At 46.5% G+C, this 57,671-nt stretch carries 53 protein-coding genes and 1 riboswitch (1 of these 54 running past the window's edge); of the genes, 19 read left to right on the plus strand and 34 right to left on the minus strand.

What is annotated here, in order from left to right; all coding sequences use genetic code 11:
- From BK127_RS33615 to BK127_RS33635, 5 genes are all read right to left on the minus strand, one after another.
- The coding region (locus tag BK127_RS33615; protein ID WP_179097696.1) for a fibronectin type III domain-containing protein at window positions 1–2,503 on the minus strand (2,503 nt) is incomplete at its 3' end.
- 59 nt (window positions 2,504–2,562) lie between these two features.
- Window positions 2,563–2,976 carry a hypothetical protein gene (locus BK127_RS44115; protein ID WP_076236475.1) on the minus strand — a complete coding sequence of 138 codons (414 nt, stop codon included), beginning with the start codon at window positions 2,974–2,976 and terminating at the stop codon, window positions 2,563–2,565.
- A gap of 25 nt (window positions 2,977–3,001) precedes the next feature.
- The gene (locus BK127_RS33625) at window positions 3,002–7,693 is read right to left on the minus strand and encodes an S-layer homology domain-containing protein (RefSeq protein ID WP_179097697.1); all 4,692 of its coding nucleotides are present in this window, start codon (window positions 7,691–7,693) and stop codon (window positions 3,002–3,004) included.
- Window positions 7,694–7,886: 193 nt separating this feature from the next.
- Window positions 7,887–8,999, minus strand: a complete 1,113-nt coding sequence (locus BK127_RS33630) for a response regulator (RefSeq protein WP_076236479.1) — start codon at window positions 8,997–8,999, stop codon at window positions 7,887–7,889.
- A gap of 63 nt (window positions 9,000–9,062) precedes the next feature.
- Complete coding sequence (locus BK127_RS33635) at window positions 9,063–12,152, minus strand: hybrid sensor histidine kinase/response regulator (protein ID WP_305954343.1); 3,090 nt, start codon at window positions 12,150–12,152, stop codon at window positions 9,063–9,065.
- A gap of 306 nt (window positions 12,153–12,458) precedes the next feature.
- Between BK127_RS33635 and BK127_RS33640 the strand changes: the two genes are divergently transcribed.
- Entirely contained in the window at window positions 12,459–12,824 is a 366-nt protein-coding gene (locus BK127_RS33640; RefSeq protein ID WP_076236481.1) for a toprim domain-containing protein, read from the plus strand.
- Here BK127_RS33640 and BK127_RS33645 read toward each other — a convergent pair.
- The 10 genes from BK127_RS33645 to BK127_RS33690 all read right to left on the minus strand — a co-directional run bounded on the left by BK127_RS33645 (window position 12,804) and on the right by BK127_RS33690 (window position 22,142).
- Window positions 12,804–13,727 (minus strand): AEC family transporter, encoded by a 924-nt coding sequence (locus tag BK127_RS33645; protein ID WP_076236483.1) that lies wholly within the window; start codon window positions 13,725–13,727, stop codon window positions 12,804–12,806. The genes BK127_RS33640 and BK127_RS33645 overlap by 21 nt on opposite strands.
- Before the next feature lie 27 nt (window positions 13,728–13,754).
- Complete coding sequence (locus tag BK127_RS33650) at window positions 13,755–14,381, minus strand: SCO family protein (protein ID WP_076236485.1); 627 nt, start codon at window positions 14,379–14,381, stop codon at window positions 13,755–13,757.
- Window positions 14,382–14,468: 87 nt separating this feature from the next.
- Window positions 14,469–15,419 (minus strand): heme o synthase, encoded by a 951-nt coding sequence (gene cyoE / locus BK127_RS33655; RefSeq protein ID WP_076236487.1) that lies wholly within the window; start codon window positions 15,417–15,419, stop codon window positions 14,469–14,471.
- Window positions 15,420–15,789: 370 nt separating this feature from the next.
- The gene (gene trhO, locus BK127_RS33660) at window positions 15,790–16,695 is read right to left on the minus strand and encodes an oxygen-dependent tRNA uridine(34) hydroxylase TrhO (protein ID WP_076236489.1); all 906 of its coding nucleotides are present in this window, start codon (window positions 16,693–16,695) and stop codon (window positions 15,790–15,792) included.
- A gap of 435 nt (window positions 16,696–17,130) precedes the next feature.
- Complete coding sequence (locus BK127_RS33665) at window positions 17,131–17,979, minus strand: urease accessory protein UreD (RefSeq protein WP_076236491.1); 849 nt, start codon at window positions 17,977–17,979, stop codon at window positions 17,131–17,133.
- On the minus strand, window positions 17,972–18,634 hold the full coding sequence (gene ureG / locus BK127_RS33670; RefSeq protein WP_076236493.1) for an urease accessory protein UreG: 663 nt from the start codon (window positions 18,632–18,634) through the stop codon (window positions 17,972–17,974). Before ureG ends, BK127_RS33665 begins: the two co-directional genes overlap by 8 nt.
- Window positions 18,635–18,673: 39 nt before the next feature.
- Window positions 18,674–19,360 carry an urease accessory protein UreF gene (locus BK127_RS33675; RefSeq protein ID WP_076236619.1) on the minus strand — a complete coding sequence of 229 codons (687 nt, stop codon included), beginning with the start codon at window positions 19,358–19,360 and terminating at the stop codon, window positions 18,674–18,676.
- Window positions 19,361–19,640: 280 nt separating this feature from the next.
- Entirely contained in the window at window positions 19,641–21,383 is a 1,743-nt protein-coding gene (gene ureC, locus BK127_RS33680; RefSeq protein WP_083689802.1) for an urease subunit alpha, read from the minus strand.
- On the minus strand, window positions 21,364–21,753 hold the full coding sequence (locus tag BK127_RS33685) for an urease subunit beta (protein WP_076236495.1): 390 nt from the start codon (window positions 21,751–21,753) through the stop codon (window positions 21,364–21,366). Before BK127_RS33685 ends, ureC begins: the two co-directional genes overlap by 20 nt.
- An 80-nt stretch (window positions 21,754–21,833) precedes the next feature.
- Window positions 21,834–22,142: an urease subunit gamma gene (locus BK127_RS33690; RefSeq protein WP_076236498.1), complete on the minus strand. Its 309-nt coding sequence runs from the start codon at window positions 22,140–22,142 to the stop codon at window positions 21,834–21,836.
- 402 nt (window positions 22,143–22,544) lie between these two features.
- Here BK127_RS33690 and urtA point away from each other — a divergent pair, with 402 nt between their 5' ends.
- The 7 genes from urtA (at window position 22,545) to gerQ (ending at window position 29,382) form a co-directional block, all read left to right on the plus strand.
- Window positions 22,545–23,813, plus strand: coding sequence for an urea ABC transporter substrate-binding protein (gene urtA / locus BK127_RS33695; protein WP_076236500.1), 1,269 nt, complete (start codon window positions 22,545–22,547; stop codon window positions 23,811–23,813).
- Window positions 23,814–23,911: 98 nt separating this feature from the next.
- Window positions 23,912–24,817, plus strand: coding sequence for an urea ABC transporter permease subunit UrtB (gene urtB, locus BK127_RS33700; protein ID WP_076236502.1), 906 nt, complete (start codon window positions 23,912–23,914; stop codon window positions 24,815–24,817).
- Between the two features lie 236 nt (window positions 24,818–25,053).
- On the plus strand, window positions 25,054–26,181 hold the full coding sequence (gene urtC / locus BK127_RS33705) for an urea ABC transporter permease subunit UrtC (protein WP_076236504.1): 1,128 nt from the start codon (window positions 25,054–25,056) through the stop codon (window positions 26,179–26,181).
- A 27-nt stretch (window positions 26,182–26,208) separates the two neighbouring features.
- Complete coding sequence (urtD, locus tag BK127_RS33710; RefSeq protein ID WP_076236506.1) at window positions 26,209–26,985, plus strand: urea ABC transporter ATP-binding protein UrtD; 777 nt, start codon at window positions 26,209–26,211, stop codon at window positions 26,983–26,985.
- On the plus strand, window positions 26,985–27,680 hold the full coding sequence (urtE, locus tag BK127_RS33715) for an urea ABC transporter ATP-binding subunit UrtE (protein ID WP_076236508.1): 696 nt from the start codon (window positions 26,985–26,987) through the stop codon (window positions 27,678–27,680). The genes urtD and urtE overlap by 1 nt, the downstream gene beginning before the upstream one ends.
- A 195-nt stretch (window positions 27,681–27,875) precedes the next feature.
- On the plus strand, window positions 27,876–28,703 hold the full coding sequence (locus tag BK127_RS33720; protein ID WP_076236510.1) for an aldo/keto reductase: 828 nt from the start codon (window positions 27,876–27,878) through the stop codon (window positions 28,701–28,703).
- Window positions 28,704–28,929: 226 nt separating this feature from the next.
- Window positions 28,930–29,382, plus strand: coding sequence for a spore coat protein GerQ (gene gerQ, locus BK127_RS33725; protein ID WP_076236512.1), 453 nt, complete (start codon window positions 28,930–28,932; stop codon window positions 29,380–29,382).
- Window positions 29,383–29,645: 263 nt separating this feature from the next.
- On the opposite strand, the gene BK127_RS33730 is transcribed toward gerQ, so the two are convergent.
- From BK127_RS33730 to BK127_RS33755, 6 genes are all read right to left on the minus strand, one after another.
- Window positions 29,646–30,821: a hypothetical protein gene (locus BK127_RS33730; RefSeq protein WP_076236514.1), complete on the minus strand. Its 1,176-nt coding sequence runs from the start codon at window positions 30,819–30,821 to the stop codon at window positions 29,646–29,648.
- A 115-nt stretch (window positions 30,822–30,936) separates the two neighbouring features.
- The gene (locus BK127_RS33735; RefSeq protein WP_256711564.1) at window positions 30,937–32,181 is read right to left on the minus strand and encodes an MFS transporter; all 1,245 of its coding nucleotides are present in this window, start codon (window positions 32,179–32,181) and stop codon (window positions 30,937–30,939) included.
- A 193-nt stretch (window positions 32,182–32,374) separates the two neighbouring features.
- Complete coding sequence (locus BK127_RS33740) at window positions 32,375–33,220, minus strand: C40 family peptidase (protein ID WP_256711565.1); 846 nt, start codon at window positions 33,218–33,220, stop codon at window positions 32,375–32,377.
- Window positions 33,220–33,362, minus strand: a riboswitch (cyclic di-AMP (ydaO/yuaA leader). Its footprint overlaps the gene before it by 1 nt.
- A gap of 117 nt (window positions 33,363–33,479) precedes the next feature.
- Window positions 33,480–34,025, minus strand: coding sequence for a hemerythrin domain-containing protein (locus BK127_RS33745; RefSeq protein WP_083689803.1), 546 nt, complete (start codon window positions 34,023–34,025; stop codon window positions 33,480–33,482).
- 193 nt (window positions 34,026–34,218) lie between these two features.
- Window positions 34,219–34,836: a molybdenum cofactor guanylyltransferase gene (gene mobA / locus BK127_RS33750; RefSeq protein WP_076236517.1), complete on the minus strand. Its 618-nt coding sequence runs from the start codon at window positions 34,834–34,836 to the stop codon at window positions 34,219–34,221.
- A 105-nt stretch (window positions 34,837–34,941) separates the two neighbouring features.
- Window positions 34,942–35,484 carry a DoxX family protein gene (locus BK127_RS33755; protein WP_076236519.1) on the minus strand — a complete coding sequence of 181 codons (543 nt, stop codon included), beginning with the start codon at window positions 35,482–35,484 and terminating at the stop codon, window positions 34,942–34,944.
- Window positions 35,485–35,926: 442 nt separating this feature from the next.
- Between BK127_RS33755 and BK127_RS33760 the strand changes: the two genes are divergently transcribed.
- A complete protein-coding gene (locus tag BK127_RS33760; RefSeq protein ID WP_076236522.1) occupies window positions 35,927–37,219 on the plus strand; it encodes an arsenic transporter in 1,293 nt (430 codons plus the stop codon).
- A gap of 24 nt (window positions 37,220–37,243) precedes the next feature.
- Here BK127_RS33760 and BK127_RS33765 read toward each other — a convergent pair whose 3' ends face one another.
- Together BK127_RS33765 and BK127_RS33770 are read right to left on the minus strand one after the other, a co-directional pair.
- Window positions 37,244–38,254, minus strand: a complete 1,011-nt coding sequence (locus BK127_RS33765; RefSeq protein WP_256711574.1) for a PAS domain-containing sensor histidine kinase — start codon at window positions 38,252–38,254, stop codon at window positions 37,244–37,246.
- A 43-nt stretch (window positions 38,255–38,297) separates the two neighbouring features.
- On the minus strand, window positions 38,298–38,948 hold the full coding sequence (locus BK127_RS33770) for a response regulator (RefSeq protein WP_076236525.1): 651 nt from the start codon (window positions 38,946–38,948) through the stop codon (window positions 38,298–38,300).
- On the opposite strand from BK127_RS33770, the gene BK127_RS44120 reads away from it, so the two are divergent.
- The 3 genes from BK127_RS44120 (at window position 38,947) to BK127_RS33785 (ending at window position 40,859) form a co-directional block, all read left to right on the plus strand.
- Complete coding sequence (locus BK127_RS44120) at window positions 38,947–39,120, plus strand: hypothetical protein (RefSeq protein WP_179097698.1); 174 nt, start codon at window positions 38,947–38,949, stop codon at window positions 39,118–39,120. The genes BK127_RS33770 and BK127_RS44120 overlap by 2 nt on opposite strands.
- Window positions 39,121–39,192: 72 nt before the next feature.
- On the plus strand, window positions 39,193–39,645 hold the full coding sequence (locus BK127_RS33780; RefSeq protein WP_076236531.1) for a MarR family winged helix-turn-helix transcriptional regulator: 453 nt from the start codon (window positions 39,193–39,195) through the stop codon (window positions 39,643–39,645).
- 11 nt (window positions 39,646–39,656) lie between these two features.
- Complete coding sequence (locus tag BK127_RS33785; RefSeq protein ID WP_076236534.1) at window positions 39,657–40,859, plus strand: MFS transporter; 1,203 nt, start codon at window positions 39,657–39,659, stop codon at window positions 40,857–40,859.
- A gap of 28 nt (window positions 40,860–40,887) precedes the next feature.
- On the opposite strand, the gene BK127_RS33790 is transcribed toward BK127_RS33785, so the two are convergent.
- On the minus strand, window positions 40,888–41,370 hold the full coding sequence (locus tag BK127_RS33790; protein ID WP_179097699.1) for a GAF domain-containing protein: 483 nt from the start codon (window positions 41,368–41,370) through the stop codon (window positions 40,888–40,890).
- A gap of 333 nt (window positions 41,371–41,703) precedes the next feature.
- On the opposite strand from BK127_RS33790, the gene BK127_RS33795 reads away from it, so the two are divergent.
- Entirely contained in the window at window positions 41,704–42,441 is a 738-nt protein-coding gene (locus BK127_RS33795; protein ID WP_076236624.1) for a Crp/Fnr family transcriptional regulator, read from the plus strand.
- Window positions 42,442–42,509: 68 nt separating this feature from the next.
- Here the strand turns inward: BK127_RS33795 and BK127_RS33800 are convergent, their stop codons facing one another.
- On the minus strand, window positions 42,510–43,154 hold the full coding sequence (locus tag BK127_RS33800; RefSeq protein ID WP_076236625.1) for an NAD(P)-dependent oxidoreductase: 645 nt from the start codon (window positions 43,152–43,154) through the stop codon (window positions 42,510–42,512).
- A gap of 22 nt (window positions 43,155–43,176) precedes the next feature.
- On the minus strand, window positions 43,177–44,040 hold the full coding sequence (locus BK127_RS33805) for a VOC family protein (RefSeq protein WP_076236539.1): 864 nt from the start codon (window positions 44,038–44,040) through the stop codon (window positions 43,177–43,179).
- 166 nt (window positions 44,041–44,206) lie between these two features.
- On the opposite strand from BK127_RS33805, the gene BK127_RS33810 reads away from it, so the two are divergent.
- The gene (locus BK127_RS33810) at window positions 44,207–44,557 is read left to right on the plus strand and encodes a winged helix-turn-helix transcriptional regulator (protein ID WP_076236541.1); all 351 of its coding nucleotides are present in this window, start codon (window positions 44,207–44,209) and stop codon (window positions 44,555–44,557) included.
- Between the two features lie 123 nt (window positions 44,558–44,680).
- Here BK127_RS33810 and BK127_RS33815 read toward each other — a convergent pair whose 3' ends face one another.
- Both BK127_RS33815 and BK127_RS33820 read right to left on the minus strand, forming a co-directional pair.
- A complete protein-coding gene (locus tag BK127_RS33815; protein WP_076236543.1) occupies window positions 44,681–45,031 on the minus strand; it encodes a VOC family protein in 351 nt (116 codons plus the stop codon).
- A 177-nt stretch (window positions 45,032–45,208) separates the two neighbouring features.
- A complete protein-coding gene (locus BK127_RS33820; RefSeq protein ID WP_076236546.1) occupies window positions 45,209–47,389 on the minus strand; it encodes a malate synthase G in 2,181 nt (726 codons plus the stop codon).
- A 204-nt stretch (window positions 47,390–47,593) separates the two neighbouring features.
- Here BK127_RS33820 and BK127_RS33825 point away from each other — a divergent pair, with 204 nt between their 5' ends.
- Window positions 47,594–48,559, plus strand: a complete 966-nt coding sequence (locus BK127_RS33825; RefSeq protein WP_179097700.1) for a DMT family transporter — start codon at window positions 47,594–47,596, stop codon at window positions 48,557–48,559.
- A gap of 111 nt (window positions 48,560–48,670) precedes the next feature.
- Here BK127_RS33825 and BK127_RS33830 read toward each other — a convergent pair whose 3' ends face one another.
- The 3 genes from BK127_RS33830 to BK127_RS33840 all read right to left on the minus strand — a co-directional run bounded on the left by BK127_RS33830 (window position 48,671) and on the right by BK127_RS33840 (window position 51,207).
- The gene (locus tag BK127_RS33830) at window positions 48,671–49,522 is read right to left on the minus strand and encodes a CAP domain-containing protein (RefSeq protein ID WP_256711566.1); all 852 of its coding nucleotides are present in this window, start codon (window positions 49,520–49,522) and stop codon (window positions 48,671–48,673) included.
- A 138-nt stretch (window positions 49,523–49,660) separates the two neighbouring features.
- On the minus strand, window positions 49,661–49,843 hold the full coding sequence (locus tag BK127_RS33835) for a hypothetical protein (RefSeq protein WP_076236551.1): 183 nt from the start codon (window positions 49,841–49,843) through the stop codon (window positions 49,661–49,663).
- 131 nt (window positions 49,844–49,974) lie between these two features.
- Window positions 49,975–51,207 (minus strand): aminopeptidase, encoded by a 1,233-nt coding sequence (locus BK127_RS33840; protein WP_076236553.1) that lies wholly within the window; start codon window positions 51,205–51,207, stop codon window positions 49,975–49,977.
- A gap of 144 nt (window positions 51,208–51,351) precedes the next feature.
- On the opposite strand from BK127_RS33840, the gene BK127_RS33845 reads away from it, so the two are divergent.
- Window positions 51,352–52,965: a transposase gene (locus BK127_RS33845; protein WP_256711567.1), complete on the plus strand. Its 1,614-nt coding sequence runs from the start codon at window positions 51,352–51,354 to the stop codon at window positions 52,963–52,965.
- Window positions 52,966–53,227: 262 nt separating this feature from the next.
- On the opposite strand, the gene BK127_RS33850 is transcribed toward BK127_RS33845, so the two are convergent.
- Together BK127_RS33850 and BK127_RS33855 are read right to left on the minus strand one after the other, a co-directional pair.
- A complete protein-coding gene (locus BK127_RS33850; protein WP_076236556.1) occupies window positions 53,228–53,725 on the minus strand; it encodes a DinB family protein in 498 nt (165 codons plus the stop codon).
- Window positions 53,726–53,941: 216 nt separating this feature from the next.
- Window positions 53,942–54,484 (minus strand): DUF302 domain-containing protein, encoded by a 543-nt coding sequence (locus BK127_RS33855; RefSeq protein WP_076236558.1) that lies wholly within the window; start codon window positions 54,482–54,484, stop codon window positions 53,942–53,944.
- A 342-nt stretch (window positions 54,485–54,826) separates the two neighbouring features.
- Here BK127_RS33855 and BK127_RS33860 point away from each other — a divergent pair, with 342 nt between their 5' ends.
- The 3 genes from BK127_RS33860 to BK127_RS44125 all read left to right on the plus strand — a co-directional run bounded on the left by BK127_RS33860 (window position 54,827) and on the right by BK127_RS44125 (window position 56,302).
- Window positions 54,827–55,081, plus strand: a complete 255-nt coding sequence (locus BK127_RS33860; protein ID WP_256711568.1) for a hypothetical protein — start codon at window positions 54,827–54,829, stop codon at window positions 55,079–55,081.
- A 208-nt stretch (window positions 55,082–55,289) separates the two neighbouring features.
- Entirely contained in the window at window positions 55,290–56,162 is an 873-nt protein-coding gene (locus BK127_RS33865) for a DMT family transporter (RefSeq protein WP_076236560.1), read from the plus strand.
- Window positions 56,159–56,302, plus strand: a complete 144-nt coding sequence (locus tag BK127_RS44125; protein WP_179097701.1) for a hypothetical protein — start codon at window positions 56,159–56,161, stop codon at window positions 56,300–56,302. The genes BK127_RS33865 and BK127_RS44125 overlap by 4 nt, the downstream gene beginning before the upstream one ends.
- Before the next feature lie 80 nt (window positions 56,303–56,382).
- On the opposite strand, the gene BK127_RS33870 is transcribed toward BK127_RS44125, so the two are convergent.
- On the minus strand, window positions 56,383–57,671 hold the 3' portion of the coding sequence (locus BK127_RS33870) for an ABC transporter ATP-binding protein (RefSeq protein ID WP_076236562.1). It continues 826 nt past the right edge of the window; the window shows 1,289 of its 2,115 coding nt (coding positions 827–2,115); the start codon falls outside the window, past its right edge; it ends in the stop codon at window positions 56,383–56,385.

Genomic DNA, 57,671 nt, shown 5'->3' on the forward strand with positions numbered 1-57,671 from the left:
CGCCCATTGGTGCGTTTGGCACCGTAGCCGGTGCGTTCGGTGACGTCGGTATCACGCTATTCGATGGAGTCGATGCGACCGAGCTTCCTACGACATTTGTTGCAACGACGGTGAATGTATACCCCGTCCCATACGTCAACCCCGTAACGGTGAGGGGACTGCCTGTACCACTAGCCGTCAATCCTCCCGGACTCGAGGTCACGGTGTAGCCGGTTATGGGGCTGTTTCCATTACTGACCGGTGCCGTAAAGCTCACGGTTGCTTGCGACTGACCATTCACTGACACTGCCGTTACGCCCATTGGTGCGCCCGGCACTGCTGCCGGGGCGTTCGTTACCGTGGGTATCACGCTATTCGATGGAGTCGATGCGACCGAGCTTCCTACGACATTTGTTGCAACGACGGTGAATGTATACACCGTCCCATACGTCAACCCCGTAACGGTGAGGGGACTGCCTGTACCACTAGACGTCAAACCTCCCGGGCTAGATGTCACGGTGTAACCGATTATGGGACTGTTTCCATTACTGACCGGTGCCGTAAAGCTCACTGTCGCTTGCGATTGACCATTCGTTACCTCTGCGGTTACAGCAGTCGGAGTACCCGGAGGGGACTCTGACAATATTTGGATGCGATTGTTACTAAAATCGGCTACATATACATTACCTCTGCTGTCTATTGCCACACCGCTTGGATACTCAAACTCTCCCAGATTGCTTCCGTAGCCACCACCGCTCTTCTTCCATTCGCTCCATATTCCTGTCGCTACAATCAGCTTCTGGATACGATTATTTTCGGAATCAGCCACGTATAAATCCCCGTTACTGTCTACCGCCACACTGAATGGCTCATTAAACTCTCCGAGGCTGCTTCCTTTCCCGCCGCCGCTCTTCTTCCACTCGCTCCATACTCCTGTAGCTACTGTCAGCTTCTGAACGCGATTGTTTGATGTATCCGCCACATATACATTACCGCTGCTGTCAACCTCCAGGCCGCTTGGATAATTAAACTCCCCCAAGCTGCTTCCTTTCCCGCCGCCGCTCTTCTTCCACTCGCTCCATATTCCTGTTGCTACCGTCAGCTTCTGGATCCGATGGTTATTGGTATCCGCCACATACACATTACCGCTGCGATCTACCGCCACCCCGCCTGGATATTCAAACTCTCCGGGGCCGCTTCCTTTCCCGCCGCCACTCTTCTTCCACTCGCTCCATACCCCTGTAGCTACCGTCAGCTTCTGGATGCGGTGGTTATAACGATCCGCCACGTATACATTACCACTGCTGTCTACAGCGACATCGGTTGGACTCTCAAACTCTCCCAGGCCGCTTCCTAACCCCCCACCGCTCTTCTTCCACTCGCTCCACACACTTGAAGCTCCTGTTACTGTCAGCTTCTGGATACGATTGTTATCGTAATCGGCCACATATACATTTCTCTCGCTGTCTACCGCCACACCGCTTGGATACCGAAACTGTCCCGGGTCCGTTCCAGCAATTACTCCCTGATATACCCACTCGCTCCATAATCCTGCAGCTACCGTCAGCTTCTGCATGCGCTCATTACCGGAATCGGCCACATATACATTACCGCTGCTGTCTACCGCGACTCCTTTCGGATTATTAAAATCTCCCAAGCCACTTCCGGAACCACCGCCGCTCTTCTTCCACTCGCTCCACACACTTGTAGCTCCTGTTACTGTCAGCTTCTGGATTCGATGGTTATTGGTATCGGCCACGTATACATTATCGCTACTGTCTACAGCAATGTGGAGCGGATTATTAAACTCTCCCAGACCACTTCCGGAACCACCGCCGCTCTTCTTCCACTCGCTCCATACACTTGTGGAACCATTCAGCTTCTGGATTCGATGGTTATTGGTATCCCCCACGTATACATTACCACTGCTGTCTATCGCAACGCTGGATGGCATGTAAAACTCTCCCAGGCCGCTTCCATTGCCGCTGCCGCTCTTCTTCCACTCGCTCCATACTCCTGTAGCTATTGTCAGCTTCTGGATCCGATGGTTCCAAGTATCCGCTACATACACATTACCGCTGCTGTCTACCGCCACGCCTTTTGGATTATTAAATTCTCCCAGGCCGCTTCCCGAACCACCGCCACTCTTCTCCCACGCACTCCATACCCCTGTATCTCCTGTTACTGTCAGCTTCTGGATGCGATGATTACTGGTATCCGCCACATATACATTACCGCCGCTATCTACTGCTACGCCGACTGGACTGTAAAACTCCCCCAGGCCATTTCCTGACTCGCCGCTGCTACTCTTCCACTCGCTCCACACCCCTGTAGCTGCCGTCAGCTTCTGGATACGATGGTTATTGTAATCCGCCACGTATACATTACCACTGCTGTCTACCGCTACTCCGCTCGGATTAGAGAACGCTCCGAGCGAATTACCGCTCGTTGGTCCTATCTTGGCGTATTGACTCCATTGATCTGCTGCTTGCACTGGAAATACGAATAATGCTATGGTGGCCATAAAGATCGCAATGATCCATACCTCCAACCTTCCTCTAAACTGATTTGCATGTCCCCGATTCATAACTTGTATTTCCCTTCTAAATGAATTTTCTTGTTTATTAGCACCTCAGGGAAATTGAACATTTTTGCTATTCCCTTGGCACATGTCATAGCATCTTTTAGAGTATCCCAAGCATATACACCAGTTGTTAGAGTGCCATCCCTATCTATTCCGTTGATTAGAACGCAATATTGATTGGCACCATTTTTGTGAATTTCTATAAAATTTAGAGTATCTAAATTTGTTAGCGATCCATTGCGATTATTCAACCCTCTCATCTTGTCCTTTCTTAAAATTAATACGGAGCAGTGAATCGTTTTTCTGCTTCTGCAAAAAGTCCCCGCCATAAGATGGCTGGGACTTTTTACAGATTCAGGAGCAAACGTCCTTCTCTTAGCTTCCTTGTTACTCTTTAATTGTGACTCAAACAAGATTCACAGGTTCAATCGGCCTCCTCTACCGCTCCGAATGTGCTGCCGCCGGCTCATGAGTATGATCAACGGATGCCTCTTGAATGTTCTTAAACGCCCAGTGGTTTGCAGGTACATCGCTCCACTTAGCATCGGATACAGACAACGGGTCGCGACCTGCCAGCTTGTTAAACATCGTCACCGCTTCAGCGCGGGTAAGGGTCTGCTCAGGACGGAACGTACCGTCCTCGTATCCATTAACTACTCCCGCCGCTTTCGCTTTTACGATCGCTGCCGCTGCCCAGTGACCTGAAGTGTCGGAGAAGCTGTCTCCGCCTGCACCTTCCGTGGCCGTGCTCAAACGCGCTGCAATGGTTGCCGTTTCCGCGCGTGTAATGGTCTGTTCCGGTTTGAAGCTGCCGTCCGGATAGCCGTCCATCAGTCCGCTGTCCGCTGCCCGGTCAATGGCTGATTTCGCCCAATGCGTCTGCGCAGCATCCGTAAAGACTTTGGCTGCCGGCTTAACGCTTTTATACTTATCGAACAATCGGACTAACACTGTTGCCATTTCCGCACGTGTAATTGGCTTTTCCGGTCCGAATGTGCCGTCCGGATAGCCCGTCATATACGCTTGATGCACTTTACTTGTTTGCGATCCTAACTGAACGACCGTAAACGTACTGAACTTGCTCACGGTAAACCGTATGCCCAGCTTACCTGTTGTATCGAATGGGACGATTTCTCCTCGAACCAGCTCCTTTGTGCCATCGCTATGCTCAATGAAGATGCCCAACTCTTTGAGCTGCTGCTCACTCAAGCCCGTTTCGGGCAGGGGGAGTACCAGTGTAACCGGGCGATTCTGCATGTTCGTCTCGATCATCATCGGACGACCCAACACGTTAACTACTGCGCTGCCTGCGGCTTCGCGCACAATCTGCTCCGTTCTTGCGCGTTGTTCGATTTCACTGCGTTCGCTCTCTGTTTTGACCGGCACTATATTGAAGAATAAATCTTCCTTCCAGCCATTCATCGCCTCGTCCGGAATAATAACACGCACATTATTCGTGCTGATCTCCAAATCTACTTTATTGTCCGACAATTTGGCTGTCGATTCTTTCGGCAATGTCACTTTAATTTCTGAAACTTCATCCTTAGGATCAGGAATGACGAGCTTGGCAGAGCTGGAACCTGCTGCTTTCAGTTGATCAACCAGCTTGTCCGCCTGACCCGGCGTCAGGGAAATTTCATCCTTCTTCCGTCCATCTGCCCCTGTCGTACGGTGTACTACCGCAGTCGACATAACTCCTCCGTTGCCGCTATTTTCTACATTAACGGTAATGGTCTCGCCCTGTGAAGAACCGGACGAAGATCTGCTACCACTGCCGGACGAATTGCGCAAGGTAATCGCAGCGCTAATCGCGGGTGTTGTTACATTGCCCACTGCATCCGTCAACTCCATTGAAACTGTCTTTGCCCCACTGCCTGAGAGCAATGTCCACGCTTTTATTCCGGTCACTGCTTCCCATGCGCTCCAGGTCGCATTATCGTTGGAGAAGCGCATTTGAACACTACCCGAACCCGTACCGTCACCGCTTGTGATCGTCAAGCTGACAGAGGTCGAGATTGTGCCTTCCGCACCGCTGTTAATGCTCAGCGTTCCAACTGGTGCGGTTTTATCGAACAACACGCTGCTGCCATCCTTCGTCGCACTTACGCGCGTTCCCGCATTTCCGTTGAGATCGGCAAAGTCGATGGAGAATGCAACAATCCCTTCGCTTTCACTGCCATTGAACGTAAGCGCAGCCTTGTAGACGCTGCTGCCGACACTAGTTACACTCGCCGGACGTCCTGCAATTGTCACCTCAGGCATAGCTCTCAGCGGCTTGCTCGCTGTAAACGTCAAGGTTGCTGTATCTCCGGTTTTGGCTAGTGCCGTAGCCGGGTTGCTGCTTTTTATACTGACCGCCGTCAATGTTGGATAGATAGGCAATACAGCACCGGCCTGCGGAGTTGCTGTAGCTTCATTGGAGTATTCGCTTATACGCCTGGTATCGGCCGCTTTCACCACGAAGTAATAGGCTGTGCCGTTCACCAAACCGGCTACATTGTACGTTAAGCCCGTTACCGTAGCGACAGGTACTCCGTTATAGAAACCAGTGGCTGTACCTGAATAGATGTTGTAATACGTTGCTCCCGTTACGGTGCTCCAATTCAGTGCAACTTGACCGTCTCCGGCAGATGCGCTTAGCCCTGCAGGTGCCGGAAGCGGCTCCTCTGTTACCGCCGCGGTTTTCGCGCTTTCCACAGCCGTACCGGATATTACGCCTGTCTTCGCTGTAGGCGTCACCTCAAAGCTGATCAATTTACCAAGGTCCGCGACTTGCAGGACGTACGTTTTTGCCGTTGCTCCCGTTATCGCAGATTTATTTGTACCAGCCGCATCGTCTGACCGGTACCACTTGAAGAGGCTCACTCCCTCCAGATCCCCGTCAGCATCGCTGTACGTATAGCTGCCTGTCAAGGTTTGCCCGACCTTGGCTGCTCCACTGATTGTGGCAGCTGCAGAGGTCGGTGCACTATTGAATTTCTGCCACTCCAAATAAGGATAACCGTCATTTTTGAAGGGATCCATCCTCCACACGCCAGGATCAGCGAAGCTCCAGTTGACATAGGTTCTCTGCTGCTTCATGGCATCTGTGGCTTTAGGCTCGCCCTTCCCGGTATCGCTTAAGCCGGAAACGTCTTTGTCATAATAAGACTCTGTTATCGAACCCGTTCCATTTGCATAGGAGCCGAATAAGCCTCCTGTTGTAGCCGGAACGTTCGATGTGACCTCAGCAGCTGCATACGAGTGGAGCATATCGAGCTTTCTTCCGTCGGCATTTGCAACCAGTCCGCCTGCAAATACAGAATTACTCTCAACCTTGCCTTTGAAGTACGAATCCGTTATCGTTATCGGGCTACTGTCTACTAAGCCTATTAGTCCCCCTGCAAAACCCGATGCCGCTTTGACAGAACCTGTAGCATACACCTGGCTAATTGTTGTCGGACTCATAGCATGACCAACCAGACCACCGACAAAATTAGAGCTCGATTGGATATCCACGTTCTTCAAGCCGAGACGCTGGATCTCCGCCTCTTGGATAACCCCGAAAAAGCCTGGCCGCTGCGCCGACGAAGCAATTTTCAAATTCGAAATCGTATGCCCGTCTCCGTCAAATTTTCCTGTGAAAGGAATCGCCATGGTGGTTCCTAACGGCACCCAGCCTGTTCCCTCATTGTAAGGAGCTATTCCCAGATCGATGTCAGCCGTCAGTTTATAATATCCTTTCTTATACTGTGGATGTCCGATTGGGTACAGATAGTATCTGATGCTGTTGAGCTGCTCTGCGGTTTCGATCAGCCAAGGGTCCGCTTCCAAACCTGCTCCCCCCGCAAAAGGATGCACAATCGGACCATACCAGGCGCTCTTCACCGCTATTCCTGTTGCTTTGCCTGTTGCTGCTACAGGCGTAACCTCGAAGCGGATATATTTGCCTAAGTATTCCTTCCCCCCAGTGAAATAGGTTCGGCTAGTTGCGCCGTTTATTACACTCTCGGATGAGCCTGAGGCATTATCTGCACTGTACCACTTAAAGGTGGATGTGCCTTCAGCATCATTCTCGGTATCCTGATATGAATAGCTACCGGTCAAGGTCTGACCTACCTTGGCATTCCCGCTTATCGTGACGGATGAAGCAGTAGGGGCACGGTCAAACGCCTTTAAATAGGGGTAACCGTCGTTTTTATTCGGTTCCATTCCCCACGCTCCCGTATTCGTGAAATCCCAGCCCGAGCCAGGATAAACAGGATACGTCGCACTCAGCTTCAAGTCAAAGGATACTAACGGAGTGCCTAAACCCCGGGTGAATCCGGTCATATCGGACGCGTAATAGGAATCCGTGACAAAACCGCTGCCTGTTGGCATCAAACCGCTGGATGTATTATTGTTTAGCGGAGTTTTGACCGTGGCAACAGCATAGCTGGAAAGTATGTTCGTATCCGGTGTGCTGCTGCTGCCGATCAAACCGCTGGCACTGTTCACAACGCTCTCAACAGCGCCGTTAAAATATGATTTATGTAGCAGCACGGCTTGAGTGAACGGGGGAAATGGGGGCATTGGCACAGAAACACTTTCTGCGAAACCAACCAATCCCCCCGTATTCGATCCCCCAGTAACGGACCCTGTAGCAAATACATTGATGATTGTCGTAGCTTTGGCCCAGCCGACCAAACTTCCGACATTATTGGCGGATAAAGAGCTTATATTCACATTTAATAAACCGATATTATTGATAGTAGAGCTTTCGACGACACCGAACAAACCGAGATTATCCGCAGTCGATGTGATTCTAAGACTTTTAATCGTATGACCGTTCCCATCGAATGTCCCTTTAAAGGGAGTGCCGGTGGTGCCTATCGGCTCCCAGTCTGCCCCTTGACCGTAGTAGGACAAATCGATGTCGTTTATTAACTTATAGTGGGCGGACAGATCATTTCTCACCTCGTTTAGCATGGAAGCCGTATCAATCAGGTACGGATCGCCGGATACTCCTGTCCCCCCTGCAAAACTCCCATTAAAAGCTCTCGAAATACCCGCCATTCCGAACAAACCGAACAGTTGCAGCAATACAAGTGCAGCCGCCAGCCATTTACGGCTCCTGACGGTATTACTTCTTTGTTTCCACAAATCTTTCATCTTTTTCATTCCTTTCAAAATCTGCTTATGGTTTGCATACATTTTTATACTAGCAAACGATTCTCCCAAGATTCTCACAAAACCCTGTTGCTTCCGTGGCGCTTTGAGCATATGGGTTACAAAACCACAAAAAAACAGAGAGAACATGCTTTCGCTGTTCTCTCTGCCTTTGAACCTATTTGCAAATTTACAATTATATGATATAGGTAGTCATTCGGTCCCTCATCTCCTGCGGTGGCTCCAATCCGATTTCCCGTCGATAGGAGGCAGCGAACCTCTCGTAATGCTTGGTTATCTTCTCCGTATTTCCACTATGAATAAAGATGTCCATCAAGAGCTGGTTCATCTCCTCATGCAGTGGATACAGCGACAAGTAAGCATCAAGCCTCAACTCCGCTTTCGTCCATTCCTGTGCGAGCATATCACTCTCGATCAGACTACGAACCAGCAAAGTATATTGTTTAACGTATCCTTCTTCAAGTGAAGTCTTCCACATATAATCTCTCCTCTCCAGCAGAGGACCTTTATAGAGGGAACACAACCATTCCACATGCACATGATCCTGCAAGACTCCATTTAAAGCTGATCGTTGCCGCTCGAACGCCAGAACATCGTACATGAAATCAGACACTTCCATCCTGTACCCTTCATTTGTATTCTGGATATCCATTCCAATCTGGTGCTCTTTGAGTATTTTTTTCAAACGATAAATCGTATTGTGTAAATTATGTGAAGAACGGTCCTCCTGCATCTGAGGCCAAAGCAAATCCACCAGGTGCCACTTACTTAGCTCCTTCCCCGGATGGCAAAGAAAGAAGGCGAACAGTTCCTCCGACTTACGCGTCGGAAAACGAATCGTTACACCTTCCCGATTGCGAACCTCAAATCCTCCAAAGCATCGGATCGAGGCCGTCTTATCTCCTTTCTCAGCAGGAAGAGCAGGTTTCTGCTGCTTGATCAGGCGGCTTGCGACCCGTTCAATTGCCGCTGGCGTCACCGGCTTTAGAATATAGTCAAAGGCAAATACCTCAAAGGCATCCAGCGCGTACTGCCTGTAGGCTGTCGTGAAAATAATTCGGATCTCGTCCGACAGCTCAACTATTTTTTGTGCAAGTTCCAGACCGTTCATCCTCGGCATCTCCACATCCAGGAAAACGACATCCGGTTTAAGCAGGGGTAGACAAGCGAGCGCCTCCAGCGGATTCGTGAAGGCCCCAATAATGTTGTAGTTCGGATTGTGACCAATCACGTATTTCATTAAATCCAGAATCGGTTTTTCGTCTTCAACAATGATGACTTTGAACAACGGTATCCCTCCCAGGAATGGCATTAGATCATTTAGCTTGGCAAGAATCTGCCTTAATCGGCACTACGGAATCAGCCCATTCAAGCCAGTCGGTAAATACATAGTGACTCGGGTTCCCCTTCCCATCTCGGAGCTAAAGGTCAAGGTAGCCCCTGGAATCGAATCTAGACGTTTACGGATATTGGGGATACCAATTCCGACATTTGGCGATTCACCTTTGGACATTTGATACAGAAGATCGTTCGGAATCCCGATGCCATCATCTTCAATGATCACCTTTATGTACCCTTCACCTTCGTCAATCTTAAGCGTAACTTGTCCATATCCCTCTTTCTCGAACAGCCCGTGTCGAATCGCATTTTCCACAAACGGCTGGATGCATAAGGAAGGAATATGATAGTACCGAACACTTTTATCAACGTCACATACAAATTCAAACCGTTCACCAAAACGAGCCCTTTCGATCTCAACATACGCATGAATCAGCTCCAATTCACGAGACAGAGGAACAAATAGCGTAGAGCGATCCATATCAAGGATGTAACGTAAATATTGACTGAGCATCGTTAATAAATAGGCTGCTTTCTCTCCGTCCGTATAACAAAAAGAAATCACGCTGCTCAGTGCATTGTACAAAAAATGCGGTTTGATCTGAGCTTGATGAAATGCTTGTTCATTGCGAATTGCTTCCTGAATCGCGGTTTTCATGGCAATTAGGGTCTGGATTCTGGCGATTAACGTCTCTGCGTCAAAAGGCTTGGTAACATAATCATTGGCCCCTGCCCTGAAGCCGATTGCGATATCCTGGGAGGTGTCCTTGACAGTGGTAAACAAGATGGGCAGATCAAGAATTGAATAGCCTCCTCGAAGTATGCGGCACAATTCAATTCCGGAGGTTTCAGGCATCATGACATCCAGAACAACCAGGTCGACTTGAGGGTGCTGCTTGATCTTGACCATCGCCTCTTTAGCCGATAATGCCGTAAGCACGTTATACTTATGTCGCTTCAGAATGTTAAGCAAAATATGGATGTTCGAAGCCTCATCATCGACAATCATAATCGTGTGACCCTGCTGATCCAGAATATCCAGAGGCAGGTGATCACGCGTAACACGCTGAGGCTCTGATGTCGTATAGGCTGTTTCACGGTAGAATGGAATCGGGGCCACGCTTGGCAATGTGAACCTCATTCGTGTTCCTTGTCCGACCTCTGACCAATCAACCCGGATGTCCCCTTCCATTTGTTCGACAAGCTTACGGCTAATATACAACCCAACACCCATACCCGTGTATCCATCCTGGGGAATCGGCTGATTGAACTGCTCAAAATAACCAAATATGGCAGCTTGTTTAGCCTTGGAGATCCCTGTTCCCGTATCCTCAACGAAAATCGATACCGTGTCATCGAGCACACTCGACATCACTGTGATCGTTCCTTTAACTGTATGCTTGATGGCATTATGCACAAGATTGTACATGATTTGACGCAGCCGGTTCTCGTCCGCCCGAACCCAGACATCGGAACCCACTCGATTATCAAGCCGCACCTCCTTACCCAACAGTTCAAATTCCAGTACATCAAACACAATTTGCACCACAACCCTCACATCTACAACGGTCAGATGCAATCGCAGCTCTCCGTGCTTTAAACGAGTGACATCAATCAAATCGTGAATCAACATCGATAGCTTGACGGATGTATCCTTGATCAGCCATAAATTTTGTTTTTGCTTCAATGTTAAATTTCGTTCCTCATCAACCAGTAAATGCGATGTCATGTTCATAATGCCGTGCAGCGGCGTCTTGATCTCATGGGACGTATGGGTCAAAAATTCATCCTTCCGCTGATTGGAAACCATTAGTTGATGCGTAAGCTTCTCTGTCTTCTCATAGGCGTTCGCGAATCTTATAGCAAGCAGCATATTTATAAATGCAATAAAGCAAAGTATGCTTACTTTCCCTGCCAGATCGGTAGGAACGATATTCACGGTATATAAAATTCCATCTATCAAAAAAGCAGTCAGTGAAACGATACCGCAAATGAATAACATCAGTTCCTTGCGGTTTGACGAATCTCGTTCATTTAAGCTGTACAAATAAATCATTCGTCCCAATAGGTACATCGCTGCGATTCCTATATAAAATAAGAAAACAGGTTTAATTTGACTGTGTACTTGATAAGGCAGAGTTAGTGTCGCTGCCATATACAAAACAATCGGAGCCAGCATTAGATTCATCTTACGGGACGTCAGAAGCCGCATATCAATGGAGCAAAAAAACAATATAATCACAGCTGCGCTGAGAAACTCACTTAAATCGAGCAGCTTGTAGCTGATAGCAAAAGGAAGCTCGGGCAGCAGCCTTTGCAGAAGCTTCTCGCCAAAAAGCATCTGGTTAAACAGCAGGGTTACCAAATACAGCCCACTAAATAAATAAGTCTTCTCTCTCCTGCCCAGAAAATAAAAGCTAAGATGATACACCCCAAACATACCCAAAATAAATACAGCCGCAATATCAGTTCCTATCTGAATACTATTCATCTTCGTAATGTCCTGATGCAACCCGAGTTGAATCGAATTAACGATACCGCCATTGACATACACATAGTTGGCCACTTGAATCACAATTTCAACTTCACTTTCCTTCGGTTGAAAAAACGCGGTGTAGGGCGTATTGCCAGGCTTATGCAGGAGTGGATCCGCTGCTGGTTGTCCGCTGCTCCCCTCGACCTTTCCATTAATATATAGACGGTGAGACATCCGAATGCTTCTCACTTTTACACCTAATACTTCGTCCGAAACCGGAACGATCACCTTCAGCCGGTATGTTCCATATCCCGTTTTACTTACCCCGCCAACCGTTTGTTCTCCTTTCCATGTGCCGGGTACAGAGGTATACGGAACTACTGCTCCTAAACCTTGCTTAAAATCAGCAGGCTCCAGCATTTGACCTTCATAAAACTCCCACTCGCCATCCAGGACAACTAATCCCTGTCGGTTGAAATCCCAATTAGACAAATCCTGTACTCCATGCTTTGCCAGCGGAGTATCCCGATTTGGTATCGTTTGATTATATATTGCGATAAAAAGCGCCATGAAAAGTGAAAAGATCAAGCCCATCACAATGAGCTTGCGATAATATACGCTTATCAACTACGTATCCCTCCCATGGTATTCAACAATAAGTTCATACTACCATGTATTCCTCATGATCGCTGTGATCTTGTTGAGAAAACTTTTGTGTTCATTCTAATCATTCTATCAAACCGTTCTCACAAAATTCTCACAAAATCTTAATACAACAACTACGAGGCAGACCAGCAGCTCCAATGAATCCAATAAGCAGATAACCTTAATTTCGACATTTCCTGGGAAATACGAACAGCTTGGAATGGATGGCGAAAGTGGATATACTACTTGAGAAAGCCAAATCATCTAGTGAACTTGTGAGGTGCTGATATGTGTATTACGATCATTGTAGAAGGCAAGAACGACAAAAGCAGACTGCGGAGGCTGCTGACGGAGGACATTACTATACTTTGTACCTTTGGATCCTTGAACACGGAACGGCTTGAATCCTTAAAGAAGCAGGCCGATAGCAGCGATATTTTTTTATTTACAGATAACGATTCCTCCGGCAAAAAAATCCGCGCCATTTTACGAGATACATTCCCGGACGCAGAACAAATATATACCCGAAAAGGCTATGCAGGAGTAGAGGGTACACCCGATGAATATCTGATTCTTCAATTAGAAAAAGCCGGTTTGGAGGCGTATATTAACTACCCGCTTCCAGATCCGGCTCTAAGCAATAAATTGGATTAAATAAATGACCAGTGTTACTGTACAAATACTAAAGATGGTCGATGAAAATACAACCTGTGAAGCAAATTCCGGTTCATTATCGTATTCTACTGCGATCAACGCACTGCTTAGTGACGTTGGTACAGATGTCGCAAGCACAAGCGCTTGGGCCATCGTTCCATGAATACCCAGCAACCATACGATACCAAATCCCACAGCAGGTCCAATCAATAAACGAAGCACATTGGAGAGCATAACATCAGAGAACATCAGCTTCCACTTCATGCTTCCCAGCTGCACACCCAAGGTTAAGAGTGCCGTACAGACAAAAGCATTGGAAATATACGTGATCGGCATATAGATCGGATCAGGAATAGGCATATGCAGCCAGCGCATCAGAAAGGCAAGTGGAATCACATAGATCACTGGCAGCGATAATATCGTACGCAGCGTTTGCCGCGGATCATTTTTATGGGCATTCACGCTGTATACCCCGTACGTATTAGGCAGCAGTGACTGCATCATCATAATAATAATCTGAATAGAGAGCGTGAACGCATCCCCGACAAACACAAGCTGATTGAGCGGAAGCGCATAATTGGCACTGTTATAAAAGATGACGCTGTTCCGCATCGCCGTGATCATACTATTCTGGTACCCTCTCACACGCATGATGAATTCTACCAGCAAAAACATCGCTGCCAGGTGAAGCGCAAAAAACAGCAAGGTTTGCAGCATCAATTGCATCGACAATGTAGATTCATACAACATTTTGAACACAAGCGCGGGTGAAAACAGATAAAAGTTCAGCTTCGAAAGCGTTCGAATATCAAGCTTGAACGCTCTATATAAAATAACACCCAAGGCAATCATGATGGAGAGCGGTATCACATTATTAAGTAAAATATAAATGAAGTACGTCATGCTTGCGCTCCCTTAACTAGTATACACCTATCCTTCCTTGCTTAATTCGATCAGGTCCTGAGCGATTTTATCAACATCCAGATCAGCGTCGTTACCCGCATAGTACCTTCTCATATCTCCCTTTTTATCAACAAGCAAAATCAGATTGCTGTGCGTAAATTGACCTTGTTGATCCTTGACCACCATAACCCCGTATTTTTGCGCAAGATCGATTGTAGCTGCCTCATCACCACGCAGGAAATACCAGCCCTTAGGATCAGCGTGAAAGCTTTTGGAAAATTGCTGAAGCTGTGCTGTCGTATCTTTGGTTGGATCAAATGAAATCGATACAATAGCCGTTTTATCACCAAAAACGCCTTTTTTCACCAAAGCATCCTGCACCTTGGACAGGTTATACGTAGTTGGCTGACATACATCAGGACAAGTGGAATAAAAAAAGTATACAAGCTTGGAGCGTCCAGCCAGCTCTGCCAGGCTAATCGATTTGCCATCAATATTATCGAGCTTAAAATCAGGAGCTTTTTTCATGACTTCCATTTTGCTGCTTGCGCTGTTGCCTTTGAGAACCATATACCCCAATGTACCGATCATTGCCAGCAGAAGCACAATAACGATCAGCTTAAAGCCGTTTTTTTGTAAAAATGCGTTGTTCATCCGTGTTCCCATCCTTTTCGATAAAAAAAATATCCCATGCTGCCATGGGACTTGAAGCTACATTACAATCGTTATTGCGGGCTATTTTTATTTCGCCACTGTAGTCAGGACCATAATAATGAATAACAGTGTCAAGTAATTAATCGAATAAATAAATGTTTTCTTGGCCCATAGCACTTCTTCTTCGCCCTCGGTTTTCTTGAAGCCCTTCATACAGAGATAAGCCCAATATAGGCCCATTACGATAGCCGCGTAGAAGTAAATGACATTAACGTAACCATATACATACAACAGCATGGAAACAGGCACCAGCAGTACTACATAGCGGATCATACTGATCTTCGTGACATAGGTACCTTTAACTACAGGCAATAACGGAAACCCTGCTGCGCGATACTCCTCCATACGACGAATGCCAAGCGCCCAAAAGTGCGGAGGCTGCCACAGGAACAAAATCGCGAATAAAATAATCGCTCCCGCATCAATATCATGACGAACGGCGCAATAGCCGATAACCGGAGGAATCGCACCGGAAAAGCTGCCGACTACTGTACTCCATACTGAAGTACGTTTAAACCATGCCGTATAAATCCATACATAAGCAAACAATCCGATCATACCCAATAATGCAGCTAACGGATTAACCAGCAACCACAGACCGGATACACCAATCACGCCCAGGATAATCCCATACCACATGACGACCTGAGGAGATAGCTTACCACTTGGCAGCGCACGATTTTGCGTACGAGCCATCTTCGTATCCATATCACGATCCAAATAATTGTTAAGTACACAACCCGAACCCATCACCAATGCAGTTCCCAGCATAGTAAACAACAATTGCAGCCAGTTAACCTGCCATCCAGAGGCTATCCAAAAGCCACCGAACGCTGTGATCGAATTCGAAAAAATAATACCCGGCTTGGCCAACTGTACAAAATCCCTCCAGGTCACAGGGCCTTGGTCCACATGCTCCGCTTCCGATGCGGCAGGTAACGAATCGGCCGTAAGGTTAACGCTGAGTTGATCTTTCACTTGATTGTATCCTCCTTAGAGTTTTGCTTTAGCAAAACTGACTTCGTAAGCATCTTCTGAGTTTTGCTTTTAGCAAAACTAACTTCGTAAGCATCTTCTGAGTTTTCATTGAAAACTCTATATGAAGCAATTGCAGCGACATTCCCCTTTAACTTTTACAATCCTTATCATATCAACCTCAAATCCATTTGACAATAAAGCACGACACGAATTCAAAATATTGTCGCATCTTCAGACGAAATATGTAGCCGGATTGTCACTATTTCCAAGACATACAGAATAGAAAAACCGACGGTTGCGTTAACCATCGGCTTGTATTTTCTATTAAGATAACCAGCAAGGATCGGGAATAACCTGTAGGTATTTTTGCTTAACCGAGTTTGGTAACTGCTTTGTCATTACTTTCACATTCCGGGGTACAATAACCCTTATAAATCTCTTGACATTCATCACAGCAAAGATGCTGGTGATGGCACAAATCATCCGTACAGTTAATGTAGGTATCAGTCGGTTTGTTGCAATGATGACAAACACCCACAATCACGTCCTCATCGGTTCGATTAATGGTGACCGAGACGCGATCGTCAAATACATAACATTTGCCATCGAATAATTTCCCTTGAACTTCGGGATCTTTTCCGTAAGTAACAATTCCACCATCCAATTGATAAACTTCATTAAACCCTTCATTCATTAATAATCCTGTCAGCTTTTCACACCGGATTCCGCCTGTGCAATAAGTCAGAATGGGCTTATCCTTAGCCTCTTTCAGATTATCACGAATCCACTGTGGAAAATCACGGAAGGATTCGACGTCAGGCTTGATCGCATTGCGAAAATGCCCAAGATCGAATTCATAATTATTTCTACCGTCCAGGACGATAACATCTTCTTTTTGAAGCTGTTCATGGAATTCTTTAGGAGAAAGACGTTTCCCACTAAGAACATTGGGATCCAGGTGGTCTTCGTATCTTAGTGTAACCAGCTCTTTTTTATGACGGACAAATATTTTTTTGAATGCATGCTCACTGGCCTCGTCAATTTTGAAAACCATGTCCGAAAAAAGCGGATGATTGTGCATATCCTTCATATATTGTTCGGTTTGTTCGATCGTACCCGATACAGTCCCGTTAATGCCTTCTTCTGCGACGATAATACGTCCCTTTAGCTCCAGGCTTTTGCAGTATGCAAGATGCTCGGCTGCAAACAACTCCGGCTCTGGGATTTGAACAAATTTGTAATATAATAAAATGCGAAACGAATTAATATCTGTCAACGAAAACCGCTCCTCTTCTTTTTCATTAATAAATTGTAAAAGCCTGTCGAGGTATCTCAACAGGCGGCCCCATTCGCTCAGTCAGCTACCGAGCTTTGTGAGTATCTCATCATCCGATCCGATCGTAGATTCTACTTTATGATTATTCATTATTTATCTCGATTTGTCACTAATAGATTGTGTCAAACTCACAACATATCTCCATATCCTCATGCAATTATTTTTATGAGTTCATTTTAGTTTATTCCATATACATAGTCAACTTATATGTATGTTAAGTAAGCCATATGGATACAATTGGCACTATTGACTAGAGAAGCTTTTACAAACACTTCCTTGTTTTGTATTAAGAAAAAGACGTTGTTGAGCATCTACCCTTTGAAATTCCAAGGTATAGCACCCAATAACGTCCAGTTGCACAGCATGATCAATTGCTTATTTGCGTACATGTAGCGGCATTTTGCCAAAGAGCTGCTGACGAACGAACTGCCAGGCAGCTTCCTGTAACGATTGAATTTCGTATACTTTGTGCCCCAAAATGGATAGAACCACACCTTTTTTGTACGTACGGCTGATGCCATATTCCAGTGAGGCCGCTACCAACTGTTGCTCCATAAATAAGTTCAATGCTTCCACAAAAGCTGCGTCGACCTGCTCATTGAATATATAAAGTGTCCCCAGATGAGTAAACTCAGCCCAACTGCCGATTGTGTTCAGCCGCTGCTGTGAAGGTACGATCCTCTGCTTACTGCAATAAATGAGCTCATTCTCGTAAGTAACGCTGAGACGATTTTCATAATGCTCATATTGAAAAAGCTCGCCTCGTTGTGTTCTCCCCGGACAAATGAGGTCGCTAAGAATCAAGGTCGATCCTGCTTCCATCTGCACATCCATCCGACTATACAATACAGCATCCTTATACAGCATCATGGGCTCGGGCATGTACTCCACGTAGCTATCCGGTCCTAGTGTCAGAGATTGAACCTGCTCACTCGCGCGCACCGATTCGGAGTCCCCCTGCCCAGGGCGCGCTGGATGCACCTTGGTATAGGATTGGTTCGTCATATACACATTCGAGCGTTCATCGAACCGCCAACTCATTTCATATCGGTCACCTGCCATAATACCGGGAGAAGCATCCATCATATACACTCCAAGCTGACCGTAATCGAAAGCAAACGTCTTGGCAATTTTTAATGGGTAGGTGTTGTATTTATCGCTGATACTCGTCTGCCCCTCCCGCTCCTTAAAAGCAGCAGTGATGCAGCCGGTGATTTCAGGCATGATCGAATTCCTGCTCTACCCACTCTACGATAGCGTCAACGCCATGACCATCAAACATGTTGGAGAAAATAAACGGGCGATCCCCGCGCATTTTGCGAGTATCCTCTTCCATAACCGTCAAGCTTGCACCTACATAAGGAGCCAAGTCGATTTTGTTGATGATGAGCATATCCGAGCGGATAATACCAGGGCCGCCTTTACGCGGGATCTTCTCACCTTGAGCTACGTCGATAATATAAATGAAGCGATCCACCAGCTCCGGACTGAATGCAGCAGCCAGATTGTCACCACCACTTTCGATAAAAATAATATCGAGATGGTTAAAGCGTTTCTCCAGCTCATCAATGGCCTCAAAGTTCATCGAAGCATCTTCTCTGATCGCTGTATGCGGACAACCTCCGGTTTCTACCCCGATAATACGATCTGCAGTTAACGCCTCGGAACGAATTAAAATATTGGCGTCTTCCTTCGTATAAATATCATTCGTGATGACAGCAATACTGTATTTATCGTTCAATCTGCGCGCGAGCCTCTCCACAAGTGCGGTTTTACCTGATCCTACAGGACCCCCTATACCTATCCGCATGGGACGATCCAAATGACCCTTCTCCGGCGCTTCCCACTCATGATGATGATGTGCTCCACCTTGACACATACGACATTCCTCCTGATTTATAATTATTAAAAGTTGTAGTTATGACATAAATAAACGGGAATATAAATTTTCGTGCTGCATCATGGCCATTTCTGCCATTGGCGTATTTCCAAAGCCATCCTCGAACGGATCTCCATGCTCAGCTTTCTTCCAGGCCGCCGCTATAACAGGCAGCATCTCAGCCAACAAACGTTGACCTTCGGTTTGGCCAATGGACATCAGCCGCAGGCCACTATTGATGCAGGTAAAGGTGCAAGCATATAAATATCCTTCTGCCGCCATCGACAACGGTACCTGTAAATGATAGCTCAGCCAGCCATGAATCAACGGGTGTGTGCCAAAGCACTTCTGCTGGCGGATTGCTTCCTGGAGCTGACTCCACGGAAGCTCCGGGTAAATCGATAGTCCCAGCTGCTGCAGCCTGCGTCCCATTTTCACTACACCTTCGCGAGTTTCCAATGATGTCCGCTGCACATGCTGCATCTGATCAATCTTCCACAGCTTTTCCCACTGCTCCTGAGGCGTATACATATATACCGCCTTGACCGCGAGCGCATCGATGGGAGCCCAGCTCTGAACAAGCATCGTTTCCACATACTCCTTCAGGTGAGCGGACGTGTGCACCCTGCCATTTTGCACAAGGGATTCCAGCCCGAAGGAATGGGAAAATCCGCCGATTGGCAGGGCAGAATCCAGAAGCTGCACATAGAAGAGCCAATTGGTCATGGGCGGTTGTGCCTGCTGCAAGAGATCACCATCCTAAGAGTTTTGCGTAGCAAAACTTACTTCGTAAGCATCTGCCTATTTTCGCAGAAAATTCACTTCGTATGCCTGCTGCTTATCAGAAGTCCGGTGAAGAACGAGCGGAGCGGCCAAATGATCCTGGAGAAGCGTAAGCGTTCGCCTTTGAAATCGTGAATAAACCGCTTAATCTCATCCCATTTCACGATTTCAACAGCGATCGGAAGGATATTTGGCCGTGCAGCGAGACTTATTCACCGGAATTCTAGAATAAAAAATAACGCTGTGCCATCGGCAAAACCTTGGCTGGCTCGCATGTGATAGCAGCTCCATCCACCTTGACCTCATAGGTTTCAGGATTTACATCAATCCGAGGTGTCTCTCCATTATGGATCATATCTTTTTTGGTGATAGACCGGCAATTTTTCACAGGCTCTATCCTTTTTTGCAGTCCCAGCTGTGTGTGAACACCAAGGTCGAAGGCCGCCTGAGAAACAAAGGTAATACATTGATTCAACGCACGCCCATAAGCACCGAACATCGGACGACTCATGACCGGCTGTGGTGTTGGAATCGAAGCATTGGGGTCCCCCATCTGCGCATAGGCGATCATCCCGCCCTTCAATACAGTTTCCGGCTTCACACCAAAAAACATCGGATTCCAGAGTACAAGATCAGCCAGCTTGCCTACTTCCACTGAACCTATCAAATGAGAAACGCCATGTGTAATTGCCGGGTTGATCGTATATTTGGCAATATAGCGCTTAATACGAAAATTATCCTGATCGTCCGCAGTAACGCCAGCTTGCTGCGGCAGTTCATCCGGAGCAGGTAAATATCCACGCTGCTGCTTCATTTTATCTGCCGTCTGCCACGTTCTTATAATCACTTCCCCAATCCGTCCCATCGCTTGCGAATCGGAGCTCAGCATGCTGAACACACCCAAATCATGCAATATATCCTCGGCAGCAATCGTTTCCGGACGAATTCTGGAGTCAGCAAAAGCTACATCCTCAGGGATTCGACTATCCAGATGATGACATACCATCAGCATATCGAGATGCTCTTCGATTGTGTTCACCGTGTAAGGTCGGGTCGGATTAGTGGAGGATGGAAGCACGTTCAGCTCAGCGGAAGCTCTAATAATATCCGGTGCATGCCCTCCACCCGCGCCTTCAGTATGATAAGTGTGAATCGTTCTTCCGCCGATAGCAGCCAGCGTGTCTTCCACAAAACCGGACTCGTTCAGTGTATCCGTGTGGATCGCCACCTGCACATCGTACTGATCCGCCACCTGCAAGCACGTATCAATCGCAGCCGGAGTCGTTCCCCAATCCTCATGAAGCTTCAGTCCAATCGCTCCTGCCTCTACCTGCTCGATAAGCGGTTCTGGAAATGATGCATTTCCTTTCCCCGTAAAGCCCAGGTTCATCGGAAAAGCCTCCGCCGCCTCCAGCATCCGGTGCATATGCCATACACCTGGTGTACAAGTAGTCGCGCTTGTTCCTGCAGCCGGACCTGTACCACCACCGATCATCGTCGTAACGCCGGAAGAGAGCGCGGTTTCTATTTGCTGTGGACATATATAATGAATATGAGTATCAATACCACCGGCCGTTATGATCTTGCCTTCACCGGCGATGACTTCCGTTCCTGCACCAACGATCATATTAGGTTGTACGCCATCCATCAGATCGGGATTGCCCGCTTTACCTATTCCTACTATAATACCGTCCTTAATCCCGATATCCGCTTTAACAATTCCCCAATGATCTATAATAATCGCATTGGTAATCAATGTATCCAGAACGCCCTGATCCCTCGTATGACGACTGGACTGGCCCATCCCATCGCGTATAACCTTGCCGCCGCCAAACTTGCATTCTTCTCCATAAACGGTGTAGTCCTGCTCAATCTCTGCCCATAGCTGCGTATCCGCCAAACGAACGGCATCGCCTGTAGTCGGGCCGAACATTTGTGCATAAGCCTTACGATCCATCTTTGCCATACAAGACCGGACCCTCCTTCCATATATCCAATCGCTGCTTAGTCGCCTCCGTCATCTGCCCATGCGCAGCTTCGCCCTGAGATAAATGATTGAGTCCAAAGGACAGCTTCGCTCCGCCTAATTCAACAAGCTCCACCGGTTTCTCCTCCCCGGGTTCAAAGCGTACAGCCGTGCCCGCAGCGATACTGAGTCGCATACCGAAGGCAGCCTCTCTGTCAAAATGAAGCCCGCGGTTCACCTCAAAAAAATGAAAATGCGAACCAACCTGAATCGGCCGATCTCCCATATTCGTTACCAATATACGTATCGTACGTTTTCCTTTATTCAATTCAATCTCGCCCGCCTTGATGCGATATTCACCAGGAATCATGGCAGTTCGCTCCTTTATCAGAAAATCAGAATGGTTGAATTGGAGTTAATTGTGTTCCTTCATCATTAAAAGGTACAGCCTTAACCATGACCAATAGGCTGATGCACCGTAACAAGCTTGGTCCCATCGGGAAAGGTTGCTTCTACCTGTACCTCATGGATCATTTCAGGGACACCTTCCATCACTTGGTCCACTTTCAATACCTTCGTACCAAATTGCATCAGCTCCGCAACGGTCATTCCGTCTCGGGCACCTTCCATAATTTCCGATGTAATCAAAGCTATGCTCTCTGGATAATTCAATTTAAGACCCCGATTCAACCGCCTTCGGGCAAGATCTGCCGCTACCGTTATCAGCAGCTTTTCCTTTTCTCTTTCCGTTAAATGCATTCCAGGTGAACCTCCTTCACACAAAACCTCGATGTGGCAAATAACATAACATGATAAAGGCGAATAATTAACATTTAATACGTTTATTATATTCGCAATCTAATCTGCTGTAAATCATCAACATCCATTTTCTTATGTACTCAATGATCAATCTTCCGTATTTCAACGGTTTTTACGAGCCGTTTTAGCGAAAAAGTCGAATTATGTAAGATAATTTATCCAATTTATTCAAGTTATTTTATGTTATTTATATTGACATATATATTACATTTAAATTATCATGATAAACGTGAACTAACATCAATTGCATCGATTAGACAGAAAAAATTCTGGTTTCAGATCAGAAATCATGTTACATGTTAGTATTCATCACATTCAGTATATTTAAAAGGAGTGGATGGAATGTTGGCAAAAAGAAAAGGGATCAACGTTTTAATGGCAGTAAGTATGTCGCTCACCGTATTACTGGCAGGATGTGCTACTCAGACACAGCCGGCAGCAGCTCCAGCGGCAACTACAACGGCCGAAGCCAAACCGGAAGCAGGTAAAGATGAAGCGATCCCTGTAGGCATTCTACATTCACTCACAGGAACGATGTCCATCAGTGAAGTATCCGTTAAAGATGCGGAAATGATGGCGATTGAAGAGATTAACAAAGCTGGGGGCGTACTTGGAAAACAATTAAAACCGATTGTCGAGGATGGGGCATCCGATTGGCCGACATTCGCAGAGAAAACGAAAAAATTACTGCAAAAAGACAAAGCAGCCGTTATTTTCGGAGGCTGGACCTCCTCCAGTCGTAAGGCCGTACTTCCTGTCGTTGAACAAAACAAAGGACTTTTCTTCTATCCGGTTCAATATGAAGGCTTGGAATCATCCCCTTACATCTTCTACACAGGTGCAACGACTAACCAGCAAATCGTACCCGCAGTAACCTGGCTGCTGCAAAACAAGGGCAAGAAGTTTTTCCTCTTAGGCTCTGACTACGTCTTCCCAAGAACTGCCAACAAAATCATCAAGGAACAGCTGAAAGCTGAAGGCGGCGAAACGGTTGCCGAAGAGTACACTCCACTCGGACATACCGACTACAATACAATTATTAGCAAAATCAAAAAAGATAAACCCGACGTCATTTTCAATACCCTGAATGGTGATAGCAACGTAGCTTTCTTCAAACAATTGAAGGATGCCGGTATCAGCGCCAAGGATTTGACTACGTTATCGGTCAGTATCGCCGAAGAAGAAATTCGCGGCATCGGCGCTTCTGTATTGGAAGGGCACTATGCAGCATGGAACTATTATCAAACAACCGATACACCGGAGAACAAAAAATTCGTTGAAGCCTACAAAGCCAAATACGGCAAAGACCGCGTGACCGACGATCCGATTGAAGCAGGTTACTTTGGTGTTTATTTATGGGCTGAAGCTGTGAAAAAAGCGGGCTCCTTCGATGTGGAAAAAGTAAAGACAGCAGCTAAAGGTCTTGAATTCAATGCTCCTGGCGGTAAAGTCATGATCGATGGCGACAATCAGCACGTATACAAAACTGTTCGAATCGGTCAGGTTCAAGCTGACGGACAATTTAAAGAAGTATGGAACTCCGGCAAGCCTGTCAAACCTGATCCATTCCTTAAAACTTACCCATGGGGCGCAGAGGTGACCAAGAAATAATGAAACATGCTCCATCCGTGGATTAACCGGGTACGACATTCTAAATTAGGACTGCCCGCTTAGGGCAGTCCTGCATTTTATAAGGGAGGCTGACTCCGATGGGCTTGTTACTGCTCCAACTTTTTAACGGTATTAGCTTAAGCTCCATTCTCTTGCTCATTGCACTCGGACTCGCGATTACGTTCGGACTTATGAATGTCATTAATATGGCCCATGGGGAGTTTATCATGATTGGCGCCTATATGGCTTATACGATCCAGCAAATCTTTCAGAAATATGTGCCTGCATCAGCGTTCGGCTGGTATTTTATCATTTCGATCTTTGTTGCCTTTGGTGTGGCGTTTGTAATTGGTTGGCTGCTCGAAGTGACGCTCATTCGTTTTCTGTACGGCAGACCACTCGACAGCCTGCTCGCAACCTGGGGCGTCAGCCTCGTCCTGCAGCAGCTGGCAAGGCAGATTTTTGGTGCTCCTAACGTGGCTGTCAAGGCTCCTGAATGGCTCGAAGGCGGTCTTGCACTCGGTACGGACCTGATGCTTCCATACAAAAGATTGTTCATCATCGGGCTTGTTATCGTCTGCATTACCATTATTTATTTGTATCAGTACCACAGTCGCGGCGGACGCAATATGCAGGCCGTTATGCAAAATCGTAGTATGGCTTCCTGCCTCGGGATCTCCACACGCCGCATCGACGGTCAGGCGTTTGCTTTTGGCTCCGGTATGGCGGGGATCGCCGGCTGCGCACTCACCTTGGTCGGACCTATAGGACCTACAATCGGCACCTATTATATTGTCGACGCCTTTATGGTTGTTGTTCTTGGTGGTATCGGCAAAATCATTAGTACCATTGCCGGCGCTCTGGGCATCGGTGTGCTTAGCACCGTATTCGAGTATACAACCAGCGCTACCTTAGGCAAGGTTATTGTCTTCACCCTTATTATTGCATTCCTGCAATGGAAGCCTTCAGGTCTGGTTACGATGAAATCGCGGGCTTTGGATTAGAGGATTCGGTGAATAAGTGCCGCTGCGTGTCCAAATATCCTTCCGATCGCTGTTGTTTCCGTATTTTTTGATTTTATAAGATATTTAGCGGTAAAAAGTACGGAAACAAAGGCGAACGCTGACGCTTCTACAGGATCATTTGGACTCTCCGCTCTTTATTCACTGGATTTTAAGAGGAAATAAATAAATGCTTACGAAGTCAGTTTTGCTACGCAAAACTCTTAGGAGTTGATAAAATGGCCATCACCAACACGAAGATGAAAATTGTATTTACCGTCATCCTGCTCGCCGTGATGCTGGCGGCGCCGATGTTTTTATCAGAGTTCAGACTCTCACTCTTGGGCAAATTTCTGTGCTACGCCATTATCGCCATGGGGCTTGATCTGATTTGGGGCTACACGGGCATTCTTAGTTTAGGGCACGGTGTTTATTTTGGACTTGGAGCTTATTGTATGGCGATGCACTTGAAGCTCGTTGCTTCGCATGGAGAGCTTCCTGACTTCATGTCGTGGAGCGGAGTTGATCAGCTTCCGTGGTTCTGGGCGCCTTTTCAATCGGCTGGAATTACTCTATTACTCGCGATTTTGGTTCCTGTAGCCGTAGCGTTCGTCCTTGGATATTTGACCTTTCGCAATCGAATTAAAGGCTCTTTTTTCGCTATTCTCTCACAAGCTCTTGTTATCATTACCGTTACATTGTTTGTCGGTCAACAAGGCTATACCGGAGGGACGAACGGCTTAACCAACTTTGAAACGTTTCTCGGGATGAATGTTGGTGAGCCATCGACAAAATTGATTTTTTACTACATTACCGCCTTCGTCGTCATCGGAACTCTGATTCTGTGTCAATGGATGGTCTCCAGTCGTCTTGGCAAAATTCTCGTCGCCATTCGTGATGCCGAGAACCGTGTACGCTTTATCGGGTACAATCCGGTTACGTACAAAGTGTTCATTTACTGCTTTTCCGCCGCTCTTTCCGGATTGGCAGGCATCCTGTTTGTCTTACAGGAAGGCATCGTCTCCCCGGCCCAGATGGGCATCGTTCCATCGATTGAAATGGTGCTGTGGGTAGCTATTGGAGGACGTGGCACGGTATACGGTGCTGTACTCGGTGCTGTGATTACCAACTCGGCGAAAACCTCTTTCAGCGAAGCTTATCCTGAGTGGTGGCCGATTATTCTCGGTACGATGTTCATTGTTGCCGTACTCTTTTTCCCAAAAGGACTTGTCGGTACCATTCAAGACTATTGTGAAAAATGGGGCTTATATCCGTTCAAAAAATCGAATCTGCTGAAATCATCATCTTCCTTGGCCAAATATACAGAGCTGCAAAGCGATAAAGAGCCCGCTCGCACGACCAAGTAAAAAAACTCTAAGGAGGTTGTTCCCAGGATGGAAACATCACCAAGAAAAGAAACAGCTGGCGAATTGGTCCGTATTGAACAGTTAGAGGTAGATTTCGATGGCTTCAAAGCCATTCGTGGACTAGACTTCTCTCTCTCATCCGGTGAGCTGCGTTTCCTGATCGGACCCAACGGCGCCGGCAAAACGACATTGCTTGACGTTTTATGCGGCAAGGTTAAGCCTTCAAAAGGGAAAGTATTGTTTCGCAACCACGTGGATCTGACTAAACATCAGGAGCACCAGATCGCGCAGCTTGGAATTGGGCGTAAATTCCAGGCTCCCTCCATCTTCGTTACGTTAACGGTATTGGAAAATCTGCTTTTGTCCATGCGACAAAAACGCGGTCTGCTCAGTTCACTTATTGCTCAAACGACTGTCGAGCAGCGCGAACGCATGAAATATTACTTGCATATGATCGGACTGGAGAAAAAGTCCAAGGATAAAGCAGGCTCACTCTCCCATGGTGAGAAGCAGTGGCTGGAGATCGGGATGCTGCTCATTCAGCAGCCTGAACTTCTGCTGCTTGATGAGCCAGCCGCCGGAATGACAGACAGTGAGACCGAGAAAACAGGTGAGCTGCTGCACAAGATCAGCGATCAACAAACCATTATCGTCGTCGAGCATGACATGGACTTTGTCCGACAATTTGCCAAAACCGTTACGGTCATGCATGAAGGCTCTGTACTTTGCGAAGGTACGATGCAGGAAGTTCAAAATGATGATAAGGTTGCCGAGGTTTATTTGGGAAGGCGGGGTGAGCGATAATGCTGAATATACATGAACTGGAGGCGGGTTACGGGGAAAGCATGATACTGCGGAACGTTACGATGAAGGTAGAGCCTGGGCAAGTGATCTGCCTGATGGGTCGTAATGGCGTAGGCAAAACAACATTAATGAAGACCATTATGGGCCTTATCAAACCCAAAAAAGGATCGATCCATTATGGGCCGAAGGATATGACTCCATTCCCTCCGGATCGAAGAGCCAAAAGTGGCATCGGCTACGTCCCTCAAGGACGCGATATTTTTCCACAGCTGACCGTAGAGGAGAACCTGATGCTCGGTCTGGAAGCAAGCCGTATACGCAGGAGCAAGGTACCTGACAACGTATATGAAATGTTTCCTGTACTCAAGGAAATGATACGCCGTAAGGGTGGAGACCTGAGTGGAGGGCAGCAGCAGCAGCTATCCATCGCACGAGCCTTAGTGTCTGAACCTGAGCTGCTGCTGCTCGACGAACCCATGGAGGGTATTCAGCCTTCGATCGTTATGGAAATTGAACACGTCATCGAAACGATCAAAGCAAGCAAACAAATGTCGGTGCTTCTCGTCGAACAAAGCCTTTCTTTTGCCACAAGCATTGCTGATTACTATTACGTTCTGGATAAAGGTGTAATCGTCGCCGAAGGAAACTCCTCTACACTCAGCGAGGAGCAGGTAAAGAAACATCTTGCCGTCTAACTCATACAGAAAAAAATTACAGCCGCGGCACATGCGAGCTGTTTTTCTTTTGCCTTTTATCCATATTTTCAGTGGGCACTTGGGTCACAATAGAATTTTCCATTCACAGTGCACAGTGTTATAATGGGAACCGGCAGAAGATTCAGAAAATAAGATTCTGCTTAGCGAACAAAACTCTTGGAGGGAATGAATACGATGACTGTATCTATTACGGAGAGCGTAGAGTTACATAATGGAATCAAAATGCCGGTTCTAGGCTTGGGCGTTTGGAAAACCAAGGATGGCGACGAGGTCATTAATGCCGTGAAGTCCTCTATTCAAGCAGGTTATCGCAGCATCGATACAGCAGCAGCCTATGGCAACGAGGATGGTGTCGGCATTGGTATCAAGGAAAGCGGAATCGCACGTGAAGAGCTGTTCATTACCACTAAAGTCTGGAACGCCTCGCAAGGCTATGACTCTACTCTACAAGCATTTGATGAAAGCCGCAAAAAACTCGGTCTGGATGTAATCGATCTATACCTGATTCACTGGCCGGTAAAAGGCAAATATAAAGACACCTGGCGTGCCATGGAGAAGCTCTATAAAGACGGCGCTGTCAGAGCCATAGGTGTAAGTAACTTCCAGGTGCATCATTTGGAGGACGTCATCAAGGGGAGCGAAATTGTCCCGATGGTCAACCAAATCGAGCTGCATCCCCGTCTAACTCAGCTGGAGCTGCGCAGCTTCTGCCAGTCTCATAAGATTCAGGTTGAAGCCTGGAGCCCATTAATGCAAGGGAATCTGGATATTCCCGTGCTTGCCAAGCTCGCTGACAAGTACAACAAATCTGCGGCGCAAATCATTCTTCGTTGGGGACTTCAGCATGGAATCGTCGTAATTCCCAAATCCATCAATCCCAAACGAATCCAGGAAAATGCGGCGATCTTTGATTTCACTTTATCGGCCGAGGACTCTGCTCTGCTCGATGCCTTGAACGAGAATCATCGCTTCGGGCCTGATCCGGATAATTTCAATTTCTAAACATTTTGATTTCCAAAATAATGTGAGTAAGGAGCCAACATTCACCTTCTATTACAGGTGGGCGTTGGCTCTTTTCTTGCTGCTGCAGTCTCAAATACAGCCGAACTGTGATACAGGCTGTCTCAAAAAGCATGTTTTTTTTCGTCAACTAGTACTAATCGTCCAAGCCGTTATAATACTTATAAATATAGAAGAGGCATGAGCCATATGAAGGAGGAATACGTTAATGATTAACTATCCATATCGAAGCGGCACAACACCGTACACCGGTTATCCTGGATATGTTCAAGTGCCTATGGGGACATCACAAAACCAGATGGGCCAGTTCCCCCCTGCCGGACCCAGCGGTTCCTACATCCCCGGTGCGCCTACCGCTCCGTCACAAGGGGCGCCAACTGTACCCGGCCTGCTGCCTCTGGAACAGTCCTTTATCGAGAATATTTTACGATTAAACCTTGGCAAGACAGCCACAATCTACATGACCTACGAGAACAACAGTGAATGGAATGCCAAAATATTCAAAGGCAGACTGGAAGCAGCCGGACGAGATCATATCATCATCAGTGATCCCAAAACAGGAATGCGTTATTTGCTATTAATGGTCAATCTGGACTACATCACGTTTGACGAGGAATTGAACTATACGTATCCTTATGGAAACCCCTTGCCAGCACGTTGATCATTTCAGGCATGACATAGGTGTGTATTTCCCATTCGAAGGCTTTATCCCGAAATTGTTTGGGGATAAGGCTTTTTTTGCATCGAATGAAAGTCAGAGGCAAGTACTTGACTAAACCCATACTTTGGTGCGTTGGTATGGGTATGGGGTTCCAGCCGTTGTTGAAGTCGTGTTCCATGGATGAGACGGGGCGGTGGGAACACAACTTAAAAAGAACCTTCAGATGAAGGTTCTTAGTCATGTGCTTTCGTATTTGACTGGGCTTATCCAAGCTGGCTTTCGCGCAGCTTTCTGGCAATTTCGATATTATCATAAAAATCACGGCTTGCGCTGATGATCCAATTGCGATGTAATACTGCCGTCTCATCCTTTTCGATCTCGCCATAAGGCCATGCGTTCATGACACCTACCGCATAGTCCTTCATAAGCATAAGCAGCGCTATGCTCCATTGACGGGTTCCGCGAATACCGGGAACGAGTGGATAATATTGATCGTAGGCGGATCGAATCAGGGCATGCACTACCTCTTGAAGAACACTTGGAACGTCCGCTTGCTCCAGCTTGTCAGCGAGCTCGGCTGGAAGATCCACTTCGTCCGTAGAAGCGTGTTGTTCATACTCCTCTTCCGTTACGACACCCTGCTGCTTCGCAATCCAAAGCTTCATTCGGTCCAGGACAGGTTTGTAAGCAGTTGGAACCGATACCGTTAATTCAGGTACAGGATTGTCCAGATTGATAACGAACGATTCTTCCATCTTATGTATGCGGGCGTTGCCTCGTACACCGAGCCACCGAAGTGCGAGCAGCGCATGGGTTCTTGTTTTGCCATCCACTTCTTCATTGCGGCATACTCTGCGCAGCAGCTTTTCACTACGCACATCCGGCATCATACATAGCATTCTAACCGCGGATAACACCGATTCCGGGTCCTCCAGCCATGTTTGAATCACTCCGTATACCGTGTCAATCGGCTCTGACATCAACCAGTCTAGCTCGATCTTGCGATCCGCAAACTCTTCCAGGCTGAACATACCCTGCTCCTTTAATACCTCTTCCCCATGGCGTGATACCAAATCAGTGTAATTAAGCTCCAAATCCTCAGCCATTTGTGTAAAAGCTTCCCGCTCCTGGGCATTGACGCCAAACCTTATCGACATCGCACGTACCCACTCCGACATCGCTAATGGGCTTTGCTGATACATCATCAAGGCAAAAGTCACCATATCCTTGTCATAAGGCAGTGGGTGTCGGGCAAATCGGGCCAAAATCGTCTGCGCATCGTTTTCACGACGCATTAAGCTAAGTGAAAGCACAAGTCCATTCCAAGCGTTGCCATTGTTAGGATCCTCAAGTATTGCACGATAAAAACAGAATGCAGAAGCACCATAGGACTCTGCTTGTAAATAATGACGGCCCAAGCCGTTGACGTCTTGACTCATTGTAAGTTCAACCCCCGTGTCATGTTACCAACAAGTATACAATACTCGCCAGATCAATCAAAATCTTTTATTTGGTGTCCACAAGATATTCGGCATTAATTGACATATTTCCTGCTTATCCTTCTTTTCTTGTATTCTCCATGTTGGCAGATTTCCCGGTTTGTTGGATATACAGCAGCATCAGGACGGCACTCCATATAAATGCGGCGATGATAAGGATAAAAGGAAGCCTCGGATCGATCGAATAGGTCCAACCGCCAATCAAACCTGCGGGTGAAATAAAGATCAGAATCAATACAGATAAAATCGAAAAAATACTTGCTCGCTTATCATCATCAATAGCATTCTGTACAGCTGCCTCCAAGTTCGGGTACACAATAATACTGCCTGCTGCCGTGAGCACCGTGCTGAACAGGATCGGCATGACTGCGCCAGGCGGCGTCACAATCTGTATAATATAAGCTGCCGTGCAAATGAACAGGCCGACCAACATATACGTATTCATGCGATCCCGATTTAATCTTGGTATATAGAAGAACAGCAGCAGTAAAGTCGCTACGGACGTCACAGCAGGCAGCCAGGCAATCCAAACCGCATCGAATTGCAGCGACTGCACCAGATAAATCGATAAATACGTGTTGCGCATCGTCAGCTGAAATTGATACAGTACATAAATACCGAATACGAGCAGAAGCGCCTTGTTCGCGACAATCGCCCTCAATACACCTATGTACTCCTGTAAAAGCGCTTTCCATTGAAAAGAGGCATGCTCCTTCATTTTCCTGATCCCGATTTCGGTCTCATAGGTCGCAAAGTGGCGGCAAATAAACATCGCCGTCATGCTGACAAAGGCTAATCCATACATCATACGCTCGGCAGAAATCAATGTGTAACGCTCTACCAGAAGTCCTCCCAGCGGTGCGAGCAATCCACTTGCCACACTAATAAATTGCAGTGTTGAGAAAATATAAGCACGATCCTTAGGATGTGTCCCTTCAACGAGCAAACAGTACCACGCGGTATTGGGTACCTTTTGAAAGCTGTTGAACGCTGCCGCTATCACAAAAAACCAGACGTTCTGGGCTGTCATCCACAGCAGCGTAGCCACACTCCAGCTAACCAAATCATAGATCAACAGTGCTCGCTTGCGTCCCATGCGATCCGTTAAATAGCCGCTGATTAATGAAGTGAATATTTGCAGCACCAGCCCAAGTGAAGTCACCAGCCCAATTTCGGTCTCCGTAATTCCAAGCTCCAGCATGTATATGGAAGCATAGGTGAGATATAGGCTATAAGGGACTATGAACATCGGCTCATAAATTAAACATCCGCGGGCGTTCCCTTGCAGTTTATTGAACAACGCACTCGCCTCTTTTACATTCAGACTAAAAACCAACTGAATCTATGCTTATTCCTATAAGGCTGCATTCATGTCGTAGAGGATGCTTTTCTTGAACTCTGTTCGGCTCCGTTGAAAACTATATAGTCTGATATTAACACAAAAGACCCGCCTTTCGGCAGGTCTGAATAATTCGATATGATTGCTGCCTCTGCTACAGCCGTTTTGCCCCTATGTATCTGGAACCCCAATAACCGCTGTTCAAGCTGGCAACCGTGACACCACCATAGGAAGTGGCCGAGATGAATTGATCATTGCCAATATAAATACCTACATGAGAGGTTCTTCGCCCTTCAGCAAAAAACACCAGGTCACCTTCTTGAATATCCATAACCCGAGTGCCTGCCGAACTGTACATTTCTGCGGATGTTCTGGGCAATTGAACTCCGCTTAGCTGAAAAATATAGCCCACATATCCTGAGCAATCAAATCCATTCGGCGAGCTGCCTCCCCACACATAAGGAACACCCAAATAGTTATATGCGGATTGCAGGATCGATGCCTTGGGCTTAGGCGCGTACCAGACCGGAGCATGATACAGACCATCCGCATCTATGATCGCAAGCTTGTTGACCGCATCCCACTGAATTTGATAGCCAAACGTTTCCGATACGAATCGGAAAGGTACATACACCGTTTGCTGAGACAACAACGGAGGTGATTCCAAGGTAACGGTCTTTCCATTCACAAGCACTTGACGATCTCCCGTTTGCAATACGACCTTCTGCTGCTTGCTGCTCAGCGTAACCTGTATCGCCTGTTCATTCTTGCTCCATTCCATCTGGTATCCCAATTGTTCAATCAGCAGTCTTAGAGGCACCTGCAAATTATTGCTGCCATCGATGTAGGGCTTGGCGTCAGGGAAGGTCACTAGGTAATCATTAATTTGTATCCTGACCTCATCTGACGCTGCCTGAGCAGTTCCTGCATGCATAACAGCCAACAGACCAAACGTAAAAAAAGCGAAAAACCAAATAAACTTCTTCCGTAATAATATCAAGTTGTTCCTCCTGCGGCCTTCGAGGTTAGTTGACGGATTCGGGAAGAGGTTTTCCCTAGTTCGAGACAGACGAACATTCACCCCATGTAAAGAATCCCCCGTACCAGCTCTTGTGATGAACTGGATTCGGCCTTTTTTTAACAGAGTAGCACAACCTTTACCCAAATTTCAAATTCTTTAAACGACCATTCGGAATTATTTAACAATTAATTACATATTTATTTTATTTTTCGACATATTTTTACCAATTCAATAGCAATTAATGGTTGGCTGCCGCTCCATTGATATCGTCCAGAACCTGCTGGGTCAAAGGAAAAACAAGCTGTTCTTCCTTAGCCAAATGCTCCTGCAAAATGTGACAAGCTTGAATCAGATAGGCAGCGGCCTGATTGTAGCCCATAGCCTCCGGATTTGCCTTTAGCAAATGAACCGACCTCAGGAAGGCCTGCATATGCTCATCAGCCAGCTCATGATCTTTCTCTAACGACCAGAAGGAAGGCAGTATGGAGGGAGACATTTTACGCTCTATATAAGAAGTCAGGAAAGGAAACAGCTCAAGCTCCTCCCAATTGGAATGCCGCTCAAGCTCTTCCCGAAATGCGAGTGCCCATAGTCTTAAATTCAGCAGCGACTGCAGTGCTCCAAAGCGCTCAGGTGCGGACTCAACCTGCTTCGCTTGTTTTTCCATTTCCATTAAAACCTGCTTGAACTCCCCATGCTCTTGCTTCAATCGCTCCAGCCCTTCCGATATGGCTGTCATCGGTGCCTTAGTCATCTCTACTCGCGTCTTTTGATACATGTTCATTGTTGATTCCTCCTAAGGTTTTCGCTTTAGCGAAAACCAGCATCGTAAGCATAATCTTTAGGGTTTCACTTTAGTGAAACCGACATCGTAAGCATAATCTTTAGGTTTTCACTTTAGCGAAAACCAGCATCGTAAGCATGATCTTTGGGTTCTGTCATGAAGTTTCGCTTTTCACTTTTACTATCATGTATATTTATCCGGACCGCACCTTAGTCTTCTCCAGATGCTGTTGCGCAAGAAAGTAATCATCCCTTGTCTTAATCGTGGTCACAAAGCTGCAATCGATGCCATCTGATTGGAACTCGGACTCAACTGCTTCCTGCCATAATAAGCCCTTCCTCAAAGAGGATAATTCTGTATCCTGGTGTTTCAATAATGTCCAAATGTGCCCCGCACAGTCCCTGTCATAAATAGCATGCAGAGGATGCATGACACCTTGTAACCAGGGGATGATTGCGTCCAATCCTCTCTTTTTTTTGCGCAGCATCAGTTCAGCCGCAGCAGGTGATAGAAATGGCATATCGCATCCTACTACCCAGGCGCTTTGGTTACGGGATAACGTAAGACCGGCGTGCATTCCGCTTAATGGCCCTTTTCCCGGTATATAATCTGTAATGATTCTCACCGAGGTATCAACCAGTCGTAGGAAAAGCTTCGGTGTGTTAGTCACAATAATGACTTCATTGCACAACTCCCGCATGATTCGGATCTGGCGCAGAATCAAGGCTTCCTTCTCCAGGATCAGCAAGCTTTTATTTTCACCGCCCATACGCAAGCTGTCTCCGCCTGCCAAAATAATTCCTGACAGCATATCCATCCTCTCCTTTCGATGGTGGCCCGCTTATACAAAGAGGCTGGAAGCACAGCTAAGCTCGACTGTACTCCAGCTCTTGTATGTCCATTTAACCATGTGCAGTTAAGCATGCGCTCGTTTGTGGGTACCGCCCGCTGCCGGATGAACCGGTTTGTCTTTTTTGTATTTGTTTATGAGCTTACGTGCCACTGGTGCCAGGTAATGGTCAATACCGAACCGTCCTGCATTCGTGCCAGCCATAAAAATAACCCCACCAAGCAAGATTAACCACGGGTTGGTGCTAACGGTGCCTGCAAACATAAACATAAAGTTCATGAGCAGCCCGAAAAATGCAGCTGCCGTCGTAAGCGCACCAACGATAAGTCCCAATCCGACCAGCAGCTCCCCTATAGGGATCACCACATTAAATACCGCTGCATTCGGCAGTGCAAAATGTTCAAGAAATGCTGTAAAGGTCGGATAAATCAGCTCATTGGTCGCCTTATCGATTACCGGCTTGGTCACAGCCCCTTTGATAAAACCGGTAGCATCAAACCCTCCTGTCAGCTTATGAAAGCCTGCTGTCGCCCATTCCCAGCCCAGATAAATCCGAAGCAAACAAAAAATTCCCGCCGCGTAGACATTTTCCCTCATCCATTTCATCATCTTATCCATCTCCTAATTTGTAGTGAATGACATTCATTTGATTCTTAGTTCACTGCTTAGGTTTATTTGTTCTCCATGACTATAATTTACTACTCCAGGGTAACAAACGCTGTTAAATAGATCACAGCGAAACAAGAAAAATAAATGCTTATATTCTGATTCACAAATGAAGTTGAGTATGCGAAAATGATAAATGATTATTGTAGAAAATTGTCGAAATTTTGTAATCCAGCCCGTCCAACATCAGTCAGCATATGCACAGATTACAAGATGGCGTCTAGTCAAGGAGACGATAAAAGGTCAACGGGTTTACTATTCGTTATATATTCAAGACAAGTCTTATGTGTCCGAAATTCTTAAGCATATCCCTTCACAGAAAAAACAGCTCAAGCCGCTGGTATGTGAAGATAATGAGTGCTGCACTTAAGCTCAGGAGGTTGGTATGGTTTACACAGCTTTTCTTATTTTTGTGGTTACCCTGGTTTTTATCATCTGGCAGCCTAAGGGGCTAAGCATCGGGTGGTCTGCTGTAGGAGGAGCTGTCCTTGCGCTGCTGTGCGGAGTCGTCAGCTTCATGGACGTGAGGGATGTAACACTAATCGTGTGGAATGCTACGCTCGCTTTTGTCGGAATTATTCTCTTCTCTATTATTCTCGATGAGATTGGTTTCTTCGAATGGGCAGCGCTGCATGTTGTGCGGATGGCCAAAGGCAACGGTATGGTCATGTTCGTGTACGTGGTTCTGCTCGGGGCTGCTGTGTCTGCATTGTTCGCTAATGATGGGGCCGCACTGATCCTGACCCCTATCGTGCTTGCCATGGTCCGGGCGCTGAAATTCGAGGATCGGATGATTCTGCCGTTCATTATGGCCAGCGGATTTATCGCAGACACCACCTCATTGCCTCTGGTCGTAAGCAATCTGGTTAACATCGTCTCGGCTGATTATTTTGGCATTGGCTTTGTGGAATATGCAAGCCGGATGATCGTTCCTAATTTCTTTTCACTAGCTGCGAGTACACTTGTGCTATATCTGGTATTTCGCAAAGGTATTCCCAAACATTACGATGCACAACAGTTGAAGCAACCCCGTGAAGCAATCAAAGATATCCGCCTGTTTCGTATATCCTGGATCATTCTGGCGGTGCTTCTGTTCGGTTATCTGCTCAGTGAATTTCTCCATGTGCCCGTCTCGATCATTGCCGGCATTGCCGCTATTTCATTTGTTATTGCTGCTCATCGAAGTCCGGCGATTGACACCAAGCGGGTCATTCAGCAGGCTCCGTGGTCTGTCGTTGTGTTCTCCATCGGGATGTATGTTGTCGTCTACGGTCTGCGCAATGCAGGTCTCACAGATCAATTGGGAGCACTCATCCAGGCGATTGCGGATCAAGGATTACTTGCGGCTACACTGGGTATGGGATTTATCGCGGCCCTGTTGTCATCTATGATGAACAACCTGCCGACAGTGATGATCGATGCGCTGGCAATCAAAGGAACGAACACAGGAGGGGTTATTCGCGAAGCTTTAATTTATGCCAACGTGATCGGTTCCGATCTGGGCCCCAAAATTACACCCATCGGTTCATTGGCTACGCTGTTATGGCTGCATGTACTGGCTCGAAAAGGTGTGACCATCACATGGGGCTACTATTTTAAAATCGGTATTATCCTTACGATTCCTACACTATTGATTACGTTAATCGGGCTGTATGGTTGGCTTTGGCTAATCTCATGACCCCCACACCTAACTGAACCCTCTTCACGGATACGGGACTACTAATAGTACACGAGTCCCCACTCCGGGTTCCGAATGAATCGTTAACTGACCTCCCACAGCACGCGCACGCTCCTCCATACTAAACAATCCGACACCTCGGGAAACCGCTTCGCGTACAAAGCCTTTCCCTGCATCGATAATTTCAACTCTTAAGCTGTCTGCAAGCACCTGCACACTAACCATAGCCTGATCGACGTCCGCATATTTCCCTACATTGGTTAAGGCTTCCTGAATGGTTCGATAAATAGTGGTTTCTTCGGGAGCTCCCAGCCTTTTACGCAAATTGGTATCAAAGCTGACCTTGATTCCATAATGCTCGGAAAAATTATCGATATACGTGCGAATCGCCGGCACGACGCCAAGATCATCCAGTACCGAGGGTCTTAGCTCCCAGGCCAGCTCGCGTACGTCCTCAATAATATGCGAAACATGCGTTCGAATGGCTCCCAGGTCGGAATGAACATTTTCCCCAATCAATCGATCCATCTGAATAATCAGCGAAAACAAGCTTTGACCGATACCATCATGCAGCTCACGGGAAAATCTCCGCCGTTCCTCCTCCTGTATGTGCATGACCTGCTTCATCATCTGCTGCAGCTCTTCCTGCACCCGCTTCAGCTCGGTCACTTCATTACGAATCGCCCAATACTGATAAGGCTTCCCCTGCTCGCCGATAAAAGGAACAATCGTCGTATTTACCCAATAATAGCTGCCATCCTTGGAACGGTTTTTGATGTCGCCGCGCCATACCTTACCTGCAGTAATCGTCCCCCATAAATCATTCATAAAAGCTTTATCATGATAACCTGAGTTGATGATCCGATGATCCCGTCCGATCAGTTCTTCTCGATCATATTTGGAAATTTCACAAAATTTATCATTGACGTAGCGAATGATACCCTTGTCGTCTGTCATTGCCACTATTGACGATTCATCCAGAGCAAATTTTAGATCAGCGAGCTGTTTCAAAGCGCCAGCATGCAGCTCCATCATGTTGGATGTGTTTCCTTGTTCCGAATATTCAGGATCAGGCATATTATTCAAAATTCAGCAGCCCCTTTTTCATTGCATATTTAACAAGCTCAGGCCTTGTCTTAAGACCGAGTTTTTCCATCACATTGGCTTTATGCGATTCAACGGTTTTTACACTGATCACGAGCTGCTCCGCCACTTCCTTGTTGCTGTAGCCCTTGGCGACCAGTGATACGACTTCCGTTTCACGATCGGAAAGTGTCTCCATGCTGCTGCCTTCTCCATCACGAAGTCGATCTACATATTCAATCATTAATCGCTTGGTTGCTGTCGGATATAAATACGCATTGCCGGCGGCGACCGAACGGATTGCCGTTAATAGCTCGTCATGTGGGGCTGTTTTGAGAATATATCCTGAAGCTCCGGCATGAATCGCCCGGAATAAATATTCGTCATCATCATGCATAGTCAAAATAAGAATAGCGGTTTCAGGTAACACCTGCTTCAGTTCTTTGGCTGCCGTTAATCCGTCCTTGCCGTGAGGCATACTTAAATCCATCAGCACGACATCCGGACGCAATCTCAATGACAATTCAATAGCCTCATTTCCTTCGGACGCTTCCCCAATGACCTGCATATCTTCCTTGGCATTCAAGAGCATCATGAGTCCGGAACGAACTACCGCATGGTCATCGACAATACATAGCTTGATCATGTTATCCTCCTTAGAGTTTGCGAAGCAAACTTACTACGTAAGCTTCATCCCTGAGTTTGCGGAGCAAACTTATGTATTTATCGTAACAAAAAAAACGAACCCCTACAACGATGCAGCCAGTTCCAGCGATTATTTATTATTTATCGAGCTGGCACGATGGGTAAGGAATTGACAATATTAGTTGTCTTGAATATAATTGTCTAAACAACTATATGATGAGTATAACAGAAAAGGAATGATTACAATGACAACTAACTTTAACGGTTTAGATCGTTCAGTCGGCTTCATCATGGGCATGACCTATCGTAAATTAACAACTCTCCTCCAGCATAGGCTAAAAGAGTATGACATTACGCCTGAGCAATGGTCTGTATTGTACCAGATCGACAAGACTAACGGCATGATCCAAAAGGATATTGCCAAGCTTTCGGGAAAAGATAAACCGACGACGACCCGCATTCTCGATCATTTGGAGGGCAAGGGCTTCATCTATAAGAAAATCGGAGAAAACGATCGACGCTCATTTCTCGTTCATATCACGGATAAAGGCAGATCGGTGATCCTGAAGACGACCCCGATCGAGCATCAAGTCTCTGAGGATGTTAAGCAGTGTGTATCGGATGACGAATATGATCTGCTTATTGAGCTTCTTCTTCGGATCAACAATCACGCAAACGAATTAACAGAAAGAAAGTAGGCGCCAACGCTATGCCTCATCCTATACACCCACAAAAATTATGGACGAAACCGTTTATTTCTTTAACTATTTGCTCATTGCTTTTATTTTTAAATTTGCAAATGATGCTGTCTTCTTTCCCCGCGTATGTCAAAAATGAATTTCATGTAGGCGACCTATCCGTCAGTCTTGTGACCAGCGTGTTTGCGATAACCGCCATCCTATCGCGCTTTTTGAGTGCGGTATTAATGCGTAGGGTGCATCGTAATGTGATTTTGTTTGCCGGACTGGTCATTGCTTCTGTGATGACCGGCATTACGATATGGGCTGGCTCTATAGGTTCGATGCTTGTTATGCGCGTAGGCTTCGGCATCGGTTTCGGGATAGTAAGCACGATCATACCTACATTGGTATCGCAAATTATTCCATCAAAAAGAATCGGGGAAGGCATCGGCTACTTTGGCCTTTCTACCAGCCTCGCCATGTCGATAGGGCCCATGATTGGATTAAATGTGATGAAGCATTATGGGTTCAGTATGTTGGCGATCATTAGCACCGCTGCCGTTATTTTGATTTTCCCGATCATTTTGCTGTCCCGCGCGATTCCACCCGCTCCCAGCACGACTCATACTGCGGGTGAACGATCTCAATCCAAACCGGCTTTTAATACAAAACTGTTATTTCCTTCACTGCTGAACGTCATACTGGCGGTGACCTACAGCGGCTTGCTCAGCTTTATAGCCTTGTACGGCGAAATGAGGCATCTGGATCAGGTTGGTTTGTTTTTCTTGTTTAATGCCTTTACGATTATTTTGATCCGCCCTATTTCCGGTAAACTTTTTGACAGAAAAGGACCTGCGGCTGTTCTTATTCCAGCGGCTATCAGTGTCGTCGCAAGCTTGACAGTGCTTTCCTATACCACCTCGATGTCCATGCTCATCGTATCCGCTCTATTATATGGACTGGGCTTCGGTGCGATCCAGCCAACCCTTCAAGCCTGGATGCTTCGATCCTCAACCAAGGAGCAGTATGGAATGGCGAACAGTATGTTCTATAACACCACTGACTTTGGTATTGCAATAGGTGCGTTAATTCTCGGGGCCATCTCGTCCATGTCCGATTACGCGATCATGTATCGTTATTCGGCAGGATTCATGATCTTGTTTCTTATTGTGTATGTGGTGGTTAAATGGGTATCAGCTACAAAAAGAACGCAGCCGGCTGTTACGAAATAAACTACTCGTTATGGCTACCGGCTTTTTTCTAAACAGGTCCAGTCTCAAAAGTGGATGGCTGTTGCGTATCGCTCTGTTCCCTAGGAACTCCATAATTGTGAATCTGAATAGCATGACCAACCTCAATGGCGCAGGAATCCAGGTATTGCAGCTCGGTTGTCGCGTACAGCCGGGCTTGGCGGGCTCCTACTATTATAATTCCGCTCGGAGACGCTAACGGTCCTATTGGTACAGCTGCTGCAGCGTGCAGTCCTTCGGCAGTCATTAAAGCACAATCCAGCTTCTCTCCACCTATATCTGTTGATGAGGAATCGCTAATAACGGCTTCACCAAGTCTCCAAGCTAAACCTGGAAGCCCTTTTCCGCGTTTCACGACCATCCCCTTATAGCGATGATTCAGATTACCGCTGGCGTAATACCAGGCATAGGTTCGTCCGTCCTCCCGCGGGAGCGCCAAAGCTGCAAAGTCATGGGACGAGCTGATTCGCAGATGATCTATAAGTCTTCTCATAGGATCCCCTTCGTATTCCACCATGCCCGCTCCCCCTTAAAAGTGATGTCCTTCGTTGAGCTATCCGATATCATTCCCTGCGTGTTGTTCTATTGTAACGCTGTGGACCTTCCTTGTATGTCAGGGAATTCCCTGAAAACGTATAAGGGAATATGATGGGGGGATATTGGGCTTTAACATGGCTAATTCAAGGATATCCCTGAGCTGACTTGTGATTTTCCTCACAGTAAGAGGTCATTTTACCCTTCCCAAAAATCAGGAGATCCCCCGATGCCTTTTTATGAGCGTTCGCGCTATGATAAGGGTATCCAATACGGAGAGGGGATGGCTGGAATGGCCATTGATGAATATATGCAAACAGCTTCCATAGAAGGAAATACGAAAGAGGGAATTTCCAATTTCTTTTCACCCGAAAATATGGAGAGACTGCACAGCATTATGTACACCAAGCACGCCAAGGCAGATACCTTGCTGTTCTGGGAGGGTGACCCCGCTGATTACCTGTATTATATTAAAAAAGGTCTCGTCAAGCTGACGAAGACTACGGATGCTGGCACAAAGGTTACGCTTTACCTCCATCATACCGATGATATGTTCGGACAGATTGATCCTTTTCAGGAATCTGCGCATACCTTTAATGCAGAGGTCATGGAGGACGCCGAGTTCGGCATCATCCAGCAAAAGGATTTGGAAACCTTGCTATGGCAGCATGGTGATCTCGCCATTGAGTTTATGAAGTGGATGGGCATGATGCATCGGATGACGCAAACCAAATTCCGTGACCTCATGCTATATGGAAAACCGGGTGCCCTCTGCTCGCTGCTCATCCGTTTAAGCAATTCCTATGGTGTTCCCGCAGGCGATTGCATCCAGATCACCAAAAAAATCAACAATTCGGAAATGGCCGAAATGATCGGCGCGACCCGCGAAAGTGTGAACCGGATGCTGAGTGACCTGCGTAAACAAGAAGCGATCTCAATGGAAAACGGTACGCTGACCATTAACGATGTCCATTATCTTCAGGATATTTGCAAATGTGAAAACTGCCCTAAGGAAATTTGCCGCGTTTAAGGGACTTTCATACAAAAAAACAAATAAACCTCCCACGAACTTAAGGAGGTTATTTGCTCATTTTATAATTATTCAGCCTCGGACACTACCGTAAATCGCTGATTGACATGCTGTGGCTTTTCAATTTCATCTACAACAGCAATTGCATAATCGGCATAGCTGATATAGCTTTCGCCTTTAGAATTAACGAGTAGGTGATCCTGTCCTTTTTGATAGGTTCCTGTTCGCTTGCCCTCTGGTGAGAAGAAAGCAGACGGACTCATAAACGTCCACTGAATTGAATCGGTTTGCTGCAAAATTCTTAAGTTTTCTCCTTGATTCTTGGCAGTAGGTAAATATTGTGCTGGAAACTCCGGTGTATTGTACAATTGCAGCTTTTTATCCGGATCAACGAACAGGCTTCCCGCCCCTCCTACTACGATCAAACGGGTGTTAGGTGCTTGCTTTAAAGCTTCAATTAAGACATTGCCTGCTTCTACATGAAGATGCTCTTTCCCGGCTGGCGCGCCAAATGCATTCACCACGACATCAAATGACAGCAGATCATCAGAAGTAAGCTCGAACACTTCTTTTTCCAAAACCATAACATGGTCGTCTATGGAAATTTTTGATGCATTTCTGACAATAGCTGTTACCTGATGTCCTCTGTCCACAGCTTCTTTAGCAATAAGACTGCCTGCTTTTCCACTGGCTCCAACAATTCCGATTTTCATCATGATCCCATCCTTCTTGTCCTTATTTATTTACAACTAATCTAATTTCAATACCGGTAGGATCCTTCAGCGCCCAGTCTCCATTAGCCTCGGTCACGGCAATACCTGCTTGGCTAACCCGCTCAATGACAGCTTGCAGCTCGGCCTGGTTCGGAACAACGATGGTGAAGTAAGCCAATCCGGTGCCTTCTGCAGGTGCCAGAGGTGCGCCGACTCCCGCCCAAATATTCAGCCCGATATGATGATGGTAGCCACCCGCCGCTATGAATAATGCTCCCATGTTGGCCGCCCCATTCAGTTCGACCGTAAACCCGAGGACGTCGATATAAAAGGCTTTCGACTGCTGCAAATCGCTCACATGCAGATGAATATGCCCGATAATAGTTCCAGTCGGCAATCCAGTCCAAGACTCGTCTCCAGCTTCAGCAAGCAATCCGTCCCAATCGATCGGGTCAGTTGCCATCTTGTAATTCCCCTGCGCATCACGCTTCCAGCTCTCGCGAGGTCGGTCTCTGTAAATTTCAATACCGTTGTTATCCGGGTCAGCAATATATAAAGCCTCACTCACCAGATGATCCGCCTGCCCGATATGAATACCGGACTGAATCAGATTTCTTAATGATAACCCCAGAGTCTTACGATCCGGAACGAGAATTGCAAAATGATACAGACCTGCTGAGGATCTGCGCGGTACTATGGCGCCTGTTACTTCTTGAATCGCTAACAAGACCTGATGCCCATCTACAGTAAATCTTGCACTGTCAGCCGTTTGATCCAATACCTGTAATCCGACAACTTCCTTATAAAACTGAATAGAGCGTGCCAGATTGCTAACCTTTAAATGAACCTCGCCGAGTACCGTATTGGGATGAATGGAATCTTTCATTGTGCAGCTCCCCTTTAAGATTAGAATCACGCATATAAGTTACTTTTCGTAACTAAATATACAATTATAACTTTTTAATGTCAAGTTTAATATTTACTTTTTGTAACTTAATAATAAATAGTATATAATAAAAGAAAATCTACAACAATGCGAGGTGATCATACCTATGAATACGCCTGTGATTCCATTTTCATTATGTCCGAGAGTCGAAAAAGGAATGCAGCTGTTAAGCAAACGCTGGTCAATCCTCATTATTTATCAGTTGATGAGCGGCACCCAGCGCTTTCACTCACTAGAGACTGCGCTTCCTGTTAGCGGTAGACTGCTGTCAGAACGTCTTAAAGAATTAGAGCAGGAGGGGATCGTCCTGAGAGAAGTGTTTCCGGAAACCCCTGTACGCATCCAATATTCATTAACCGACAAAGGACATGCTTTAGCCCCGTTGATCAAAGAAATCGAAATATGGTCGGAGAACTGGATACAAGTTGAAGCTGATGATAAGACAGAGCTTGAATAATGCAAAAAAGAACCTTCAGGCCCACTATTGTGGCAAGCTGAAGGTTCCTTTTATCTAATTCATGCTTATCTATGTTGTTCAGCCTTTGGTAGCTCCCGCTGCGATGCCTCAATGTCAGTCCGATTATACATGAGCCAGAATGTTAATCAGCCTGCCAAATGGATCGCGAACGTAGAAACGCCGAACGCCCCATGGCTCATCAATCGGCCCATATTGTATGGGGAAACCAGCCTTCTTCATGCGTTCAAGCGCATCATCGACATCATCAACCTCAATCGACAGGTCAGGTGTAGGCGTGCCGCTGCCCCCCTGTGAAGCGAAGCTAATTTGAATGCTCATCTCCTCATCAGAGCCGTAGGTTCCAATCCAGCCATGATCCATCAATAGCTCAAGGCCGAGCACGTCCTGGTAAAAGGATTTAGCCGCGGTAATATCCTGCGTTTCTATATTGGCGACGATTCGCTTGACCTTCATTTTTCCAGCCTCCAATTATTAACTTTTTCATTCGATATAGTTAACATTCGGTATATAACAAATATTTCCTCTTCATATCTACTAATCCATCTCACTTTTTTTGTGCATCCTTCTGTTTTGCAGCTTTTCAGACAGAAAAAAACCGCCGTTCGTCACGGCGGCCTGCAATCAAGTAACTCAGGCTTTCAAAGCTGCACTGGATTTGTATTCAATCCGACGACGATGCAAGATCGGCTCTGTATAGCCATTCGGCTGATGATATCCCTCAAATACGAGCTCACATGCGGCCTGAAAGGAAATCGACCGATCGAAATCCGCGGCCATCGGACGATAAACCGGATCGGCAGCATTTTGCCCATCAACTACAGCAGCCATCCGCTTCAGCGTTTCCTGAACCTGCTCCTTCGTACAAATACCATGGTGCAGCCAATTGGCGATGTGCTGGCTGGAAATACGCAGCGTAGCGCGATCTTCCATCAGACCTATATTGTTAATATCCGGTACCTTGGAGCAGCCGATTCCCTGTTCGACCCAGCGAACCACGTAGCCCAATATCCCTTGAGCGTTATTATCCAACTCCTGTTGAATCTGTTCAGCGCTCCATTGTGGGTTCTTTTCCAGTGGAATGTGCAAAATATCGTCGCGCAAATCGCTGATCGATAGCTTGAGGTGATCCTGAACCTGCTGCACATCGACCTGATGGTAATGCAGTGCATGGAGTGCAGCTGCTGTCGGTGAAGGAACCCATGCCGTATTGGCACCTGCTTGTGGATGCCCGATCTTTTGCTTTAGCATATCGCTCATCAAATCCGGCATCGCCCACATCCCTTTACCAATCTGGGCGCGACCCTGAAGACCGCAATCCAAACCGACATTGACGTTCGATTTCTCGTAGCTTTGCAGCCAACGGGAAGTTTTCATTTCGCTTTTACGGATCATGGGGCCAGCTTCCATGGAAGTATGCATCTCATCACCTGTACGGTCAAGGAAACCGGTATTGATGAAGACGATCCGTTCCTTGACTTCACGAATGCAGTTTTTCAGATTCAATGAAGTGCGGCGTTCTTCGTCCATCACCCCTATTTTAAGCGTGTTCCGTTTCAAACCGAGCATATCCTCGACACGATCAAACAATTCATTGGCAAAAGCCGCTTCCGCCGAACCATGCATTTTGGGCTTCACGATATAGACGGATCCCTTCGCAGAATTCTGGTAAGGACCGTTCCCTAGTAACGTATGCTTGGCAATCAAGCTGGTCATCACCGCATCCATAATGCCTTCGGGAATCTCCTGACCGTCTTGATCAAGAATGGCATTGATCGTCATCAAGTGTCCCACATTCCGAACAAATAACAGGGAACGACCACGCAGGCTGATCGCTTCACCAGTTGGTGATATATAGCTCCGGTCCGGGTTCATCGACCGTGTCACCGTGCTGCTGCCTTTGGCAAAAATCGCCTGCAGATCGCCCTTCATCAGTCCCAGCCAGCTGCTGTATACAAGTACCTTATCCTCAGCATCGACCGCAGTTACCGAATCCTCACAGTCCATGATCGTTGTTAGCGCAGCTTCCATTACGATATCCTTCACGCCTGCGCCATCCGTCCGGCCAATGGCATGAGTACGATCAATCTGAATTTCAAAATGCAGTCCATTATTGCGAAGCAGCACTGCAGAAGGACTTGCTGATTGTCCTTGGTAGCCTGTAAATTGGGCAGCCTTGTGCAGTCCCGTTACCGTTCCATCCTTAAGTGATACCGATAATTGGCCATCTACAACTGTGTAAGCAACCGCATCCTGATGAGAGCCTTCGCTGAGCGGTGCCGACTGATCGAGAAAATTTTTGGCAAAAGCAATAACTTTATCTCCACGTACCGGATTATAGGCAGCCTGACGTTCAGCTCCGCCCTCATCACTGATCGCATCTGTTCCATAAAGTGCATCATACAAGCTGCCCCAGCGAGCGTTCGCCGCATTCAGCGCATAACGGGCATTATTGACAGGCACAACCAGCTGAGGTCCGGCCTGTACGGCAATTTCATCATCGACATTTTCGGTTGTGACTTTGAAATCTGCTGCTATCGGCTCCAAATACCCGATTTCCTGCAAATAAGCCTTATAGGCATCAAAATCAAAGTTGTTCTTATTATTTTTGTGCCAAACATTCAACAGCTGCTGAATCTCATCCCGTCTGACCAAAAGAGCCTTGTTCTTGGGAGCCAATTCATGGACTAATGTATCCAGCTCAGACCAAAAAAACGCACCATCCACACCCGTCCCGGGAAGCGCTTGCGAATTGATAAAATCATAAAGTACCGTAGCAACCTGAAGCTTTCCAACTTGAGTATAGTCTGCCATTGTTATTCCTCCTAAGGGCTTATTTGTAGATAAGCGAGTATTATTAGTTCATTATAATGAACTATGTTCATGAATATTATAAACTCATTGTAGCACCAAATCACTTCAATGGTCAATTTAAAAGTATCTGATTCTCTTCAACCTACGGTACTCAACATTATGTTACAATCAGAGAACATGAATTTTTATGGTTGGGGGATTTGTATGGGAGAGTTACTTGCGATCGGCGCGCTGCTGCTCTTTTCTTTGAATGTGATTATTACTAAGGTCGCCAGCGGCAGACTTGATTTAAATACCGGCTTTTTGATTTCCATTTCGATGAATGTGCTGTTTGCAGGTCTGATTTTTCTTGGGCAGTGGATGTATAATGGCTATTCGATGGAGTTTCACGGATGGGGCTTTTTCATGTTCATGTTATCCGGCTTATTTGCCTCCTACCTCGGCCGTTACCTGTACTTCGATTCGATTGCCAAATTGGGACCAGCCAAAGCCAGCACGTTTATGATCAGCAATCCGCTGTTCACCGTCATCATTTCCTGGCTGTTTCTGCATGAACAACTGCATGCTTTGGAGCTGGCCGCGATGTTCGTCGTAATGTTGGGGTTATTTATCGTAAGCTTTAAGCCTACCCAAGCAGGACGGGCTGTTAAAGCAACAGCAGCAGGATCAGATAGTACATCAGGAAACTCTAATCAACATGCAGGCCAATCTGCCAAAAAGCGTTGGAGCGGACTTATTCAGCCCGGTGTTTGGTTAGCCTTGATGGGCTCGATTTCGTACGCGCTGGGCAACATTACTAGAGGAACGGCCATTCACGATTGGAATGAGCCTGTATTGGGAGGTTTTGTGGGAGCCTTAACTGGGCTGCTGCTGCAGGTTCTGCTGAACAAAACAACAAGGACTTTTCTATCCGACCTTCGTGCCGCCGACAGAAAAGGTGTATGGTTATACGCTATAAGCGGGATATTGACGATAACGGCTCAGATCGGGCACATGGCGGCTATGCATTACATTCCGATTTCGGTCGCTACTTTGATCACCAACTCCCAGCCGCTGCTGGTCATACCACTCAGTTATTTTCTGCTCAAAAACCAAGAGGGCATTAATCTGTGTACGATAGTGGGGAGCTTGCTCGTGCTGCTCGGGATTTCAGCGATTATTTTGAATTAAAGTGCGATACTACTATATTCTCTGGATATGTCAATAGTCTTCACCCAGGAAAACACACAAAAAACCGCCTTTTAGCGGCTTTTATGTCTGTCTGTCATGTGTGAACTTCATCTATGAAATAAATTCCTGAACCCATTCACCATTGTAATAACCAACACCAATTTTGGTATACGTGTTGTTTAAGATATTGGCTCGATGTCCCGGACTGTTCATCCACTCATTCATAACTTGCTCGGGGCTGGTTTGGCCCTTGGCGATATTTTCACCTGCAGTATTGTAAGAGATCTGGAATTTATCCATCATCTGAAACGGCGATCCGTATGTTGGAGAATTATGATCGAAGTAATTATTGTTGTACATATCTTGTGCTTTGGCGAGAGCCATTTGAGACAGCTTGTCATCCATCATAAGTGCACCGAGCCCCGCATCTGTTCTTTGTTTGTTAACTAGCTGCAATACTTGCTGCTCATAAGGGCTTGATGTGGAGGTTTTATCTGCTGGATTTGCTCCAGGATTTGTGATTGGGTTCGTTCCCGGGTTTGTCGTTGGACTTGCTCCCGGGTTCGTTACCGGATTTGTTCCTGGGTATGTCGTTGGGCTTGCTCCTGGGTTCATTATTGGGCTAGTCCCCGGATTTGTCGTTGGGCTAGTACCTGGATTCATCACTGGGTTCGTTCCCGGGTTTGTTGTTGGGCTTGTACCTGGATTCGTTATCGGGTTTGTTCCTGTTCCTGGTACTTGTCCGCCTGCAAGCCATTGGGGAAGTGTAAATGGGTCCTGTTTCACGGTAATCGTGGATTGTTGAGCTCCTGGTGTAGATACGGATGATGCCTGGGTAACAACAGATCCTTCTAATGTTTTCTGAGCAGCATTAGGTGCAGCCTGCTGCATACGTGTCATATTGTCATTCTTCGTGCAGCCTGCTGCCAGTAAAATAGTGGCTATCATGAATAAAGTTTTCATCCTAGTACCCTCCAAATGTTTTTGTTATTGTGGTAACGGTGACAGCATGCAAGTCACTCGTTACCCGCTTAACATACCCATTGGAACGTCGCATTAATGCTGGTAAATCCTAATCAATCACAACCAAGTCAAGCCGCTCTAGATATCATTTAAATTTAACGGTTCGTCTTCTTTTCCTTCATTAAGATCATCCTTCATTAAATTGATGGAAGTAGTGCTCTTTGCATTTTCCAAGGTGTCATTCACAAAAGCCATATCCTGATTTTCCGCTTGGGTGTTCGTAGTGCCTACGTAGTTATTTTTATGCTTCTTATTTTCCATTTTCAAATTCTCCTTATAAAGTGATTGTAAGTCTTAATGATAGGATGCCCAATTTATCGACCAACATTAAAAAAAGCACAACCTTTATGGCTGTGCTGGTATAAACAAGGAATTTATCTTCTTCGTGTGTATCAGAATGCCCAGTTCCCCTTGTGAAATACAAGCTCTCTATTGCCTTCATCAGTTACACCGTAAATGTCCATCTCTGCTGAACCAATCATAAAGTCCACATGGGTAATGCTCGTGTTAAGCCCTTGGGCTTTCAGCTCATCCTGCGACATCTTTTTGCCGTCTTTGAGACAAAAAGCATAAGCGCTGCCAATTGCCAAGTGATTTGAGGCATTTTCGTCAAAAAGTGTATTGTAATAAAGGATATTCGACTCCGAGATGGGAGAAGCATGAGGAACCAGCGCAACCTCACCCAAATAATGCGATCCTTCATCCATATTAATCAAGTCCTTCAATGTGGCTTCACCCTGAGCAGCGGTACAATCGATAATACGCCCATTCTCAAAAGTAAGTGTAAACCCGTCAATGAGTTGACCGCCATAGCTCAAAGGCTTTGTGCTGGACACTTTGCCGTTAACTCCGCCAGCGAAAGGTGCAGTAAACACTTCTTCCGTTGGCATGTTGGCGACAAATGCATTCCCGTGCTCGTCGATGCTGTCAGCAGCAACCCAGATATGACCCTCAGGCAGTTCAATGGTCAGATCCGTTCCCGGGGCCAGATAGTGCAGTTTTTTGTATTTCTTGGCATTGAGATAGTCCGATTTCTGGTTCAATCTACTTACATGCTCTTCCCACGCTTTAACGGGGTTCTCCTGATCAACGCGTACGGTTTTGAAAATCGCTTCCCATAGCTTAGCTACCTGCTCTTCCTCTGGCAGCCCAGGAAATACCTTAGCCGCCCAGTTTTTCGAAGGAGCCGCAACTACACACCAGCTGAATTTATCTGATTGCAGGTACTGCCGATACTTCGCCATCGCTTTACCGTATGTTTTTTGATGATTGACAATTCGTTCCTGGGACACACCTTTGAGCAGGTCAGGGTCTGACGATACGACACTGATCACCGCGGCACCTTTCTCAACAAGCTCCAGCATTTCTCCGGCGTACCATTTGGGTTCTTCCAAAAACGACTCATCTGCCGCCAAATCGTATCGCAGACGAGATACTGTATCGTCGGTCCAATTGACCTTGACCAAATAGGCCCCTGCTTCATAAGCCTTTTTCGCGATAATTCGAATCAACTCGGCCGCCTCAATCGTACCGTTGATAACGAGCGTTTGTCCCTTTTGAATGTTAACACCAATCTTGACGACGAGCTCGGCATAGCTGCTTAACTGTTGTTGGAATTCCAGCATTGTGTATCCCTCCTATGAATTCAATAGCCTCTCGGCATTCGCCGAGGTAGATGGGACAAGGCTTTTCCTGACCCATTAAAACTACTTTCCTCCTACTTTCGTTGGGGGATTTTTTTATTTCAACCGCAATCGGAACTGGGAAAAATGGTTGAAATTACCGCCGTTTGTTTGTCTAAAACACTTGACATTTCTAAAATTGCCCCAAAATCGTGTGGGAAGGGTATCGATTTTCCCTTACTACTCGTGATTGAGGTGTTCTTATTGAAACCTGTTTTCGTTGCCCATGCTGACTACCAACGTTTTGTTCTTGATCAACTTCGCCAGCATTATACCCATGGTTTAGCCGTACTCGTACCCAGGGATTGGCCTATTATTTGGAAATGCCTTATTTCGGACCTCTCCTATACGGCTGCTTTTCTTCGCGACTCTTACGCAGACAAAGGTCCGGCGCCACGAGACCCAGCTTCCATGCTTCGTTCGTACTTGCTCTTCCTTCTTGTTCGGCCTGAGATCGGCATCACCGCTTGGGTCGATGAGATGTACCGCGTTCCGCTTTACTCGATCTTAAGTGGCTTCGAACCCGGTGATATTCCAGGCGTCGGTACGTTCTACGATTTCCTCGCTCGATTCTGGGCTTCCGAAGTGAAGAACCTCAAACCCAAAAACAAACCTAAAAAGCGTAAGCCAAAGCGCGGAAAAAAAGGTGAGAAAGCTCCTACAATTTCAGTTGGCAAGGTCAAGCGCCTGGTCGATTATTTGCTTCGCTCAGGAGCTAAGTTACAAAAACAGCCTTTCGATCGCCTGCTGGAATTCTTTCATTCCCAAATCGTTTCCGTTTCGGCGAAACTCGGTCTGCTGGGGGATAGGGACGCTTTGACACTAGCCGGTGATGGCACACCGCTCGTCACCTCAAGTTATCCCCGCAGCAAGCCGACTTGTGATTGCAGTGCCCAAGGCCTTGCGAACTGCCCACACCGCCGCCTGTATTCCCAGCCAGACTGCGACTCCGGTTGGGACAGCGCACGGGAGAAGTACTTCAATGGTTACCACTTGTACATGCTCTCTGCGGCAAACAGCCAGCATGACTTGCCTTTATATCCACGACTCCAGCCTGCTTCCCGGCATGACGCTGTGAGTGTGGTCGTCAGCTCCATCGAATTTACGCAACGTTTCACCTTAGGCACAGTCGATAAGATCTTACTCGATGCCGCGCATGACGCTGAGGCCATCTATGAATGGTTGGAACACCAACACATGGAGCCCTTCATTGATCTCAACAACCGGAAAAAGAAGAACACGGATACCGATTCTGACATGCAGATTTCACCAACGGGTGTGCCGATTTGCCCCATCGGCAAAGAGATGAAACCCAATGGCTATGACAATACCCAGAACCGACAGAAATGGCGCTGTCCGCTAGCTTGCGGATCGAAGAACTCGTGCCCCACTCCTTGTTCCACCGCTAAATACGGCCGGACTTACCATACCTTCAAAGCGGATAACCTTCGTCTGTTTCCGAAGACAAACAGGCAGTCCGAAGCTTGGAAAGAGATCTACAAACGCCGCACCTCGGTCGAGCGCTCCAACAAACGGGAAAAGATTGATTACAAGCTCGAAGCCGGACGTCATCGTTCCACGAAGATGTGGTACATCCGGATCTACGGCATCATGATGTGCCAACACATCGATGCTTGGTATGCCCACCAGCAAAAGGAGCTTGAACGGCTACAGCCGCAACTGCTGAAAAACGCTTCCTAGCTTATTGCCCTTTTTGAAAAAATGCCATCCGTTGGCTTGTTTGCCGTACCCATTTTTGAAAGTGGATTTCACATCCAGATTTACCTGCCTACTTTTCATCTTTTGAGCCTCATTTTAGCTCAGATCGCCCCCATAACTCCGAGAGTCTATTTCATGGTTTCTCTCACCATTTTAATGTAAAAAAACAGAAAAGCAAAAGCTCCGTTCTTTTTAGCAAAAAAGACACCTCCATTGTAATAAATGAATGTGTCTTAAATTTAGTTCATTGGGCTTCCTCGTCGGCCGTGGGACCGTAGATACCCGGCACCGGAATATCGAGAAGCCGCAAGTATACCCCGAGCTGCGCCCGGTGGTGGATCATGTGGCTTAACCCGAAGGTGCGCAACGCCATCGCCCTCGGCTCGCGGAGGATGATATGGTCGCCGTGGCGCAGCGTCCATTCCTCGCCGAGCGTTTTCTCGTCGCATTCGGCGAGCAGCTCTTCAAACTTGCCAACGTTCGCGTCGAACTCCTCCAGAACCTCAGCGCGTTTTACTAAAGGCTCCCGCCGTAGCGGCACAGTCGAAAGATCGAACTCCGTGTACTGAAAAATCGCGATTTGCCAGTTCAGCAGGTTGATCAGATGCGTGGCCAGCCCGCCAAGCGTCATCGATTTCTCGTGCGGCTTCCACGACATATGCTCCTCGGGCAAGCGTTCCAGAATGCGGCGCGTAGTGGCCAGTTCATGCGTTGCGTCGCCGACGATCAGTTGTTTGACCATAAATTACCATCCTTTTTTATAGTTTATCATACTATAAATTCCAGTCGAGAGGAAAGCTCTCAGGTTAACCGACTATGATATTACGCTATCCTGCCCGAGAGCTGAATAACAGCATGCCTTCTCATTCCAGCATAACCCATTTTTTCCTTCTATACAATTCGGTTGGAGATGGGACTATGTTCTTGACATTCCAATTCTAGCAAAGCTATTGCTTTTTTATAGTGTTTGATTCTGACATTTCCTTAAAATACACTGAACGACACCATTCATTCGATGGTCGAGCAAAGAACCGTACGGGTACAACGCCGACTGATTCAACGTCGCTAAAAAAGACGATGGTCGCTCGTAACTAATTATGGCCCCAGCTGGATTACCGTTATCATAAAGACAAACCCGGAACGGCACAAACAAACTGGCTCTTATATCAATCGTGAGGATCGGTTCGGCGACGACTCCATTACCGACGATATACAGAACGCATTTTTTTATACCGTTATGAAGCGAAACCAGCCGGCCTTGATCGATTTTGGAGAAGATCATTAACCCGTGGGAGCCAGCCATTTGATCGAATGCTTGCTGTACCTTATCCCAGGAAGCATGCTCTTTAACGAGCGCGGTTTCGGCGTCCCTATCCCAATGCCCCATTTTCCGCTCGAACGCAGTCACAAGCGCCTCATAGCTCAACCCCGTAGGTATATCTTCGCGGACGGTCGTAAGCCACGAAACCATTTTGTAAGGAATAAAAGGACCGTTTGCCATTATATCGGAATCCTCCCCTGTTAATCATTTCTTACCAACATTGTATTCCTTTGCATTATCTGCAAGAACGATGTAGGGGCAAGAGGCAACCGCCTTTATTTTGTGATCGGATTCTTTTCGTTTGCAGCCAATGCGGCTTAATTTTGCGGGAATATGCCAACGAACCGGGTAAGTTAAAGTAGAACTTGAGCTGAAAGTACCTCGTACGAAAACGATTCAACTAACAGAGAAAACGAGTAGCAGGAAGCGGTGGAACAGATGAATAAGCGGCAACGATTAAAATAGATACCTTCCATCTGGATTATTGCTAAAAAAAAGCACTCCAGCGGTTCGTATTATAGCTTGTATGCAATAGCTTGGAAGCGTCGTAGACGATTAAGCTGGGAGGGCTGGGAGCCGCTTGAGGATTTGCTGCAATTTCGTATTCCCTTAAAGCGAAAAGCCGGAGCTCGAAAATCCTCATCTCAGCCTTGCGCCAAGGTTGCAAAAAAGGCACGGTTTCTTCATTTGAATGAAGCGCAGCATGCTGAGCTGAAGCAGACATTTTCCAAAAAACGCTGGAGATCTTTTATGATCGCATATGAGCACAAAACGTAGGTAGTAAGCCTAAAATTCTTGTTACGACGAATACCCTAAGCAACAAAATTCGTGTAAAATAAAATTATTCTTTTGAAAGTGAGCTGAAAACTGATGATGTGGTCACCACTATTTGAAAATGATGTGCCTGTAGCTATTCTCCCTTAACGGTAGAAAAACTACATCTCCGTTAAGGACAGGAATTGTCTAGAACAACGGAGGGTACAAAATGAAAAACACCTTATTAGGTTCTTTGTATTTATCACTCGCTGCAAGTATTTGGGGCGGGATGTATGTTGTGGTAAAACATGTGGTAGACTTTGTGCCACCACTTGAATTAGTATGGATTCGCTATGTAATTGCGATTTTTGCATTGCTAATTATTGGTGTTGTAACCAAACAATCATGGCGTATTGAAAAACGAGACTTTCTATTAATTTTCATGATTGGACTTATTGGAAATACAATTTCTATCATAACTCAAGAAGTGGGTACGATGCTTTCTACTGCACAAATGGGTGCTATTATTACTTCAACGACACCTGCATTCATAGTACTATTTGCGCGTATTATTTTAAAAGTAAAAATTACTTTTAAAAAAGCAATATCTATTATATTAGCAACAATCGGTGTCGCCACTATTGTCGGAAATGCCGATATTGATCCATCTCTTCAGCTGGGTGGTGTATCACTGCTTATTGCAGCACTTACTTGGGCGCTTATGTCTGTTCTTATTAAATGGATACCCAGCCAATATTCACAAATTGTCGTAACGTTCTATACTACGGTTGTAGCAATTGTTTTACTTACACCTTTTACAATTAGCCGATTACCTGAGCTTGATGTTCAAGCCATGATGCATCCATCTATTTGGGGCGGTCTTTTGTACTTGGGAATTGTTTCGACAGCATGTGCCTTTTTACTGTGGAATCGTGGACTGAGAATGGTTAACGCTTCAAGTGGCGGATTATTTTTCTTTTTCCAACCTATAGTCGGTACTTTTTTAGGGTGGTTATTATTAGGTGAACAAATTGGCTTGTCCTTTTGGATAGGTACTATATTAATTTTTATTGGTGTACTATTAGTCATTCGAGAACAATGATCAAAACTTTGCTATTCAAGGTCTATTATAACGGTGAGTTGATGAAGCTGTACAAAAGCAGTGTAGACGGTGAGGATTATGCCAAAACCTTTACCGGACATTTTGAGGATATTCCGTCAACACCGAAGGTAACGAATTAGGTAACAAATCCAATCCTTTCCATGAGTGAAAATGACAAAGGAGCTGCCGCGGCAGCTCCTTTGTGCATACTTATTATCTGTTACCTCGCAGTCAGCAAAGGTTTTTGCTCTTTAAATTGCAGCTCATACAATCGGTGATAGTAGCCGCGCTGCGCCAATAATTGATAATGATTGCCGATTTCCCTTAGCTTGCCCTTATGCATAACGATAATTTGATCTGCATGCTGAATCGTGGACAACCGGTGGGCAACAATGACGGTCGTACGACCAGCGGATATATTATGCAGCGCATTCTGCACGACCAGTTCTGTCTCGGTATCGATATTGGAGGTTGCCTCATCCAGGATCAAAATTTGCGGTTTGAAGGCAATAGCCCGAGCGAATGATAACAGCTGCCGCTGTCCGAGCGATAGATTGATACCTCGTTCACCCAGTATCGTCTCATAGCCATTCGGCAAGGTTTGAATGTAATCATCCATATGAACCATCTTCGCTGCCTGGACAACCTGCTCTTGCGTAATGCTCGTATTGTTCAGACGAATATTCGATGAGATATCGCCAGTGAACAGGAATACATCCTGCTGAACAATACTGATACAGTGACGGAGCTCATCCAACGGAATGTCGCGTATGTCGATACCGTCCAGACGAATGCTGCCCTTTTGAATATCGTAGAAGCGATTGATAAGCTGGATAATTGAGCTTTTGCCAGCACCTGTTGCACCTACGAAGGCAATTGTTTGTCCAGGATGGATCGTGAAGCTGACATCCTTCAATACCCAATCCTCATTATTGTAAGCAAACCACACATGCTCGAACGTAATTTCACCGCGAACCGCTGCAGGCAGACTGGTTGTCTGTACAGCATCGACGATGGATGGTTTCTCGTCCAGCATCTCGAAGATCCGCTCCGCACCTACCATAGCGGTCTGGATTTGGTTATATTTCTCGGCAAGACTTAACAAGGGCTGAAAGAACTGTCGAACATAGTGCGTAAAGGCGTACACGATACCAAACGTTATACTGCCGTCAATCACACTGCCGCCTCCATACCAGAGGAGCAAGGCGATCGATAAATTCCCCATAAACCCAATGGTCGGCTGAAATATCGAGTTAATTACCGTTCCACGCATCCCTGCACGATAGTAATCGTTATTATGTTTATCGAATTGTTCACCCTGCCGTTCCTCACGGATGAACAGTTGGGTTATACGAATACCGGACAGGTTCTCAGCCAAAAATGAATTCAGTCTGGACAAAATAACTCGGCTTGTTCGCTGCGCTTCCCGCATCATTCGGCGGAACCAGAAGGTCATTACAGCCAGCACCGGAATGACTGCAAAGGAAAGCAGCGCCAGCTTCATACTCA

The sequence above is a fragment of the Paenibacillus sp. FSL H7-0331 genome, assembly GCF_001956045.1.

What these genes read in the sequence shown, in the direction of transcription:
- urtA (WP_076236500.1), top strand. Translation starts at nt 22,545, where the DNA reads ATGTTGGCAAAAAGAAAAGGGATCAACGTTTTAATGGCAGTAAGTATG.
- BK127_RS33825 (WP_179097700.1), top strand. Translation starts at nt 47,594, where the DNA reads ATGGGAGAGTTACTTGCGATCGGCGCGCTGCTGCTCTTTTCTTTGAAT.
- BK127_RS33845 (WP_256711567.1), top strand. Translation starts at nt 51,352, where the DNA reads ATGGTTGAAATTACCGCCGTTTGTTTGTCTAAAACACTTGACATTTCT.
- BK127_RS33645 (WP_076236483.1), bottom strand. Translation starts at nt 13,727, where the DNA reads ATGACGTACTTCATTTATATTTTACTTAATAATGTGATACCGCTCTCC.
- BK127_RS33625 (WP_179097697.1), bottom strand. Translation starts at nt 7,693, where the DNA reads ATGAAAGATTTGTGGAAACAAAGAAGTAATACCGTCAGGAGCCGTAAA.
- BK127_RS33790 (WP_179097699.1), bottom strand. Translation starts at nt 41,370, where the DNA reads ATGAGAAGACTTATAGATCATCTGCGAATCAGCTCGTCCCATGACTTT.
- BK127_RS33820 (WP_076236546.1), bottom strand. Translation starts at nt 47,389, where the DNA reads ATGGCAGACTATACTCAAGTTGGAAAGCTTCAGGTTGCTACGGTACTT.
- BK127_RS33770 (WP_076236525.1), bottom strand. Translation starts at nt 38,948, where the DNA reads ATGATCAAGCTATGTATTGTCGATGACCATGCGGTAGTTCGTTCCGGA.
- ureG (WP_076236493.1), bottom strand. Translation starts at nt 18,634, where the DNA reads ATGTGTCAAGGTGGAGCACATCATCATCATGAGTGGGAAGCGCCGGAG.
- BK127_RS33805 (WP_076236539.1), bottom strand. Translation starts at nt 44,040, where the DNA reads ATGAAAGATTCCATTCATCCCAATACGGTACTCGGCGAGGTTCATTTA.
- BK127_RS44125 (WP_179097701.1), top strand. Translation starts at nt 56,159, where the DNA reads ATGATCAAAACTTTGCTATTCAAGGTCTATTATAACGGTGAGTTGATG.
- BK127_RS33685 (WP_076236495.1), bottom strand. Translation starts at nt 21,753, where the DNA reads ATGATTCCTGGTGAATATCGCATCAAGGCGGGCGAGATTGAATTGAAT.
- BK127_RS33640 (WP_076236481.1), top strand. Translation starts at nt 12,459, where the DNA reads ATGTGTATTACGATCATTGTAGAAGGCAAGAACGACAAAAGCAGACTG.
- BK127_RS33785 (WP_076236534.1), top strand. Translation starts at nt 39,657, where the DNA reads ATGCCTCATCCTATACACCCACAAAAATTATGGACGAAACCGTTTATT.
- BK127_RS33780 (WP_076236531.1), top strand. Translation starts at nt 39,193, where the DNA reads ATGACAACTAACTTTAACGGTTTAGATCGTTCAGTCGGCTTCATCATG.
- BK127_RS33830 (WP_256711566.1), bottom strand. Translation starts at nt 49,522, where the DNA reads ATGAAAACTTTATTCATGATAGCCACTATTTTACTGGCAGCAGGCTGC.
- BK127_RS33865 (WP_076236560.1), top strand. Translation starts at nt 55,290, where the DNA reads ATGAAAAACACCTTATTAGGTTCTTTGTATTTATCACTCGCTGCAAGT.
- ureC (WP_083689802.1), bottom strand. Translation starts at nt 21,383, where the DNA reads ATGGCAAAGATGGATCGTAAGGCTTATGCACAAATGTTCGGCCCGACT.
- BK127_RS33840 (WP_076236553.1), bottom strand. Translation starts at nt 51,207, where the DNA reads ATGCTGGAATTCCAACAACAGTTAAGCAGCTATGCCGAGCTCGTCGTC.
- BK127_RS44120 (WP_179097698.1), top strand. Translation starts at nt 38,947, where the DNA reads ATGTTATCCTCCTTAGAGTTTGCGAAGCAAACTTACTACGTAAGCTTC.
- BK127_RS33765 (WP_256711574.1), bottom strand. Translation starts at nt 38,254, where the DNA reads ATGATGGAGCTGCATGCTGGCGCTTTGAAACAGCTCGCTGATCTAAAA.
- BK127_RS33690 (WP_076236498.1), bottom strand. Translation starts at nt 22,142, where the DNA reads ATGCATTTAACGGAAAGAGAAAAGGAAAAGCTGCTGATAACGGTAGCG.
- BK127_RS33755 (WP_076236519.1), bottom strand. Translation starts at nt 35,484, where the DNA reads ATGATGAAATGGATGAGGGAAAATGTCTACGCGGCGGGAATTTTTTGT.
- gerQ (WP_076236512.1), top strand. Translation starts at nt 28,930, where the DNA reads ATGATTAACTATCCATATCGAAGCGGCACAACACCGTACACCGGTTAT.
- BK127_RS33800 (WP_076236625.1), bottom strand. Translation starts at nt 43,154, where the DNA reads ATGAAAATCGGAATTGTTGGAGCCAGTGGAAAAGCAGGCAGTCTTATT.
- BK127_RS33745 (WP_083689803.1), bottom strand. Translation starts at nt 34,025, where the DNA reads ATGAACATGTATCAAAAGACGCGAGTAGAGATGACTAAGGCACCGATG.
- BK127_RS33810 (WP_076236541.1), top strand. Translation starts at nt 44,207, where the DNA reads ATGAATACGCCTGTGATTCCATTTTCATTATGTCCGAGAGTCGAAAAA.
- mobA (WP_076236517.1), bottom strand. Translation starts at nt 34,836, where the DNA reads ATGCTGTCAGGAATTATTTTGGCAGGCGGAGACAGCTTGCGTATGGGC.
- urtE (WP_076236508.1), top strand. Translation starts at nt 26,985, where the DNA reads ATGCTGAATATACATGAACTGGAGGCGGGTTACGGGGAAAGCATGATA.
- BK127_RS33855 (WP_076236558.1), bottom strand. Translation starts at nt 54,484, where the DNA reads ATGGCAAACGGTCCTTTTATTCCTTACAAAATGGTTTCGTGGCTTACG.
- BK127_RS33675 (WP_076236619.1), bottom strand. Translation starts at nt 19,360, where the DNA reads ATGACCAATTGGCTCTTCTATGTGCAGCTTCTGGATTCTGCCCTGCCA.
- BK127_RS33850 (WP_076236556.1), bottom strand. Translation starts at nt 53,725, where the DNA reads ATGGTCAAACAACTGATCGTCGGCGACGCAACGCATGAACTGGCCACT.
- BK127_RS33760 (WP_076236522.1), top strand. Translation starts at nt 35,927, where the DNA reads ATGGTTTACACAGCTTTTCTTATTTTTGTGGTTACCCTGGTTTTTATC.
- urtB (WP_076236502.1), top strand. Translation starts at nt 23,912, where the DNA reads ATGGGCTTGTTACTGCTCCAACTTTTTAACGGTATTAGCTTAAGCTCC.
- urtC (WP_076236504.1), top strand. Translation starts at nt 25,054, where the DNA reads ATGGCCATCACCAACACGAAGATGAAAATTGTATTTACCGTCATCCTG.
- BK127_RS33835 (WP_076236551.1), bottom strand. Translation starts at nt 49,843, where the DNA reads ATGGAAAATAAGAAGCATAAAAATAACTACGTAGGCACTACGAACACC.
- BK127_RS33665 (WP_076236491.1), bottom strand. Translation starts at nt 17,979, where the DNA reads ATGCCTGAAATCACCGGCTGCATCACTGCTGCTTTTAAGGAGCGGGAG.
- BK127_RS33815 (WP_076236543.1), bottom strand. Translation starts at nt 45,031, where the DNA reads ATGAAGGTCAAGCGAATCGTCGCCAATATAGAAACGCAGGATATTACC.
- BK127_RS33720 (WP_076236510.1), top strand. Translation starts at nt 27,876, where the DNA reads ATGACTGTATCTATTACGGAGAGCGTAGAGTTACATAATGGAATCAAA.
- BK127_RS33650 (WP_076236485.1), bottom strand. Translation starts at nt 14,381, where the DNA reads ATGAACAACGCATTTTTACAAAAAAACGGCTTTAAGCTGATCGTTATT.
- urtD (WP_076236506.1), top strand. Translation starts at nt 26,209, where the DNA reads ATGGAAACATCACCAAGAAAAGAAACAGCTGGCGAATTGGTCCGTATT.
- BK127_RS33795 (WP_076236624.1), top strand. Translation starts at nt 41,704, where the DNA reads ATGGCCATTGATGAATATATGCAAACAGCTTCCATAGAAGGAAATACG.
- BK127_RS33730 (WP_076236514.1), bottom strand. Translation starts at nt 30,821, where the DNA reads ATGAGTCAAGACGTCAACGGCTTGGGCCGTCATTATTTACAAGCAGAG.